Source organism: Actinomadura sp. 6N118 (genome assembly GCF_044326415.1).
Taxonomy (GTDB): domain Bacteria; phylum Actinomycetota; class Actinomycetes; order Streptosporangiales; family Streptosporangiaceae; genus Spirillospora.
Map to the genome: position 1 here is coordinate 229,342 of NZ_JBIRAZ010000001.1, position 55,117 is coordinate 284,458.

53 protein-coding genes (2 of these 53 running past the window's edge) are annotated in these 55,117 nt (G+C 69.5%); 22 read left to right on the top strand and 31 right to left on the bottom strand.

Annotation, left to right across the window (positions count from 1 at the left end; translation table 11 throughout):
- Positions 1 to 1,728 carry the 3' portion of an alkaline phosphatase D family protein gene (locus ACH34W_RS00965; RefSeq protein WP_395958709.1) on the top strand. Its footprint begins 12 nt before the window's first position, so the window shows 1,728 of its 1,740 coding nt (coding positions 13-1,740); its start codon lies beyond the left edge, outside the window; it ends in the stop codon at positions 1,726 to 1,728.
- Positions 1,729 to 1,890: 162 nt separating this feature from the next.
- On the opposite strand, the gene ACH34W_RS00970 is transcribed toward ACH34W_RS00965, so the two are convergent.
- Positions 1,891 to 2,535, bottom strand: a complete 645-nt coding sequence (locus ACH34W_RS00970; protein ID WP_395958710.1) for a pyrimidine reductase family protein — start codon at positions 2,533 to 2,535, stop codon at positions 1,891 to 1,893.
- Between the two features lie 298 nt (positions 2,536 to 2,833).
- Between ACH34W_RS00970 and ACH34W_RS00975 the strand changes: the two genes are divergently transcribed.
- On the top strand, positions 2,834 to 3,244 hold the full coding sequence (locus tag ACH34W_RS00975; protein WP_395958711.1) for a hypothetical protein: 411 nt from the start codon (positions 2,834 to 2,836) through the stop codon (positions 3,242 to 3,244).
- A gap of 16 nt (positions 3,245 to 3,260) precedes the next feature.
- Here the strand turns inward: ACH34W_RS00975 and glgX are convergent, their stop codons facing one another.
- From glgX to ACH34W_RS00995, 4 genes are all read right to left on the bottom strand, one after another.
- Positions 3,261 to 5,360 (bottom strand): glycogen debranching protein GlgX, encoded by a 2,100-nt coding sequence (gene glgX, locus ACH34W_RS00980; RefSeq protein WP_395958712.1) that lies wholly within the window; start codon positions 5,358 to 5,360, stop codon positions 3,261 to 3,263.
- 110 nt (positions 5,361 to 5,470) lie between these two features.
- Positions 5,471 to 6,043 carry a GNAT family N-acetyltransferase gene (locus ACH34W_RS00985; RefSeq protein ID WP_395958713.1) on the bottom strand — a complete coding sequence of 191 codons (573 nt, stop codon included), beginning with the start codon at positions 6,041 to 6,043 and terminating at the stop codon, positions 5,471 to 5,473.
- Positions 6,044 to 6,067: 24 nt separating this feature from the next.
- Complete coding sequence (locus tag ACH34W_RS00990) at positions 6,068 to 6,616, bottom strand: DUF4262 domain-containing protein (protein ID WP_395958714.1); 549 nt, start codon at positions 6,614 to 6,616, stop codon at positions 6,068 to 6,070.
- Positions 6,617 to 6,663: 47 nt separating this feature from the next.
- Positions 6,664 to 7,080, bottom strand: coding sequence for an acyl-CoA thioesterase (locus ACH34W_RS00995; RefSeq protein WP_395958715.1), 417 nt, complete (start codon positions 7,078 to 7,080; stop codon positions 6,664 to 6,666).
- A 128-nt stretch (positions 7,081 to 7,208) separates the two neighbouring features.
- Here ACH34W_RS00995 and ACH34W_RS01000 point away from each other — a divergent pair, with 128 nt between their 5' ends.
- Both ACH34W_RS01000 and ACH34W_RS01005 read left to right on the top strand, forming a co-directional pair.
- Positions 7,209 to 7,940 (top strand): DUF72 domain-containing protein, encoded by a 732-nt coding sequence (locus ACH34W_RS01000; protein WP_395958716.1) that lies wholly within the window; start codon positions 7,209 to 7,211, stop codon positions 7,938 to 7,940.
- A gap of 112 nt (positions 7,941 to 8,052) precedes the next feature.
- Complete coding sequence (locus tag ACH34W_RS01005) at positions 8,053 to 8,445, top strand: nuclear transport factor 2 family protein (RefSeq protein WP_395958717.1); 393 nt, start codon at positions 8,053 to 8,055, stop codon at positions 8,443 to 8,445.
- Between the two features lie 48 nt (positions 8,446 to 8,493).
- On the opposite strand, the gene ACH34W_RS01010 is transcribed toward ACH34W_RS01005, so the two are convergent.
- Entirely contained in the window at positions 8,494 to 8,658 is a 165-nt protein-coding gene (locus ACH34W_RS01010; protein ID WP_395958718.1) for an LPFR motif small protein, read from the bottom strand.
- A 92-nt stretch (positions 8,659 to 8,750) separates the two neighbouring features.
- Here ACH34W_RS01010 and ACH34W_RS01015 point away from each other — a divergent pair, with 92 nt between their 5' ends.
- The gene (locus ACH34W_RS01015) at positions 8,751 to 9,923 is read left to right on the top strand and encodes a S1 RNA-binding domain-containing protein (RefSeq protein WP_395958719.1); all 1,173 of its coding nucleotides are present in this window, start codon (positions 8,751 to 8,753) and stop codon (positions 9,921 to 9,923) included.
- A 228-nt stretch (positions 9,924 to 10,151) separates the two neighbouring features.
- On the opposite strand, the gene ACH34W_RS01020 is transcribed toward ACH34W_RS01015, so the two are convergent.
- From ACH34W_RS01020 to ACH34W_RS01035, 4 genes are read right to left on the bottom strand one after another with little or no spacing between them, the layout of a single operon-like run.
- Positions 10,152 to 11,468 (bottom strand): glycoside hydrolase family 36 protein, encoded by a 1,317-nt coding sequence (locus tag ACH34W_RS01020; protein ID WP_395958720.1) that lies wholly within the window; start codon positions 11,466 to 11,468, stop codon positions 10,152 to 10,154.
- Complete coding sequence (locus tag ACH34W_RS01025) at positions 11,465 to 12,343, bottom strand: carbohydrate ABC transporter permease (protein WP_395958721.1); 879 nt, start codon at positions 12,341 to 12,343, stop codon at positions 11,465 to 11,467. The genes ACH34W_RS01020 and ACH34W_RS01025 overlap by 4 nt, the downstream gene beginning before the upstream one ends.
- On the bottom strand, positions 12,340 to 13,221 hold the full coding sequence (locus ACH34W_RS01030; protein ID WP_395958722.1) for a carbohydrate ABC transporter permease: 882 nt from the start codon (positions 13,219 to 13,221) through the stop codon (positions 12,340 to 12,342). Before ACH34W_RS01030 ends, ACH34W_RS01025 begins: the two co-directional genes overlap by 4 nt.
- Positions 13,218 to 14,531: an ABC transporter substrate-binding protein gene (locus ACH34W_RS01035; protein ID WP_395958723.1), complete on the bottom strand. Its 1,314-nt coding sequence runs from the start codon at positions 14,529 to 14,531 to the stop codon at positions 13,218 to 13,220. The genes ACH34W_RS01030 and ACH34W_RS01035 overlap by 4 nt, the downstream gene beginning before the upstream one ends.
- 147 nt (positions 14,532 to 14,678) lie before the next feature.
- Between ACH34W_RS01035 and ACH34W_RS01040 the strand changes: the two genes are divergently transcribed.
- The 8 genes from ACH34W_RS01040 (at position 14,679) to ACH34W_RS01075 (ending at position 22,563) form a co-directional block, all read left to right on the top strand.
- Positions 14,679 to 15,359 carry a FadR/GntR family transcriptional regulator gene (locus tag ACH34W_RS01040; RefSeq protein WP_395958724.1) on the top strand — a complete coding sequence of 227 codons (681 nt, stop codon included), beginning with the start codon at positions 14,679 to 14,681 and terminating at the stop codon, positions 15,357 to 15,359.
- Positions 15,360 to 15,432: 73 nt separating this feature from the next.
- Entirely contained in the window at positions 15,433 to 16,443 is a 1,011-nt protein-coding gene (locus tag ACH34W_RS01045) for a LacI family DNA-binding transcriptional regulator (protein ID WP_395958725.1), read from the top strand.
- A 29-nt stretch (positions 16,444 to 16,472) separates the two neighbouring features.
- Positions 16,473 to 17,744, top strand: a complete 1,272-nt coding sequence (locus ACH34W_RS01050) for an extracellular solute-binding protein (RefSeq protein WP_395958726.1) — start codon at positions 16,473 to 16,475, stop codon at positions 17,742 to 17,744.
- Complete coding sequence (locus ACH34W_RS01055; RefSeq protein WP_395958727.1) at positions 17,741 to 18,913, top strand: ABC transporter ATP-binding protein; 1,173 nt, start codon at positions 17,741 to 17,743, stop codon at positions 18,911 to 18,913. The genes ACH34W_RS01050 and ACH34W_RS01055 overlap by 4 nt, the downstream gene beginning before the upstream one ends.
- On the top strand, positions 18,913 to 19,848 hold the full coding sequence (locus ACH34W_RS01060; protein ID WP_395958728.1) for an ABC transporter permease: 936 nt from the start codon (positions 18,913 to 18,915) through the stop codon (positions 19,846 to 19,848). Before ACH34W_RS01055 ends, ACH34W_RS01060 begins: the two co-directional genes overlap by 1 nt.
- Positions 19,845 to 20,726 carry an ABC transporter permease gene (locus ACH34W_RS01065; RefSeq protein ID WP_395958729.1) on the top strand — a complete coding sequence of 294 codons (882 nt, stop codon included), beginning with the start codon at positions 19,845 to 19,847 and terminating at the stop codon, positions 20,724 to 20,726. The genes ACH34W_RS01060 and ACH34W_RS01065 overlap by 4 nt, the downstream gene beginning before the upstream one ends.
- Positions 20,723 to 21,490, top strand: coding sequence for an SDR family NAD(P)-dependent oxidoreductase (locus ACH34W_RS01070; protein WP_395958730.1), 768 nt, complete (start codon positions 20,723 to 20,725; stop codon positions 21,488 to 21,490). Before ACH34W_RS01065 ends, ACH34W_RS01070 begins: the two co-directional genes overlap by 4 nt.
- A gap of 59 nt (positions 21,491 to 21,549) precedes the next feature.
- A complete protein-coding gene (locus ACH34W_RS01075) occupies positions 21,550 to 22,563 on the top strand; it encodes a mandelate racemase/muconate lactonizing enzyme family protein (RefSeq protein WP_395958731.1) in 1,014 nt (337 codons plus the stop codon).
- 30 nt (positions 22,564 to 22,593) lie between these two features.
- On the opposite strand, the gene ACH34W_RS01080 is transcribed toward ACH34W_RS01075, so the two are convergent.
- From ACH34W_RS01080 to ACH34W_RS01125, 10 genes are all read right to left on the bottom strand, one after another.
- Entirely contained in the window at positions 22,594 to 23,424 is an 831-nt protein-coding gene (locus ACH34W_RS01080; RefSeq protein ID WP_395958732.1) for an SMP-30/gluconolactonase/LRE family protein, read from the bottom strand.
- Between the two features lie 49 nt (positions 23,425 to 23,473).
- Complete coding sequence (locus ACH34W_RS01085) at positions 23,474 to 24,604, bottom strand: aldose epimerase family protein (protein ID WP_395958733.1); 1,131 nt, start codon at positions 24,602 to 24,604, stop codon at positions 23,474 to 23,476.
- Entirely contained in the window at positions 24,601 to 25,992 is a 1,392-nt protein-coding gene (locus ACH34W_RS01090) for an aldehyde dehydrogenase (NADP(+)) (protein WP_395958734.1), read from the bottom strand. Before ACH34W_RS01090 ends, ACH34W_RS01085 begins: the two co-directional genes overlap by 4 nt.
- 48 nt (positions 25,993 to 26,040) lie before the next feature.
- Entirely contained in the window at positions 26,041 to 27,300 is a 1,260-nt protein-coding gene (mmsB, locus tag ACH34W_RS01095; RefSeq protein WP_395958735.1) for a multiple monosaccharide ABC transporter permease, read from the bottom strand.
- On the bottom strand, positions 27,293 to 28,891 hold the full coding sequence (gene mmsA / locus ACH34W_RS01100; RefSeq protein WP_395958736.1) for a multiple monosaccharide ABC transporter ATP-binding protein: 1,599 nt from the start codon (positions 28,889 to 28,891) through the stop codon (positions 27,293 to 27,295). Before mmsA ends, mmsB begins: the two co-directional genes overlap by 8 nt.
- A gap of 5 nt (positions 28,892 to 28,896) precedes the next feature.
- A complete protein-coding gene (gene chvE / locus ACH34W_RS01105; RefSeq protein ID WP_395958737.1) occupies positions 28,897 to 30,024 on the bottom strand; it encodes a multiple monosaccharide ABC transporter substrate-binding protein in 1,128 nt (375 codons plus the stop codon).
- A gap of 27 nt (positions 30,025 to 30,051) precedes the next feature.
- Positions 30,052 to 31,101: a hypothetical protein gene (locus tag ACH34W_RS01110; RefSeq protein ID WP_395958738.1), complete on the bottom strand. Its 1,050-nt coding sequence runs from the start codon at positions 31,099 to 31,101 to the stop codon at positions 30,052 to 30,054.
- A 69-nt stretch (positions 31,102 to 31,170) separates the two neighbouring features.
- Positions 31,171 to 32,178 carry a zinc-binding dehydrogenase gene (locus ACH34W_RS01115; protein WP_395958739.1) on the bottom strand — a complete coding sequence of 336 codons (1,008 nt, stop codon included), beginning with the start codon at positions 32,176 to 32,178 and terminating at the stop codon, positions 31,171 to 31,173.
- On the bottom strand, positions 32,175 to 33,329 hold the full coding sequence (locus tag ACH34W_RS01120; protein ID WP_395958740.1) for a mandelate racemase/muconate lactonizing enzyme family protein: 1,155 nt from the start codon (positions 33,327 to 33,329) through the stop codon (positions 32,175 to 32,177). The genes ACH34W_RS01115 and ACH34W_RS01120 overlap by 4 nt, the downstream gene beginning before the upstream one ends.
- Positions 33,330 to 33,413: 84 nt before the next feature.
- Complete coding sequence (locus ACH34W_RS01125; RefSeq protein WP_395959279.1) at positions 33,414 to 34,394, bottom strand: LacI family DNA-binding transcriptional regulator; 981 nt, start codon at positions 34,392 to 34,394, stop codon at positions 33,414 to 33,416.
- Positions 34,395 to 34,856: 462 nt separating this feature from the next.
- Here ACH34W_RS01125 and ACH34W_RS01130 point away from each other — a divergent pair, with 462 nt between their 5' ends.
- A complete protein-coding gene (locus ACH34W_RS01130; RefSeq protein WP_151560419.1) occupies positions 34,857 to 35,105 on the top strand; it encodes a F0F1 ATP synthase subunit C in 249 nt (82 codons plus the stop codon).
- A gap of 196 nt (positions 35,106 to 35,301) precedes the next feature.
- Positions 35,302 to 35,505, top strand: coding sequence for a hypothetical protein (locus ACH34W_RS01135; protein WP_395958741.1), 204 nt, complete (start codon positions 35,302 to 35,304; stop codon positions 35,503 to 35,505).
- Positions 35,506 to 35,561: 56 nt separating this feature from the next.
- On the opposite strand, the gene ACH34W_RS01140 is transcribed toward ACH34W_RS01135, so the two are convergent.
- Positions 35,562 to 36,437 carry a glycoside hydrolase family 19 protein gene (locus ACH34W_RS01140; protein ID WP_395958742.1) on the bottom strand — a complete coding sequence of 292 codons (876 nt, stop codon included), beginning with the start codon at positions 36,435 to 36,437 and terminating at the stop codon, positions 35,562 to 35,564.
- Positions 36,438 to 36,681: 244 nt separating this feature from the next.
- Between ACH34W_RS01140 and ACH34W_RS01145 the strand changes: the two genes are divergently transcribed.
- Complete coding sequence (locus ACH34W_RS01145) at positions 36,682 to 37,134, top strand: hypothetical protein (protein WP_395958743.1); 453 nt, start codon at positions 36,682 to 36,684, stop codon at positions 37,132 to 37,134.
- A 57-nt stretch (positions 37,135 to 37,191) separates the two neighbouring features.
- Here ACH34W_RS01145 and ACH34W_RS01150 read toward each other — a convergent pair whose 3' ends face one another.
- The gene (locus ACH34W_RS01150) at positions 37,192 to 37,665 is read right to left on the bottom strand and encodes a DUF3237 domain-containing protein (protein WP_395958744.1); all 474 of its coding nucleotides are present in this window, start codon (positions 37,663 to 37,665) and stop codon (positions 37,192 to 37,194) included.
- Positions 37,665 to 38,099 carry an ester cyclase gene (locus ACH34W_RS01155; protein ID WP_395958745.1) on the bottom strand — a complete coding sequence of 145 codons (435 nt, stop codon included), beginning with the start codon at positions 38,097 to 38,099 and terminating at the stop codon, positions 37,665 to 37,667. The genes ACH34W_RS01150 and ACH34W_RS01155 overlap by 1 nt, the downstream gene beginning before the upstream one ends.
- A 59-nt stretch (positions 38,100 to 38,158) precedes the next feature.
- Here ACH34W_RS01155 and ACH34W_RS01160 point away from each other — a divergent pair, with 59 nt between their 5' ends.
- Positions 38,159 to 38,749, top strand: coding sequence for a TetR/AcrR family transcriptional regulator (locus ACH34W_RS01160; RefSeq protein WP_395958746.1), 591 nt, complete (start codon positions 38,159 to 38,161; stop codon positions 38,747 to 38,749).
- Positions 38,750 to 38,763: 14 nt separating this feature from the next.
- On the opposite strand, the gene ACH34W_RS01165 is transcribed toward ACH34W_RS01160, so the two are convergent.
- The 4 genes from ACH34W_RS01165 to ACH34W_RS01180 all read right to left on the bottom strand — a co-directional run bounded on the left by ACH34W_RS01165 (position 38,764) and on the right by ACH34W_RS01180 (position 43,392).
- Positions 38,764 to 39,816, bottom strand: coding sequence for a serine hydrolase domain-containing protein (locus tag ACH34W_RS01165; RefSeq protein ID WP_395958747.1), 1,053 nt, complete (start codon positions 39,814 to 39,816; stop codon positions 38,764 to 38,766).
- A gap of 203 nt (positions 39,817 to 40,019) precedes the next feature.
- Positions 40,020 to 41,138, bottom strand: coding sequence for a CU044_5270 family protein (locus ACH34W_RS01170; protein ID WP_395958748.1), 1,119 nt, complete (start codon positions 41,136 to 41,138; stop codon positions 40,020 to 40,022).
- Positions 41,135 to 41,686 (bottom strand): RNA polymerase sigma factor, encoded by a 552-nt coding sequence (locus ACH34W_RS01175; protein WP_395958749.1) that lies wholly within the window; start codon positions 41,684 to 41,686, stop codon positions 41,135 to 41,137. Before ACH34W_RS01175 ends, ACH34W_RS01170 begins: the two co-directional genes overlap by 4 nt.
- Before the next feature lie 212 nt (positions 41,687 to 41,898).
- Positions 41,899 to 43,392: an MFS transporter gene (locus tag ACH34W_RS01180; RefSeq protein WP_395958750.1), complete on the bottom strand. Its 1,494-nt coding sequence runs from the start codon at positions 43,390 to 43,392 to the stop codon at positions 41,899 to 41,901.
- Between the two features lie 266 nt (positions 43,393 to 43,658).
- Here ACH34W_RS01180 and ACH34W_RS01185 point away from each other — a divergent pair, with 266 nt between their 5' ends.
- Together ACH34W_RS01185 and ACH34W_RS01190 are read left to right on the top strand one after the other, a co-directional pair.
- Positions 43,659 to 44,537: an RNA polymerase sigma-70 factor gene (locus ACH34W_RS01185; RefSeq protein WP_395959280.1), complete on the top strand. Its 879-nt coding sequence runs from the start codon at positions 43,659 to 43,661 to the stop codon at positions 44,535 to 44,537.
- A 167-nt stretch (positions 44,538 to 44,704) separates the two neighbouring features.
- Positions 44,705 to 47,065 (top strand): ATP-binding protein, encoded by a 2,361-nt coding sequence (locus ACH34W_RS01190; protein ID WP_395958751.1) that lies wholly within the window; start codon positions 44,705 to 44,707, stop codon positions 47,063 to 47,065.
- A 405-nt stretch (positions 47,066 to 47,470) separates the two neighbouring features.
- Here ACH34W_RS01190 and ACH34W_RS01195 read toward each other — a convergent pair whose 3' ends face one another.
- Positions 47,471 to 47,671 (bottom strand): DUF5999 family protein, encoded by a 201-nt coding sequence (locus ACH34W_RS01195; RefSeq protein ID WP_395958752.1) that lies wholly within the window; start codon positions 47,669 to 47,671, stop codon positions 47,471 to 47,473.
- A gap of 339 nt (positions 47,672 to 48,010) precedes the next feature.
- On the opposite strand from ACH34W_RS01195, the gene ACH34W_RS01200 reads away from it, so the two are divergent.
- Both ACH34W_RS01200 and ACH34W_RS01205 read left to right on the top strand, forming a co-directional pair.
- A complete protein-coding gene (locus ACH34W_RS01200) occupies positions 48,011 to 50,407 on the top strand; it encodes an ATP-binding protein (RefSeq protein ID WP_395958753.1) in 2,397 nt (798 codons plus the stop codon).
- Positions 50,408 to 50,429: 22 nt separating this feature from the next.
- Complete coding sequence (locus ACH34W_RS01205; RefSeq protein ID WP_395958754.1) at positions 50,430 to 52,568, top strand: ATP-binding protein; 2,139 nt, start codon at positions 50,430 to 50,432, stop codon at positions 52,566 to 52,568.
- Between the two features lie 59 nt (positions 52,569 to 52,627).
- Here ACH34W_RS01205 and ACH34W_RS01210 read toward each other — a convergent pair whose 3' ends face one another.
- The 3 genes from ACH34W_RS01210 to ACH34W_RS01220 all read right to left on the bottom strand — a co-directional run bounded on the left by ACH34W_RS01210 (position 52,628) and on the right by ACH34W_RS01220 (position 54,874).
- Complete coding sequence (locus tag ACH34W_RS01210; protein ID WP_395958755.1) at positions 52,628 to 53,503, bottom strand: FAD:protein FMN transferase; 876 nt, start codon at positions 53,501 to 53,503, stop codon at positions 52,628 to 52,630.
- A gap of 164 nt (positions 53,504 to 53,667) precedes the next feature.
- Positions 53,668 to 53,865 (bottom strand): DUF5999 family protein, encoded by a 198-nt coding sequence (locus ACH34W_RS01215; protein WP_395958756.1) that lies wholly within the window; start codon positions 53,863 to 53,865, stop codon positions 53,668 to 53,670.
- Positions 53,866 to 54,322: 457 nt separating this feature from the next.
- Positions 54,323 to 54,874, bottom strand: a complete 552-nt coding sequence (locus ACH34W_RS01220) for a pyridoxamine 5'-phosphate oxidase family protein (protein ID WP_395958757.1) — start codon at positions 54,872 to 54,874, stop codon at positions 54,323 to 54,325.
- A 65-nt stretch (positions 54,875 to 54,939) separates the two neighbouring features.
- Here ACH34W_RS01220 and ACH34W_RS01225 point away from each other — a divergent pair, with 65 nt between their 5' ends.
- Positions 54,940 to 55,117: the 5' end (the start) of a TetR/AcrR family transcriptional regulator gene (locus ACH34W_RS01225; protein WP_395958758.1), read on the top strand. The gene runs 476 nt beyond the window's last position; the window shows 178 of its 654 coding nt (coding positions 1-178); it begins with the start codon at positions 54,940 to 54,942; its stop codon lies beyond the right edge, outside the window.

Sequence of the window (55,117 nt, forward strand, 5' to 3'; positions counted from 1 at the left end):
AGTTCGCCCCAATCGACCGACCCCGTCCTACCTTCCGGGCGTGCGCTCAACCGGAGATCCTTCTTCGTCACTTCAGGCCTGGTCACCTCAGGTCTGGCGGTGGGCACCGCCGCGGCCGTGACCGGCGTTCCCGGCACCGCCCGCGCCGCCTCGGGCCGCCCTGCGACGCTCCCGACCGACCCGTTCACTCTCGGCGTCGCCTCCGGTGACCCCGACTCCGACGGCTTCGTGCTGTGGACGCGGCTCGCGCTGAACCCGCTCGCCGAGGACGGCCTCGGCGGTATGCCGGACATGACCTACCCGGTGGAGTGGCAGGTCTCCTCGGACGAGCGGTTCCGCCGCATCGTCCGCCGCGGAGTCGCCGCCGCGCGCCCTGGCTCGGCCCACAGCGTGCACGTCGAGCTGCGCGGGCTGCGTCCCGGCCGCGAGTACTGGTACCGCTTCCGGGTCGCCGGGCACATCTCGCCGGTCGGACTCACCCGGACGGCGCCGCGCAACGACTCGTTCGGTCCGGCGCTGGCGATGGCGTTCGTCTCCTGCTCGCAGTTCGAGCACGGCTATTTCACCGCGTACCGGCGCCTGGCGGAGGAGCAGCCGGACCTGATCCTGCACCTGGGCGACTACCAGTACGAGTACAAGAAGGGCGTCTACAACAGCCCCGGCGGCAACGTCCGCGACCATGAGGGCCCGGAGACCGTCACGCTCGCCAACTACCGGCAGCGGCACGCCCAATACAAGTCCGACCTCGACCTGCAGGCCGCGCACGCCGCCGCGCCCTGGCTGGTGGTCTTCGACGACCACGAGGTGGAGAACAACTGGGCCGACGAGGTGCCCGAGGCCGGATCCGACACGCCCGACCCGGCCGTCTTCCGCGAGCGCCGCGCAGCCGCGTTCAAGGCCTACTACGAGAACATGCCGCTGCGCCGCAGCTCGGTGCCCAAGGGCTACGACATGCAGCTCTACCGGCGGGTCCGCTGGGGCCGCCTGGCCAGCTTCCACATGCTCGACACGCGGCAGTTCCGCGACGACCAGGCCTGCGGCGACGGGTACAAGGACTGCGCGGCCGCGTCCGACACGGCGCGTTCCATCACGGGCGCCGCGCAGGAGAAATGGCTGCTGGACGGCTTCCGCCGGTCGGGCGCCCGCTGGGACGTCCTCGGCCAGCAGGTCTTCTTCGCCCAGCGCGACAACACGGACGGGCCAGTCAAGAAGACCAGCATGGACTCCTGGGACGGGTACGTGGCGTCCCGCGACCGCATCACCAAGGGCTGGCTGGACGCCAAGGTGCGCAACGCCGTCGTGCTCACCGGCGACGTGCACGCGCACTGGGCCAGCGACCTCAAGGCGAACTACGACGACCCGAACTCCACGGTGGTCGGCTCCGAGCTCGTCTGCAGCTCGATCACCAGCGGCGGTGACGGCGCCGACTCCGACCCGGCGAGCCACCCGTTCCTCAAGATCAACCCGCATCTGAGGTTCTACAACAACCAGCGCGGCTATGTGCTGACCAGGATCGACAAGGACGAGATGAAGGCCGACTTCACGACGTTGCCGGCTGTGCGCACGCCCGGCGCCGCCGCGTCGGTCAAGGCGACCTTCGTCATCGAGGACCGCGTGCCCGGCGTCAAGCAGACCTATCTGCGGCCGTACGCCGCGCCCAAGGCCCGCGCGAAGTCGGAGCGCGACATCATCCAGGAGACCATCGAGAACGAGACCGCGCGCCCGTAACGCCTGACGCGGCCCAAGGCATGGCCGGGCTCTCCGTCGCAGGGGAGAGCCCGGCCATCAGTCTGCTGCCGGTACTAGGTCAGCCCCAGGCCGCATGATGAGCAACCCTCACCATGCGGTACAGGCAGGCTGGAATCGCCGCCCTTCAAGGCGGGGAGGACCTCAAGCCTTGAAGTAGCGCGTGAAGAGGAAACCCTCCTCCTCAAGCACCTGCGTGAGTTTCATGTTCGACGGCGCCGCCAGCGTCGTCCCGTTCAGGATGCGCGAGGCCGCCCCCGAAAGCATGATCGGGCTCAGCGTCAGGCACAGCTCGTCGAGCACCCCGGCCTCCACGATCTGGGTGAGCACATGCGGCCCGCCCTCGCACAGCAGCCGCCGGTGCCCCCGTGCCTCCAACTGCTTGACGGCCACGGTGAAGTCGACCGAGTGCTCACCCGCGATGATCACATCGGCCACCTCCTGCGCCAGCTGCAGCTGGTCGGCGGGCGCGTCTTCGACCGTCAGCAGGATGGTCGGCGGGTCGGCGTCGGTGAACAACGGCCCGCCCAGATCGAGTTCGAGCCGCCGGGACACGATGGCCAGCGGCGGCACGGCCGTCCGCCCGGCCCGGAGTTCCTCCCACCCGGGCCCGGGAACGACAGGGCCGTACCGCTCGACGCGAGCCGTCCCCGCTCCGGCGATCACCACGTCCGCGAGCCCGCGCATGAGGGAGAACAACTGCCGGTCGGCCTCGTTCCCGAGCCCCCCGCTGCGCCCTTCGAGCGACCACGCCGCCCCGTCCAGCGTGGAGATCATGTTGGCGCGCAACCACGCCCCCTCCGCCGGATACGCATAGGCCTCGGCCAGGTCGACAGACTCAGAAGCAGAGTCGACAGACTCAGAAGCAGAAGAGAGCCGCTGCATCATCCACCCCCCACATCTCGGATGCGACTTCGATTTCCACCCTAGATCAGGGCTTTGCCCTGGAAGCCCGGCGTACATGCACCCGTGCGGTGAGGGGTGGCCGATAACGGTCTGTGTCCTCATATTCACGAATCGGTCATGGTGGGGTTGAGTCAGGGCGACAATCAGGACAGGGGAAGGCACCGCACCGGAGGGAGCGGGTGTGGAGTTCGTCGCGCTTGCCGCGTGGGTCCTGAGCACCGTCGCGGGGATCCATCTGCTGATGATCTGGACGCGGACCGGGGGACTGCGACGGCAGGCGACGAAGGTGACGCGCTTCCCGATGCTCGTCATGGTGGGTCATCCGCTCGCGGCCGTGGTGGGGCTCATCGTGTGGATCGCTTATCTGGTCACCGATGAGGCCGGTTATGCCTGGGGAGCGTTCGGCGTGTTGCTGGTGGTGATCCTTCAGGGCTTCCTGCTCTTCACGCGCTGGCTGGTGGGCCGTGGCGGGCGGCATGCCCGGGGGGCGGAGCAGGACTTTCCCGCGACCGCCGTGCTGGTCCACGGCGTCGTCGCGGTCGCGACGTTCGTCCTGGTCTTCCTCACGGCCATTGAGGTCAGCCGCAGCTAGACGCGCCAGAAGGCGATCAGATGCGGCGGAGGGCGATCAGGGCGCGGCTGGCCACGTCGAGCTGGTCCTGCGCCTTGAGGCGTTCGCGCTCGCCCAGCGTGGTGGGCGCGGCGGTGTCGAGGGCGTACTCCCAGCGTTCGCCGTACTCCGGACCGGGCAGCGTGAACTCCACGTACTGCGAGTGCGCGTTGATGAGCAGGAGGAACGAGTCGTCGCTGATGCGCCGGCCGCGCGGGTCGGGCTCGGTGATGGCCTCGCCGTTGAGGAAGACCCCGAGCGACTTGGCGAAGCCCACCGCCCAGTCGTCGTCGGTCATCGTGACGCCGGCCGGTGTCAGCCAGGCGATGTCGGCGGGGCCGCCGCCCAGCGGGCCGCCCTTGAAGAAGCGGCGCCGGCGGAAGATCGGATGGTCCTTGCGGAGCTGGGCGAGCGAGCGGACGAAATCCAGGTCCTCGTGGCGGACGTTGTGCCAGTCGATCCAAGACAGCTCGTTGTCCTGGCAGTACGCGTTGTTGTTGCCATGCTGGGTGCGGCCGAGCTCGTCGCCGTGGGACAACATCGGCACACCCTGCGCCAGGAAGAGGGTCGCCAGAAGGTTGCGGCGCTGGCGGGCACGGAGTTCGAGGATCGCCGGATCGTCGGTGGGTCCCTCGTAACCGCAGTTCCAGGAACGGTTGTCGTCGGTCCCGTCCCGGTTGGCCTCGCCGTTGGCGTCGTTGTGCTTGCGGTTGTACGCGACGATGTCGCTGAGTGTGAAGCCGTCGTGGCAGGTCACGAAGTTGATCGAGGCCCACGGGCGGCGCGCGCTGTGCTCGTACAGGTCGCTCGACCCCGTCAGCCGGGACGCGAACTCAGGCATCGTCGCGGTCTGCCCACGCCAGAAGTCACGGACGGTGTCGCGGTATTTGCCGTTCCACTCGGTCCACAGCGGAGGGAAGTTGCCCACCTGGTAGCCGCCCTCGCCCACGTCCCACGGCTCCGCGATCAGCTTGACCTGCGAGACCACCGGATCCTGCTGGACGAGATCGAAGAACGCTGACAACCGGTCGACGTCGTGCAGCTCGCGCGCCAGTGCCGACGCCAGGTCGAACCGGAACCCGTCCACGTGCATCTCCAGGATCCAGTAACGCAGCGAATCCATGATGAGCTGGAGCGCGTGCGGGCTGCGCACGTTGAGCGAGTTGCCGCAGCCCGTGTAGTCGAGGTGGTAGCGCTTGTCGTCGTCGCGCAGCCGGTAGTACGAGGCGTTGTCGATGCCGCGGAACGACAACGTCGGCCCCAGATGGTCGCCCTCGGCGGTGTGGTTGTAGACGACGTCGAGGATGACCTCGATCCCCGCCTCGTGGAGCGTGCGCACCATCGCCTTGAACTCCAGGACCTGCTCGCCCCGTTCGCCGGAGGCGCTGTAGGTGTTGTGCGGGGCCAGAAAGCCGATGGTGTTGTAACCCCAGTAGTTGGTCAGGCCGCGGGCGACCATGGCGTGCTCGGGGATGGACTGGTGGACGGGCATCAGCTCGACCGCGGTCACGCCGAGATCGAGGAAATGGTCGATCATGACCGGGTGGGCCAGCCCCGCGTAGGTGCCGCGCTGCTCCTCCGGGATGCCGGGGTGGAGCTTGGTGAGTCCCTTGACGTGCGCCTCGTAGATCACCGTGTCGTGGTACGGGGTCCGCGGCGGCCGGTCGTCGGACCAGTCGAAGAACGGGTTGATCACGACGTTCTTCGGCATGTACGGGCCGCTGTCGGTGTCGTTGAGGGTGTCCGGGTCGCCGAAGTCGTACGAGAACAGCGACTCGTGCCAGTGCACGCCGCCCTCGACGGCCTTGCCGTACGGGTCGAGCAGCAGCTTGGCAGGGTTGCAGCGATGGCCCTCGCGGGGCTCGAACGGCCCATGCACGCGGTAGCCGTAGCGCTGGCCCGGGCCGATGCCGGGCATGTAGCCGTGCCAGAGATATCCGTCGACCTCGGGCAGCTCGTACCGTTCCTCGCGTCCCTCGTCGTCGAAGAGACACAACTCGACCCTGTGGGCGACCTCGGAGAACAGCGCGAAGTTGGTGCCCGTGCCGTCCCAGGTGGCGCCCAGCGGATACGGCTCGCCAGGCCAGACCTCCGGCATCGTTCCCACTCCCTGACCGTTGAGTGCGTGGCCCGTCGATTGTTGCGTACCCGCCGACATTTCGGCGGGTACAGAACGAGATCGAGGTGTTACCCCGCGATCCGGATCTCTCACTCGTTCCTCCACACCGCCTGCTTCCCCCCGGCCTCCTTCCACACGATCTTCCACACGACGTCGTCGCCCGACCGGCAGGAGGTGGGGTGGAGCCCGAGCTTGCGGGCGACGGCGGCAGAGGGTTCGTTGCCGGGATGCACGGCGGCGGTGATCTCCCGGACGGCGTGATCTCGAAGCCAGCGGAGCATGGCGGCGGCGGCCTCGGTGGCGAAGCCAAAGCCCTGGTAGGGCATCCCGATGACCCAGGCTACGTCCGCTCGCAGCGTGGGTGCGCCGGGCGCCTCAAGGGTACCCGGGGTCACGGTTGCCTGGACGTAGCCGACGGCCTGCCGGTCGCGGCGGCGGCGGACGATCCAGTTGAGCCACCATTCCTGGTGGAACGGGGCGGGGCCGGCGACCAGGTGCTCGTAGCGGGCGCGCAGCTCGGCGGCGGTCAGCGGCTCGCCGCCCATGAAGTCATGGAGCCGGGGATCATCGAGCACCTCGGCCATCTCGTCGGCGTCATGGACGGCCAGCGGCTCCAGGAGGAGGCGCTGGGTCTCGATGATCTCGGCGAGGGGCCCGAACACCCGCTGACCCTATGCCGGGCGGGCTCACAGGTGCCGGGTCCACGCACCCTCGGGGTGTTGCCGCGGGTTGAGCCACAACCAGGGCTGCGAGTGGCGGAAGATCAGCTCGGTGCCGGGCTGCCACAGGTACAGCCCCTGGTCATCGGGCCACACGACCTGCAGAAAGGGCAGCGGAGGCCGGCGGTAGAACGACAGCGCCCCCTTGAACAAGCCGTCGTACCAGCGCGGGTCGACCGTCCGGAAGGCGGCGGTCTGGCCGCGCACCACGTCCTCCCGGCGGCCGCCGTCCTCAGGAGAGTCCCCGTCGGCGGTCTGCTGGCCGAGCGTGTTGAGGATGGCTTCCATCTCGTAGATGTCGCCGCCGAACATCGCCAGCTCAGGCGAGCGGAAGCTGTGCCAGAGCCCGATCGTGTAGGCCCAGCCGGGCCCCTCGGCGTCGCCCGGGACCAGGACCACGCTCCACCCGTACTGGCTGACGTGCACGATCGTACGGAGCTCGAAATTGTCGAGGCGGTCGCGGTCACCGTAGTCATGGTCGATGATGCAGAGACACCCGGGGCGGCCGTCGGACATGACCTTCAGCTTACGATCTTTGCGTGGCGACATCTCACCCCGGAAGGCTAGCCGCCGAGCGTCTCGGGACGCTCCGCGAGTGAGGCGAAATGGTCACCGGGTGAGTGGAGGAGACGCCGTTCGGTGAGATCCAGGAGACCGCAGACGCTCGTGATCTCGGCTGCGACCGTGCCGTCCGTCCGGCGGATCTCCTGCTCGATCCGGTACGTCTTGCCGTCTCCGAAGACGAATCTGCAGGTGACGTCGACTTCGTCGCCGCCGCGCAGCTCCCGGCGGAACTTGAGGTTGGTCTCAAGCGTGACGGGACCCACCCCGGTGGCCAGCAGCTTGTCCCCGGGCAGCCCGGCGGCGCGCAGGCACTCCCAGCGCGCGTGCTCGGCGTACTGCATGTAGACCGCCTGGTTGAGGTGGCCCTGGGTGTCGAGCTCGTAGCCGCGAACGGTGACATTGGTCGCGAAGGTCATGGCAATCCGATCATGGTTGAGGTGCCGGTCGATCGTACGCACGGGGTGTGACAAAACCGGCCCGTGTGGGCGCACGGCTGTCATGAGGGCGCAGTTCGCGGGTACGGGCCTCCCAGGGGGGAGGCGCGATGTTGATCGGCACGTCCGGCTGGCAGTACGCCGACTGGCGCGGGCTGCTCTACCCGAGCGGGCTGGCCCAGCGGCGGTGGCTGGAGCGGTACGCCGAGAGCTTCGCCACGGTCGAGAACAACAACGCCTTCTACCGACTGCCCAAGAGGGAGACGTTCGAGAGCTGGCGGGACCGTACGCCGGACGGCTTCGTGATGGCGGTGAAGGCGAGCCGCTTCCTCACGCACATGAAGCGGCTGCGGGAGCCGGAGGAGCCGGTGGCACGGCTGATGAGCGTCGCCGACGGCCTCGGTCCCAAGCTTGGGCCGATCTTGCTTCAGCTGCCCCCGACGTTGCAGGCCGAGCCCGAGCGCCTCGCCGCCTGCCTGCGGCGCTTTCCCGGTCGGGTACGGGTGGCGGTGGAGCCGCGGCATCCCTCGTGGTGGTCCGACGAGGTGCGCTCCGTGCTCGAACGGCACCGCGCCGCGCTGTGCTGGGCCGACCGGCACAGCCGCCCGCTGACCCCGCTGTGGCGGACCACGGACTGGCTGTACGTGCGGTTCCACGAGGGAGCGGCCCAGCCGTGGCCCACGTACGGCGATCAGGCCCTCGCCACCTGGGTGAGCCGCATCAACGAGGCCGATCATGACGAGGCCTACGTCTACTTCAACAACGACCCGAACGGCGCCGCCGTCCGCAACGCGATCCGGTTCGCCGAGCTGGCCGGCCAGACCCTGGCCCTGCAGCCCTGACCCGCCGCCGGGGTCGTTACCGTGAAGCCGTGGGACGACCTGCCAAGTTCGACGCCGACCAGATTCTCGATGCCGCCGCAGTGCTGGCCGCCGACGCCCGTAGTTTTGGAGAATGTCCTCTAAAACTGTGGAGGGCCTCTACGAGGCCTTCGCGGCCGGTGACCCCGCCCGGCTGCTCGCCACGCTCCACCCGGAGCTCGTGCTCACGGTCAGCGCCGGCATGCCCCTCGGCGTCGGCGGCGATCATCATGGACCGCAGAATGCCCTTCGCGACTGCTGGAGCGTCATCTTCGCCGCGTACGAGACGGCACCGGTGCCCGCTGAGTTCCTCTGGTCGGGCCCCGAACGCTGCGTGGTCCTCGGGCGCTACCGGGGGAGGGCCAGGGCCACCGGAGTGCCCTTCGAGGCGGCCTTCGCGCATGACCTGACGTTGCGCGACGATCTGATCGTCGCGTTCACCCAGATCACCGACACGGCCACGTGGCCCAGAGCGTCCGAGGCCTGATCACCGCGTCCGAGGCCTGATCACCGCGTGGGCTCCGGGTGGATGGGGTCACACGGACCGGCGGCGGGAACGGCGGCGCGAGGGTGCGAGAAGACTGGCGAGTACCCGGAACGGTAGGGTGATGACGTTGATGAGGGTGGAGATTATGGCCTGAAGTGCGGCGCTGATGCGGCGCATTGTGTGTTCCTCCTTTTTTTGGTACGCCGATCCCATACCCACCGTCCGTTTTCTACACTTCGGTAAACATTGGGACCTGGCGCGTACCGTGTCGTCAGGCCCGGTCCCCGGTTTCCACCGGCGCACAGATGAGGATCCACGACATCGACTCCCAAGAAGAGCTCCCCGCGGGGGTGGAGAGCACCCAGCCCGAGCAGGCCCAGCAGCCCGAGCAGCCTGAGCAAGCCGAGCAGGCCGAGCAGGCCGCCGAGCAGCCTGAGCAGGCCGAGCAGGCCTGGGGCGCGATCGAAAAGGCCAAGGACGAGGGCGGCATCGTCACCGGTACCGTCGTCGAGGCCGTCAAGGGCGGCTTGATCGTCGACATCGGCGTGCGCGGCTTCCTGCCGGCCGCCCTGGTGGAGATGCGACGGGTCCGTGACCTGAGGCCGTACGTCGGCCGCGAGCTCGAGGTCAAGATCATCGAGCTGGACAAGGACCGCGACAAGGTGGTGCTGTCCCGCCGCGCCTTGCTGGAGCAATCGCGGGGCGAGGCCCGCCAGGCCTTCCTCGACAGCCTCCAGAAGGGGCAGATCCGCAAGGGTGTGGTCTCCTCGGTCGTCAACTTCGGCGCGTTCGTGGACCTGGGCGGCGCGGACGGCCTGGTCCACGTGTCAGAGCTGTCCTGGAAACATGTCGACCATCCCTCTGAGGTGGTCGAGGTCGGCCAGGAGGTCACGGTCGAGGTCCGGGGCGTGGACATGGAGCGCCAGCGCGTCTCCCTGTCGCTGAGGGCCACCCAGGAAGATCCGTGGCAGCTGTTCGCCCGGACCCACCAGATCGGGCATTTCGTGCTCGGCCGCGTCACCAAGCTGATGCCGTTCGGCGCGTTCGTGCGGGTCGACGACGGCATCGAGGGCCTCGCGCACATCTCCGAGCTGGCCGAGGGCCGGGTGGAGACTCCCGACGAGGTCGTCCGGGTCCATGACGAGATCTTCGTGAAGATCGTCGACATCGATCCCGGCCGGCGCCGTCTCAGCCTGTCGCTCAAGCAGGCGAACGAGGCGGACACGCGCGACGAGTACTTCGATCCGACCCTCTACGGCATGCCCGCCGAGTACGACGACAAGGGCAACTACAAGTACCCGGAGGGCTTCGACGCCACGACCGGCGAGTGGCTGGAGGGCTTCGACGAGCAGCGCGACACCTGGGAGCAGCAGTACGCCGAGGCCTGGGCGCGGTTCGAGCATCACCGCAGGCTGCTCGAGGGCCCCCGGGAGACCGGGACCGGGGCACCCGATGACGCCCCTGACGGGGGCCAATGAGCCGCTGAGCCGCGACAAGGCCCCAGCCGTGCCAACGGGGGCATGGCACGACCGAGGCCTTGCCTGGCGGGGGCCGGTCTGTGAGGAAACCCTGGCCCTCCCCAGCCCTTGAAGTCTCCCCCCGGCCGCGCCATCGATCAATACACCCAGGCCGGATGGCGGGTTGTGGCCGATTTTCGGCGGCTTGCGGTGAGCAGGGGGCCACGCTGGACGCGTGGGACCGTCCGGCTACCCGGTGGGTGTGAACGGGGTCGGTGGCGGCGGGCCGGTCAGGAGGCGGCGCGTGGTCTCCAGGCCCCACGCGTCGAGGTCGAGGATGCGGTCCGACGACGCCCGCAGCCCGCCGAAGCGTTCCACCGTGCGCGCCCAGGCCTCCCGTTCCTCCATGGCGGGCCGCGCGACCAGGCAGTCCGGATCGTTCACCCAGAAACGGCCGTGCTGCCAAGCCCGCGCGACGGTCGTCGCGGCGGCGGCGTGCTGGGAGGGCCGCGACATGTCACCGGACGGCGGCCGTACGGTCAGGCCGATGTCCGGCCCGACCCGCATCGCGTCCACCAGCCCGACGCTGGGCAGGATGGGCGCGCCGCAGCCGAGCAGGTAGGCGTCCGGCCCGATCGCCTCCCGGATCACGTCGAGCCCGTGCCGGTAGGCGGCCGGGCCCGGAATGTCCGTGCAGCGCGGCCCGTCGAGCGCGCCCGCGTAGAGGAAGTCCACCTTGAAGTAGTCGAAGCCCAGGGCGCGCAGGCGGGTGAAGACCTCCCGCAGGTACGCCTCCGCGCCCGGGTGCGTGACGTCGAGGGCGCGCAGGCCCTGGTCCCAGTTCCGGCCGGCGTCGCCCATCAGCCATTCGGGGTGGTCGCGGGCGAGCATGCTGCGTTCGCCGGCGAGGAACGGCGCGACCCACACTCCGCACCGGTGCCCGGCGTCGCGGATGCGGGCCGCCAGCGCGGGCAGCTCGGCGAACGGGGCGGACTGGGCCAGCCAGTCGCCGATCCCGGCCTGCCAGCCGTCGTCGATCTGCACGACGTCGACCGGCAGCCCGCGGTCCGCGATCGCGGCCACGTTCTCGATCACGTCCGCGGCGGTGACCCCGCCGAAGTAGTGGTACCAGGAACACCAGACCGTGGGCGCCCGGCGGGGCACGTTCCCCCACGCGAAGGTGTCCGCCCAGCCGGCGAGGGCCGACTCGACGGTGCCGGCATGGCGGATCTCCTCGACGTCGCCGTTCGCGTCGATGGCGAGCCGGTCGCCGTGGAGGACCGCCCGGATCGACGGGATCTCGGTACGGCCGTCGCGCGCCGCGTACAGGCGCACCGGCGAGCCGTCGCCCGGATCGACCGCGAGCAGGCCCTCTCCCTGGAAGCCGCGGGCGGGGCCGGGGCGGCCGGGCCGCCAGCACATCGTCTGCATGATGCCGGGCCGTACGCGCGGCCGCTCGCCGGTCGCCGTCACGGGATAGGTGGCGGACGGGCTCCAGCTCTGCCATCCGTGTTCGTACACGCGCCCGCGATCGGCGTCGACGGGCACCTCGGCGATGCGGTTCATCCCTTCGTCGCCCCTCCCGTCAGTCCCTTGACGAAGTGCCGTTGCAGCAGCAGATAGAGGATCAGCACCGGGAGGGTGGCCAGGAACATCATCGCGAAGACGCTGCCGAAGTCGGCCTGGTACTGGCCGATGGAGCGGTAGACGCCGGTGGTGACCGTGGTGCCCTGGCCGGGCCCGAGGATGATCAGCGGATTGAGGAAGTCGTTCCAGATCCATACCCCGAGGAAGATCAGCACACTCGCGGTGGCGGGCCGCAGCAGCGGGAAGACGACCTGCCAGAAGACCGTCCACCGCCCGGCGCCGTCGATCGCCGCGGCCTCCTCCAGTTCCACGGGGATGGAACGCATGAACCCGGAGAACACGAACACGCCGAACGGCACGTAGTACCCCACGTTGAAGAGCACCAGGCCCTGCACGGTCGTCATCAGGTGGAACGTGGAGAGCACCCGCGTGATGGGCAGCAGGATCACCTGCGGCGGGATCATCAGCCCGCACAGGAGCAGGAGCATGACCAGCCGTGACCAGCGGCCACCGGAACGCACCAGGTAGTGGCCGAGCATCGCCGACAGCACGGTGAGGATCACCACCGAGAGCCCGGTGACGACGAGGCTGTTGGTCAGGCTCACCCAGAACAGCCGGTCAGGACGGCTCAGCACCGACTGGAGGTTGTCCAGGGTCGGCGGAACGGGCAGCGACGCCGGTTCCCTGGCGATCCGCGGCCCCTCCTTGATGACGTTGACGCACGCCACGTACAGCGGGACGAAGAAGACCGTGCCGGCCGCCAGCGCCACGAGCGGCCGCACCCACGGCGCCCGTTCGCCGCGCATGGCGGCCGACTGTGTGGAAGGTGTGGACGAGACGCGGGACAGGGTCACAACTGCACCTCACGTCGTTGCAGGACCTTGAGGGCGATCGCGCAGGCGACAGCGATGATGACCAGCATCACGATCGCCATCGCCGAGGCGTAGCCCTGCCGGTTGGCCACGAAGCCGGTCTGGATCACGTTGTAGGCGACCGTGGCGGTCGTGCCGGTGCCCGGCCCGCCCTTGGTGATGACCTGGACGTGGTCGTACACCTTGAACGCCGAGATCAGCATCACCACGGTGTTGATCGTCAGCGCCGGGGCCAGCATCGGCCAGGTGATGTGCCGGAACCGCGACACCGGCCCGGCGCCGTCGATCGCGGCCGCCTCCTGGAGTTCCTGCGGCACGCCCTGCAGCCCGGCCAGGTAGACGACGACGCAGAAGCCGAGCATCTGCCAGGACAGGATGATCCCGAGCGAGTAGAGCGCGTACTCGGGATCCGAGAGCCAGCCCGGCGGCTCGGCGACGCCGAGCCCGCGCAGCGCCTGGTTGATCAGCCCGTCGTCGGCCATGAGCCGGATCCAGATGATGCTCACCACGACGGTGCTGAGGACGACCGGCGTGAAGAAGACCGTCCGCAGCGCGTTGTAGAACCAGCCCCGCCGGTCCAGCAGCACCGCGATCGCCAGCCCCAGCACGTTGGGCACCACGACGACGATCACGGTGAGGATGGTCGTGACCCGCAGCGAGAGCAGGAACTCCGGATCCTGCATCAGCAGCCGGTAGTTGCGGAGCCCGACGAACCGGGTCGGCGGGCCGAACGGGTTGTAGTTGGTGAGGCTGTAGCCGAAGCTCACGACGATCGGCGCCAGCACGAAGCACACGTACACCGTGATGCCCGGCGCCCCGAACGTGAGGAAGTGCCACAGCCCCGTGCCCCGCCGCCTCAAGATCCCTTGGCCCACTCGCCGTCCAGGAATCTCGCGACCTGTTCCGGTGTGCGGCGGCCGGTGACCAGGTCCTGCGCAGCCGAGTCCCACTTCTCCACGACGCCTGCGGGCATGCCGTCGTCGCCGGCCTCGAACCCGAAGGCGGGCACGACGGCGTTCGCCTGGACGCCCTGCTGGTAGAGGTCGTAGCCGGCCTTGAAGACGGGGCCCGCGGTCGCCGGCGGCGTGTAGCCCTTGATCGCGGGGAAGAGCCCGTCGTTCGCGGTGGAGGTGTCGAGGTTGGCCTTGTCGAGCTGGAAGCCCAAGGCGAACCTCTTGGCCGCGTCGAGGTTCTTGGCCTTGGCGCTGACCAGCAGGCCGCCGCCGGTGAACGCGGGCACGACCAGCTTCCCGTCATCGGACGGCCAGAAGAACTGCCCGATCTCGAACTTCGGCTTGGTCTCGGGGTTGTCGGCCGCCGCCGCGAACCAGTTGCCCATCGCGTACATCGCGCCCTTGCCGTCCACGAACGCCTGCTGCGTCGCGGCGTAGTCACGTGACAGGTCGCGCTTGTCGATGTAGCCCTTGGCCGCCAGGTCGGCGAGCTTGCGGGCGCCGCTCACGAACGTGGGATCGGTGAACTTCACCTTGTCCGCGCGCCGGTCGTGCATCCACTTGGGGTTCTTGGCGTAGACGTCGGTGCCCAGGATCCCGGCCCATGTCGGGCCGAGCGCGTCGTGTCCGCCGCCGACGACCAGCGGTGTGATGCCCTTGCCCTTGAGCTTGGCGCACGCGGCGAGGAACTCCGCGTAGGTCTTGGGCGGGGCCGCGACGCCCGCCTTGGTGAAGAGGCTCTTGTTGTAGTAGACGACCGGGATCGTCTGCGTATTGGCCGGCAGTTGGTAGATCTTGCCGCCGACCGCGCCGTTGCCGGGGTTGGTGAAGTCCTTGAGCTCGCCCGGCTGCCACGCGTACAGGTTGCCGCTCTCGGCGAAGCCCGCCGGCGACACCGCGACCATCACGTCGGGGAACTGCCCGGAGGTGAGAAGCTGCTTGGCGTACGCGGTCCGGTCCTGGGTGGGCGCGACGAGCTTCTTCACCTTGATGTCGGGGTGCTTGGACGTGACGCGCTTGATGTTCGCGTCCCAGACCTGCGGGGTGAGGTTCGGCGTCTCGAAGACGAGGAACGTGATCTCCTTCGACCCCGAGCCGGACGCGCCGCCCGAGTCGTCCTTCACCGAGCAGCCGCCCGTGCCGAGTGCCGCCGCGCCGAGCGCGAGGCCCAGTGCCGCCGATAGCGTGGATGTCCAGGCCCCCGGACGTCTTCTCATGCCGGGTCCTCCCTCTCGCATCGTGAGTGGATGGAACTGGGTGGCCGGTAGGCGCATTAGATCCGACCTCTATGTGTCTGTCAACGGGGATCGGTGGGCGCTGTGGCATTCTCGGGCGTGATACATCCGATCTATGGGGGAGCGGGCATGGCAGTCACCGATGAGGCGATCGAGCGGATCAAAGAGATGATCGTCTCGGGGTCGCTGCGGCCCGGCGACCGGCTGCCGCGCGAGGCCGATCTGGCCGCTCAGCTCGGCCTTTCCCGGAACTCGCTGCGCGAGGCGGTCCGCGCGCTGTCCCTGATGCGGGTGCTGGACGTACGGCAGGGGGACGGCACGTACGTCACCAGCCTGGAGCCCAACCTGCTCCTCGACGCGCTCAGCTTCGTCGTCGAGGTCCACCACGACACGACCGTGCTGGAGTTCTTCGAGGTGCGGCGGCTGCTGGAGCCGCACGCGGTCGCGATGGCGGCGCTTCGCATGACCGATGAGCAGGTGGAGGAGCTGCGCGCCCATCTCGACCGGGTCGGCGCCGACTCGTCCGCCGACGACCTGGTGGCGAACGACCTGGAGTTCCATCGCCGGATCGCCGAGGCGTCGGGCAACTCCGTCCTGTGCTCCCTCCTGGAGAACCTGTCGGGCCCGACGATGCGCGGCCGGATCTGGCGGGGGCTCACGCAGGAGGGCGCCTGGGGCCGGACGCACGCCGAGCACCAGGCCATCCTCGACGCGATCGCCGACCGGCAGCCCGACGTGGCGCGCGGCTGGGCGACCGTCCACGTCGCGGGCGTGGAGCAGTGGCTGCGCCGTTCCCTGCTCGACCCCTGAGGCCTGCCCGCTCCAGATTCTCGGCTCCTGAGGCCTATTGACTCGTACCACAAACGTTTTCATACTCCCGGGCATGGGTGCCTCCGAGGACGGCGCCCGGGCGACGATCCGGGCGGTGGCGGCTCTGGCCGGTGTCTCCGCGTCCACGGTCTCGCGCACGCTCAACAACCCCGAGCTCGTCAACGCCGAGACCCGGCGCCGCGTGCTCGAATGCGCCGAACGGCTCGGCTACCAGCCCAACCGGGCGGCGCAGTCCCTTGTCCTGGGCCGCACGATGAGCGTCGGCCTGATCGTCCCCGACATCGCCAACCCGTTCTTCGCCCCGTTCATCAAGGGCGTGGAGGCCTACTTCCGGCAGACCGGCTACGCGGTCTTCCTCGCCGACACCGACGAGGACGGCGCCACCGAGGTGCGGCTCGCCGAGGCCATGGTGGAGCGCGCGGACGGGCTGATCCTGTGCTCGCCGCGCATGTCGGGGATGCGGGTGCGGTCGATCGCGGCCAAGATCCCCGTCGTGCTGGCCAACCGCCTCAGCCGCACGGTGCCGTCGATCTCGATGGACGTCCAGCCGGGCATCGAGCAGGCGGTGACGCACATCCACGCCCTGGGGCACCGGCGGTGCGCCTACCTGTCCGGCCCGCTCGACTCGTGGTCCAACCGCCAGCGGCGCAAGGCCCTGCATGACAGGTGTGCCGAGCGCAGCATCGAGCTGGTCGTGCTCGGCCCGTACGAACCCCGTTTCACCGGCGGCTACCGTGCCGCCGACGAAGTGCTGGCCGCGGACGTCACCGCGGTCTTCGCCTACAACGATCTCGTCGCGCTCGGCGTGCGGTCCCGGCTGGAAGGCCGCGGTGTGCGGGTGCCCGGCGAGATCAGCATGGTGGGTTTCGACGACATCCCGATGGCGTCGATGACCTCGCCGCCCCTCACCACCGTGGCGGTGCCGGTCCCGGCCGTGGCCAGGGGCGCCGCCGCGATGCTGCTCACGCGACTCGTCGGTGGGGCGCCGGGGGCGCCGCCACCTCCGCCGGCACAAGAGCTGGCGACCCGTCTCGTCATCCGGAGCACCACCGGGCCGACGTAGGATCCGGCTCGCCCAGGAGGACCACCCCCATGAGATCTCCGCGCATCTCCGCCCCCTCCGTTCCCGCCGCTCGTTCCACCTTTTCCGCTCGTTCCGCCGTCTCCCTCGCCGCCGCCGGCTGCCTGCTCGCCGGGCTGGTCTCGTGCGGCTCCCCGGACTCGGGGGGCAAGCCGGCCGCCGAGCCCGCGGCCGGCGACGTCAAGCTCCCCACCAAGCAGGTCACGCTGAACATCATCGACGTGGCAGGCAACCTGCAGCTCACCCAGCAGATTTTCGAGAACTACAAGGCGAAGAACCCCAAGCTCATCAAGAACATCACCTACACCAAGGTCACCGCGCCGGAGCTGGCAGGGAAGGTCAAGGCCCAGCAGGACGCGGGACGGCTGGACATCGACCTGGTGCTGACCGGGACCGACGGGCTGTCGGCCGGGCTGGAGCAGAACCTGTGGATCGACCTGCTCGGCAAGTACGCCGACAAGCTCCCCGACATCAACAGCCTCTACCAGCCGCCCGCCGCCAAGATGCAGGAGCTCGCCCATGGCAAGGGTGTCGTCGTGACCTACTACCCGTCGGGCCCGCTCATCGAGTACAACCCCAAGACCGTGCCCAACCCGCCGAAGACGGCGCAGGAGCTGCTGGCCTGGGCCAAGGCACACCCCAAGAAGCTGATGTACGCGAGGCCCGCCAACTCCGGACCTGGCCGTACGTGGCTGATGGGGCTGCCCTACATCCTCAAGGACTCCAACCCCAAGGATCCCGTCAACGGCTGGTCCAAGACCTGGGCGTACCTCAAGGAGCTGGACAAGTACGTCGAGTACTACCCGACGGGCACCTCGCAGACCATGAAGGAACTCGGCGAAGGATCGCGTGACATCATCCTCACCACCACCGGCTGGGACATCAATCCGCGCGTCCTGCAGCAGGTGCCCAAGGAGATGAAGACGCAGTCGCTGAACGGCTTCACGTGGGTCACCGACGCCCACTACATGGCCGTCCCGAAGGGCATCTCGGGTGAGAAGCTCGGCCTGCTTGCCGACGTCATGAAGTTCGCGCTCACACCGGAGCAGCAGGCGATCACCTACGACAAGGGCTACTTCTATCCCGGGCCCGCGGTGAACGGCGTGCCGGTGACGATGGCCCCGCCCGCGAGCCAGCAGGTCATCAAGGAGTTCGGCCGGCCTGAGTACGAGAAGCTCATCGCGGACAACCCCAAGGTCCCGCCGCTGGAGGCCAAGGACATGGTCGCCGCCTTCGATAAATGGGACAAGGAGGTCGGCGGCCAGAAGGTGAAGAAGTCATGACGCCGGAGACCGTCATGGCGGGCGAGCGGCGCGCCGCGTTCGACCATCTGCGGCTGGACGGAGTGACCCGGCGCTTCGGCTCGGCGGTGGCGCTCAGCGAGCTCGACCTGCGGATCGAAGGGGGCGAGTTCCTGGCCCTCCTCGGCCCGTCGGGCTGCGGCAAGTCCACCGCCCTCAACTGCCTGGCCGGGCTGCTCCCGCTGTCGGCCGGCTCGATCTGGCTCGACGGCGAACGGATCGACGGGCTGCCACCGGAACGCCGCGGCTTCGGGATGGTGTTCCAGAACTACGCGCTCTTCCCGCATCTGTCGGTCCGCCGCAACGTCGCGTTCGGGCTCTCGGTGCGGCGGGTCGGCAAGGCCGAGATCAGGCGGCGGGTGGACGAGGCGCTCGCGCTGGTCGAGCTCACCGAGCACGCCGGCAAGCTGCCCGGCCAGCTGTCGGGCGGGCAGCAGCAGCGGGTGGCGATCGCCCGCGCGGTCGTGCTCCGGCCGCGGCTGGTGCTCATGGACGAGCCGCTGTCCAATCTCGACGCCAAGCTGCGCGTCCAGATGCGGACCGAGATCCGGCGGATGCACCAGGACCTCGGCCTGACCACGGTGTACGTGACGCACGACCAGGAGGAGGCGCTCGCCCTCGCCGACCGGCTCGTGGTGCTTCGCGCGGGGAAGGTCGAGCAGATCGGCACGCCCGAGGAGGTCTACACCTACCCCTCCAGCACGTACATCGCGGGCTTCATGGGATACCGCAACCTGCTGGAACTCCCAGTCGTGACGACAGAGAACGGCCGGGTCACGACGGACAACGGCCAGGTCGTGGTGGGGGAGGGCACGTTCCGGCTGACCGGCGTTCCGCAGCAGCGGATCTCCGGGTCGCGCGCGGTCGCCGCCGTCAGGCCGGAGGACTTCCGGCGCGCCGTGCCAGGTGATCGGAACACCCTCGGCGTGCGGGTGGAGGTGTCGGAGTTCCACGGCCGGGAGGTCGCCGCCGAAGGGGTCACCGAGGGCGGGCACATCATTCACTTCCGGCTGCCCGAACGGGTTGCGCCAGGCGAGCGGATCGAGCTCGCGGTGCCCGTGGAACGCGTGCTGGTGTACGCGGACGCCGTGGATCCCGCGGTGGACGCCGCCAGTGGTGCCGTGTACGGCGCCGGGCCGGAGGAGGCGTGATGGCGGTCGACACCGAACGCACGACGCCCAGCGCGCCGCGTGCGCCACGGCGGGCGGGCGGCCTCCGGCACCGGCTCGCGGAACGCGGTGTGGACCGGGTGCTGCTCCTGCTGGTGCCCGCGCTCCTGGTCGTGATCCTGCTGTTCCTCTACCCGATGATGTACGGGGTGGGGCTCTCCCTGCAGCCGCAGAAGGGCGGCGGGATGCTCGCCAACTACCGCGCGTTCTTCGACGACCCGTACCAGCGCGACACCATCTGGAAGACGTTGCGGCTCGCGCTCCCCGCCGCACTGATCAATGTGGGTGTCTCGGTGCCGATCGCGTACCGGTTGCGCGGGAGGTTCCGGGGGCGGCGGGCGCTGACGGCGATCCTCGTGCTGCCGGTCACGCTCGGGACGGTGCTGGTCGCCGACGGGTTGTTGCGCTACCTCGGGCCGAAGGGCTGGTTCAACCGGGTCCTGCTGGACCTCGGGTTGGTCGACGAGCCGGTCCGGCTGATCTACAACTACTGGGGCGTGCTGTTCTCGCTGATCATCACCGGCTTCCCGTTCGCGTTCCTGCTCGTGCTCGCCTACATGTCGGGCATCGACCCGACGCTGGAACGGGCGGCGGCGACGCTGGGCGCCGGGCCGTGGCAGCGGATGCGGCGCATCCTGCTCCCGCTGCTGGCGCCGGGGCTGGCGACCACGTTCGTGCTGGCCTTCGTGCTCGCCTTCTCGGTGTTCCCGTCGGCCAACCTCGTCGGCGAACCGGCGGACGAGACGCGCGTGATGGCCATCGCGGCCTACCAGTCGGCGTTCGAGAAGTACGACTACTCGATGGCGTCGACGATCGCCGTGCTGATGGGCGCGTTCGAGCTGCTGGTCATCTCGGTCACGCTCCTCGTGCGCGGCCGTCTCTACACCGGGCCGTCGGCGGGAGGTAAGGGCGCATGAGCATCGGCCGATCCCCCACCGCATCCCACGCCGCATCGCGCCGGCGCGGTCTGCCCGCCGGGCGCGCGGGCAGCTGGATCGTCTGGGGCTGCGTCGCGTTCTTCCTGCTCAACCTGGCCGCGCTGATCCTTTCGGTGGTGGTCAACTCGTTCGGCACCAGCTGGTTCGCCGGTTGGCTGCCGCAGGGCTTCACCACCGCGTGGTACTCCGACGCATGGTCGGAGTTCGCGCTGGGCGAGGTGTTGCAGACCACGCTCGCCGTCACGCTCGCCGTGGTCGCGTTGTCGCTGCTCCTCGGAGTGCCCGCCGCGTACGCCCTCGCCCGCCGCGACTTCCCGGGCAAGCGCGCGGTGTTGTTGCTGCTCCTGCTCCCGGTGTTGCTCCCGCCCATCACGTACGGCATCCCGCTCGCCACCGTGCTCTACAAGTTCCACCTGGCCGGGACGATGACCGGGGTGGTCGCCGCCAACCTCGTGCCGGCGTTGCCGTTCGTCGTGCTGGTGATGACGCCGTTCGTCGAGCAGATCGACACCAATGTCGAGTCGGCGGCGCGGATGTGCGGCGCGCGCACCCGGCAGGTCTTCACCCGCGTGCTGGTGCCGCTCCTGCTGCCCGGCATCCTGGCCGCCGGCATCCTCGTCCTTGTCCGGACCGTCGCGATGTTCGAGCTGACCTTCCTGGTCGCCGACGCCGACAGCCAGACCCTCATCGTGGCGCTCTACAGCGCCGCGTTCACCCCGGGCATCCGCGCGGCCCAGGCCATCGACGCCATGGCCGTGATCTACATGGCGCTGTCGGCGATGCTGCTGATCATCGCGCTGGTGTTCGTCAACCCGACACAGATCGTGACCCAGGTGAGGGAGGCGACTGCGGAATGAGCGCCGTGAGATTCGACTACTGGGGTGAGCGTGTGCTGGTGACCGGCGCCGCCGGGCTGATCGGGCGCGCCCTGGTCGCCCGCTTCACCGAATGCGGCGCCGACGTCGTGGCCGTGGACTGCGACGCCGACGGGCTCAAGGCCTTCCGGCACGTGCCGAGGGTCACCACGGTGGTCGGCGACCTGGCCCGCGAGGAGGTCGCCGACGACGTCTTCGCCCGCCTCCACCGGGCGGGCGGCCTGGACGTGCTGGTCAACAACGCCGCGATCACCGAGGTCCGGACCCCGTTCATCGACATCGGCACGGCCCTGTGGGACGAGGTGGTCGCCGCCAACCTGCGGTCGGCCTATCTCCTGTCGGTCCGTGCGGTCCGCTACTGGCGGGAGGCCGGACGCGGCGGCGTCATCATCAACATGTCGTCGCCGGGCGGTTCGCGGGCTCACGACGACCAGGCCGCCTATGACGTGACCAAGGCGGCCCTGGAAGCCCTCGCCCGCGCGATCGCCGTCGAGCTCGGTGGTCAGGGTGTCCGCGCCAACTGCATCGCCCCGGCGAGCGTCGTCGGCGACGTCCGGCCCGCCACGGACCTCCCTTCGGGCCGTACGACGGCGCCCGAGGAGGTGGCCGACGCCGCCCTCTTCCTCGCCTCGCCCGCGGCCGCGCAGCTCAACGGGCACGTGCTCCGCGTGGACGGTGGCCTGCACGCCCGCCTGCGCACCGATCCGTCCCAGGAGCAGCAGCGAGACGGCGGCCGGCTCGCATGATCACCGATCTGAGCAGCACGCTCCACCGGGTCCCGATGATCCGCCCGTGGAGTCCGGAGATGACCCACATCCACGTGATCGTCACCGTGCTGACCACGCACGACGAGCGCGCCGGCACGGGATTCTCGTGGGCGCCGTGGGTCGGAGGTCAGGCGGTCCACGCACTGCTCGAATCCGACATCAAGGACGCCGTGGTGGGCCTGCCGGCCCATCCCGGAGTGGTCTTCGACAGGCTCTGGTGGCATCTGCACGAGGCGGGCCGGGGCGGCCTGGTCACGACCGCCCTGGCGGCGGTGGACCTCGCCCTCTGGGATCTGCACGCCGCCGACGGCCTGGTCGAGACGCTCGGCCGGCGCCGCGACGCCGTCGAGGCCTACGGCAGCGGCGTCAACCGGCACTACACGCTCAAGGAACTGGTCGCCCAGGCTGAACGGTGGGTCCGGCACGGCCACAGCGCCGTCAAGATCAAGGTCGGCCTGGACGACCCGGCCGGCGACGTCGAACGCGTCGCCGCCGTCCGCGACGTGATCGGGCCCGGCGCCAAGCTCATGCTGGACGCCAACCAGCGCTGGGACCTGCCCCGGGCCCTGCGCGCCATCGAGGCGTTCCGCCCGTACGACCCGTACCTCATCGAAGAGCCGCTCCCGGCCGCCGACGTCCACGCCTACGCCCGGCTCCGCGCGAGCGTGGACGTCCCGATCGCCCTCGGCGAGAACACCTACACGCCGTACCAGTTCCGCGACCTCCTCGTCGCCGGCGCGTGCGACATCGTCCAGCCCAACGTCATCCGCGTCGGCGGCATCACTCCGTTCCTGCGCATCGTCGAGCTGGCCCGCACGTTCGACGTCCCGACGTTCCCGCACCTGCTCCCCGACATCTCGGGCCAGCTCGCCTGCTGCCTCCCGATGCCGACCATGGTTGAGGACGTCGAGGACGCGTCGTTCGCCGCGCTCGGCCTGCTGCGTGAGCCGCACCCGGTCCAGATCGCCGACGGCATGCTCACCCCCGGCGACCACCGGGGGCTGGGCCTCACCTTCGACTGCGCACGACTGGCCGAAACCAGGCTGTCCTGACCCGGACGAAACGATCTTGCCGTTGCCTGCTCAGCCGGGGAACGTGGTGGAGGGCAGGCCCTGGCCCGCGTTCGGGACCACGAACAACGATCCGGCGTGGGAGTCGTCGGGCGGGGCGGCGGTGGTTGCTGTGGTGACGTAGAGGTCGCGCAGATCCGGCCCGCCGAAGGCGCAGGCGGTGGTCTGGCGGGCGGGGATCTCGACGGTGCGGTCGAGGGTCCCGGCGGGGGTGTAGCGCAGGACCCGGCCGCCACTCCAGAGGGCAACCCAGACGCAGCCGTCGGCGTCGACGGTGAGGCCGTCCGGGAGGCCGGGGACATGGACGAACGGGCGGAACACCGGGTCGGGGACGTCAGAGTCGAGGACGTCGATCCGGCGGGTCGGGGTGTCCACGTAGTACATCAGGCTGTGGTCCGGGCTCCAGGCGATGCCGTTGCTGACCGTGACGTCGGAGCGGATCGTCGTGACGGTGCCGTCCGCGGTGACGCGGCGGAGCTTGCCGCCGCCGGGTGCCTCGTCGTAGCGCATGGTGCCCGCCCACAGCGCGCCGTCGGGGGCGACGGCCGCGTCATTGGCCCGGCAGCCCTCCTCGGGGTGGTGGGCGAGCCAGTGGAACGTGCCGTCCGGGTCGTAGAGGCCGACGCCGTCACGCAGGTTGGCCACCAGGCCCCCGTTCGCCCGCGGCTTGGCGGCGCCGACGTGCTGGTCGGCGCTGAAGACCTCGTCGGAGCCGGTGCCCGGGTGGTACGTGTGGATCTTGGAAGCGAGCACGTCCACCCACAGGAGCCGCCGGGTCGCGGGGTCCCAGGTGGGGCCTTCGCCGAGCTGTGCCTGTGCGGGGAGGGCGATGTCCCATTTCATGAGGTGTCTCCGAAAGGGCGGGCGGCCGGGGCCGCCCGCCCTGGACGGGTCAGCGGGCGGAGAAGGCGTAGGTCGTGGTGGTGTTGTAGTTCTGACTGGGCCTCAACGTCGTCGACGGGAAGTTGGGCTTGTTGGGCGAGTCGGGGAAGTGCTGCGTCTCCAGGCAGAAACCGTCACCCTGACGGTAGGCCCGGCCGCTGGTCCCGACCAGACGGCCGGTGAGGAAGTTGCCGGAGTAGAACTGCAGGCCCGGCTCGGTCGTCAGCACGTCCATGATCCGGCCGCTGCGCGGCTCGGTGACGCGGGCGGCGTGCTTGCCGTTCAGGACCCAGTTGTGGTCATAGCCGCGCCCCCGCACCATCTGAGGGTGGTTCGAGCGGATGCGCTCGCCGATCTTGTGCGGCTTGGTGAAGTCGAGCGGCGTGCCCGCGACGGGGGCGAGCTTGCCGGTCGGGATGAGGGTGGTGTCAACGGGGGTGTAGCGCTTGGCGTTGATGCGCATCGAGTGGTCGTAGACGCCACCGGAGCCCTCACCGGCCAGGTTGAAGTAGGTGTGGTTGGTGAGGTTGACCACGGTGGGCTTGTCGGTCGTGGCCTTGTAGCCGATGCGCAGTTCGTTGCGCGGTGTGAGGGTGTAGGTGACGGCGGTGGTGAGGTTGCCGGGGTAGCCCTCTTCGCCGTCGGGGCTGACGCGGGTCAGGCGGAGCGAGACGTCGCGGCCCTTCTTGATCGGCTGGGCCTTCCAGACCCACTTGTCGAAGCCGTTGGGACCGCCGTGCAGGCTGTTGTCGCCGTCGTTGGCGGGCACCTTGTAGGTCTTGCCGTCCAGGGTGAAGCTCGCCTTGCCGATGCGGTTGCCGAACCGCCCGATGATGGCTCCGAAGTACGGGTTCTCAGTGACGTAGGCCGGGCTGAGGTAGCCGGCGAGCGACTTGAAGCCCAGCGCGACGTTACCGCTGCGCCCGCGCCGGTCGGGGACGTCCAGCGACTGCACGATGCCGCCGTACGTGAGGATGCGCACCCGCATCCCCCGGCCGTTCGACAGCGTGTACCGCTCGACCTTGGTGCCTGAGGGGAGGGCGCCGAAGGCCTCCTTGGAGATCTTGGGGGCGGCGGCCGGGACGAGGGCCGTCGCGGTGAGCACGGCGGCGGAGGTGGCCACGGGTCGGGTGAGTTTCATGAACGACCTTTCAGGGGGGTGGGCAACAACCGGGCAGGAACGTTCTGGTAGACGACAGGGACCAGGAAACGGCGGATCGCGGCCGTGCCCACCGAGGTGTGGGACGGCGAGGTGGTCGCGGGCCAGGGACCGCCGTGGTGCATGGCGGCGGTGACCGCGACACCGGTCGGCCAGCCGTTGAAGACGATGCGGCCCGCGCGGTCGCGGACCTTGTCCAGGAGGGCGTCGGCGAGCCGGTCGTCCTCCGGCTCGGCGTGGACGGTGGCCGTCAGCGAGCCGGGCATGGCGCCGGCGGCGGCGAGCAGTTCCTCCTCGGTGTCGTATTCGACGATGAGCGTGGCCGGGCCGAAGTGCTCCTCCCACAGCTCCGGCGTCAGGTCGCTCACCGGGACGGAGAAGACGGCCGGGACCGGGTCGCCGTCCGACCGCTGCCCGGCCAGCAGTGACACCCCCGGACGCGCGGCCAGGTCGTCCAGGCCTTCGGCGAAGGCGTCCTGGATGCCGCTCGTCAGGAGGGGGCGCGGCGCGATCTCGTCGGCCAGGCGGTTCAGGGTGTCCCCGAAACCGTGCCCCGCCGGGAGGAACAGCAGGCCCGGCTTGGTGCACAGCTGGCCGCTGCTGTTGGTGAACGACGCCGTGAAGCCGCGGGCGATCTCATCGGCACGTTCACGCACCGCCGACGGCGTGACGAAGACCGGATTGACGCTGCCCAGCTCGCCGTAGAACGGGATCGGGTCGCGGCGCCCGCTCGCGAGGTCGTACAGTGCCCGCCCGCCCCTGGTCGAGCCGGTGAAGGCCGCCGCCCGGATCGCGGGGTGCTGGACCAGCGCGCGGCCGGCCTCGAACCCCTCGACCATCGCGAACGTGCCCTCCGGGGCCTTGGCCGGTGCCTCGTTCAGTGCGTCCAGCACCAGTTCGGCCGTCCGGCGGGAGGTCTGCGGGTGGCCCGGGTGCGCCTTGACGACCACCGGGCAACCGGCGGCGAGCGCGGCGGCCGTGTCGCCGCCCGCGATGGAGAAGGCGAACGGGAAGTTGCTCGCCGCGTACACGGCGACCGGTCCGATGGGCCGGTTGAGCCGGTACAGGGCCGGGTCGCCCTCCTCGATCACGATGTCCAGAAAGCCGCCGTCCTCGGCGACGCCGGCGAACAACCGGAGCTGCCCGGTCGTGCGGGCCAGCTCGCCGGTGAGGCGGCCCTCCGCGAGGCCGGTCTCCTCGCCGGCCAGGGCGATCAGCTCACCGGCGGCCTCGTCGAGCCGGTCGGCGATGCCGCGCAGGAACGCGGCCCGCGTGGTCAGCGGCACGGCGGTGAGGTCGCCGAACTCGGCGGCGGCGCGGCCCGCCGCGGCGCAGGCGTCGTCGACCTGGGCCACGGTGTGGTCGGTCATGGTGTCCTTCCGGATGAAATGGGGCGGGCTAAGGCGTGGAGACGCGCCTTAGCGGAGCAGCGGGGCCCCGGAGCGGCGCTTGGTCCAGATGTCGAAGGCGACGGCGGCCAGCAGGACCAGGCCCTTCACGAGCATCACGCGCTCGCTCGGCGCGCCGATCAGGGACATGCCGTTGTTGATCACAGCCATGATCAGACCGCCGGTGATCGCGCCGACCACCTTGCCCACGCCGCCCTGCACGGCCGCCCCGCCGATGAACGCGGCGGCGATGGCGTCGAGCTCGAACGCGTTGCCCGCGGTGGGGCCCGCCTGGTTGAGGCGGCCGGCGAAGATGACACCGGCGAGCGCGCCGAGCACGCCCATGTTGACGAACAGCCAGAAGACCACCGACTTGGCCTTGACGCCCGACAGCACGGCCGACTGCAGGTTGCCACCCACCGCGTAGATGTGGCGGCCGAAGACCGTCCGGCCCGTCAGGAGCGAGTAGCCCAGGACGAGCGTGGCCAGCAGGACCAGCACCCAGGGCAGGTTGTGGAAGCGGGCGAGCTGCACGGTGACCGCCATGATGAGCGCGCCTGCCGCGATGAGCTTTCCAGCGAACACCGGCAGCGGGTCGACCGTCTGCCCGTACCCCTGGCGTGCCTGCCGGGTACGCCACTGCGTGACCGCCAGCGCCGCGGTCGCCGCGGCCGCGGCGAGCAGGCTGAACAGGTCGGCGCCGCCGAGCGGCCCCAGCGCGACGTTGCCGAGATAGCTCCCGGTGAACCCGTTCGACAGCGTGCGGACCGGGTCCGGGAACGGGCCGATGCCCTGGTTGCCGAGCACCGTCAGGGTCAGCGCGCGGAACAACAACATCCCCGCGAGCGTGACGATGAAGGACGGGATGCCGAAGTAGGCCGTCCAGTAGCCCTGCCAGGCGCCGATCGCCGCCCCGGCCACCAGCGTCAGCACCAGCGCCAGCGGCCATGGCACGTCGTGGTTCACCATCAGCACGGCCGCGATCGCGCCGGTGACGCCGACGACCGAGCCGACCGACAGGTCGATGTGGCCGGAGATGATGATCAAGATCATCCCGATCGCCAGGATCAGGATGTAGGAGTTCTGCACGATGATGTTGGAGATGTTCTGCGGCTGGAGGAGGTCTCCTCCGGTGAGCACCGTGAACAGCGCGACGATCAGTGCGAACGCGACATAGATGCCGCTCTGCCGGAGGTTGAACGACAGCCGCGGCGGCGGTGCGGACCTGCGTGGCCCCGCCGCGGCGGACTTCGCCCCGGCGGTGTTCGCGGAGGTGGCGGTGTCACTCATCCGGCCTGCTCCTTGTTGACGGTGTTGTGGTGTTGGTGGTGTTGACGTTGTCAGTGGTGTTGGTGGTGAGGTCCATGGTCATGTGATGCATGAGGCGCTCCTGGGTGGCGTCCGCACGGTCGACCTCGCCGGTGATCCGGCCGGCCGCCATGGTGTAGACGCGGTCGCACATGCCCAGCAGCTCTGGCAGCTCCGAGGAGATGAGCAGGATCGCCTTCCCCTCGGCCGCCAGCCGGTTGATGATCGAATAGATTTCGTACTTGGCGCCCACGTCGATCCCGCGGGTGGGCTCGTCCAGGATCAGCACATCCGGATCGGTGAAGATCCATTTGGCCAGCACGACCTTCTGCTGGTTGCCGCCGCTGAGCTTGCCGGTCACCGCGAGCACGTCGGGCGCCTTGATGTTCATGCTGGTGCGGTACTCCTCGGCCACCTGGTACTCGCGGTGGTCGTGCACCCAGCCGAACCGGGCCAGCCGGGACAGGCCCGCGCCCGAGACGTTGTGCTTGATGTTCTGGATCAGGTTGAGGCCGTACCGTTTGCGATCCTCGGTCGCGTAGGCCAGGCCATGCCGGATCGCCGCCCCGACCGAACGTGCCTCGATCTGCTTGCCGTCCTTGAAGAGGCGACCGGAGATCCCGGTGCCGTAGGAACGGCCGAACACGCTCATGGCAAGTTCGGTCCGGCCGGCGCCCATCAGCCCGGCCAGCCCGACGATCTCGCCGCGGCGCAGCTGGAGGTTGGCCCCGGACACCACCGGGCGGTCGGGCTGGGACGGGCTGTGCACCGTCCAGTCCTCGATCCGGAGCACCTCCGAGCCGATCTCCGGCTCCCGCGGGGGATAGCGGTGCTCCAGATCGCGGCCGACCATCCCGGCGATGATCTGCTCCTCGGTGACGTCGCCGGCCGACGGATCGAGCGTTCCGATCATCCGGCCGTCGCGCAGGATGCTGATCGTGTCAGCGACCGCCAGCACCTCGTTCAGCTTGTGCGAGATGATCACCGAGGTGATGCCCTCGTCCCGGAGCCCGCGGATGAGGTCCAGCAGGTGCGCGGAGTCCTCGTCGTTGAGCGCCGCGGTCGGCTCGTCGAGGATCAGCAGGCGCACCCGCTTGGACAGCGCCTTGGCGATCTCGACGAGCTGCTGCTTGCCCACGCCCAGGTAGGCGATCGGCGTGACCGGGTTCGCCGGCAACCCGACCCGCTCCAGCAACCGACCGGCCTCGTGGTTGGTGCGGTTCCAGTCGACCACGCCGCGCTTGGCCTGCTCGTTGCCGAGGAAGATGTTCTCGGCGATCGACAGCTGCGGGCACAGCGCGAGTTCCTGGTGGATGATGACGATCCCGCGGGCCTCGCTGTCGCGGATGCCGGCGAACTCGCACGGCTCGCCGTCAAAGCGGATCTCGCCCTCGTACGAGCCGTGCGGGTACACCCCCGACAACACCTTCATCAGCGTCGACTTGCCCGCGCCGTTCTCCCCGCAGATCGCGTGGATCTCGCCGCGCCGCACCGACAGTGAGACGTCTTCGAGGGCCTTGACGCCGGGGAACGTCTTAGTGATCCCGGACATCGTGAGAATGTCGTCAGCCATGGTGATCAGCCGAGCTGCGCTTGCGTGTAGTACTTGGTGTCGAGCAGGGCCGACTTGACGTTGGACTTCTCAACGATCATCGGCTGCAGCAGCTGCGACGGGACGATCTTCTTGCCGTTCTCGTAGTCCTTGGTGTTGTTGACCGTGGGCTTGCCGCCCTTGAGCACGGTGTCGGCCATCTTCACCGTCTCGGAGGCGAGCTGGCGGGTGTCCTTGAAGATCGTGGAGTACTGCTCACCGGCGAGGATCGACTTGACCGAGGCCAGCTCCGCGTCCTGCCCGGTCACGATCGGGTACGGCTGCGAGCCGGTGCCGTAGCCATTGCTCTTGAGGGCCGACAGGATGCCGATGGACAGGCCGTCGTAGGGCGACAGCACGCCGTCGACCTTGGCGCCGCTGCGGTAGGTCTTGGTGAGCAGGTCCTCCATGCGCTTCTGCGCGGTGGCCGGGTCCCAGCGCAGGATGGCGATCGTCTTGAAGTCCTTCTGGCCGCTCTTGACGACGATGGTGCCCTTGTCGATGTAGGGCTTGAGCACCGACATCGCGCCGTTGAAGAAGAACGTGGCGTTGTTGTCGTCCGGGGAGCCCGCGAAGAGCTCGACGTTGAACGGGCCCTTGGCCTTGCCCTCGGAGCCGTCGGCGTTCTTCAGCTTGAGCCCGATCAGCAGCGAGGTCGCCTGCTGCACGCCGACCTTGAAGTTGTCGAACGTGGCGTAGTAGTCGACGTTCGGGCTGTTGCGGATCAGCCGGTCGTACGCGATCACCGGGATCTTGCTGTCGGCGGCCTGCTGGAGCTGCGTCGTCAGGGTGGTGCCGTCGATCGAGGCGACGATCAGGAGCTTGGCGCCCTTGGTGATCTGGTTCTCGATCTGGCTGACCTGGGTGGGGATGTCGTTCTCGGCGTACTGCAGGTCGACCTTGTAGCCGAGCTTCTCCAGGCTGGACTTGACGTTGTTGCCGTCGCTGATCCAGCGCTCGGACGACTTGGTCGGCATGGTGACGCCGATCAGCGCGCCCTTGGCGTCGGCCGCGTCCGGCTTCTTGTCGATGTCCTTCTCGGCGGAGCCGCACGCGGCCGCCGTCATGGTCAGGGCGATGGCGGTGACCGCCGTCGCAAAACGCCCGAGTTTCATGTCGTTCTCCTTGGGGGTGGGTGTTTCTCAGGTGGTGAGGGCGGCCGTGTCGGCGAGCGGGAATCGCCGCAGAGGACCAGGGGTTCGTGAACCGAGTGGTGACATCCCGCTGTCGGCGCCGAGCCGGGCGAGAAGATCAAGGACGAGCCGGCCGCGCCGGACACGCTCGCGGCCGCTTTCGACGGCCAGCGTGCCCATGTGACGGCCCGCAGGGTAGATCGGCGCCGCGTTGCGCAGGCCGAACTTCAGGTAGATCGGGGCGCCGCAGCGGATCAGCTCCGCCGCCTCGTACATCCGCACGAAGCCGCCGAGGTCGTCGGGCGTCTCCACGTAGAAGTCCATGGGGGCGGTGCTGACCGCGCGGAGCTCGGCGATCTGAGCGAGGGTGAGGTCGCTGGGCACGTTCAGCGAGTCGCCGCCCAACTGCTCCCACACAGCGTAAGAGGCCGGGTTGACCGGTCCGACCAGCGCCGACACCTTGAACGTGGTGTCGGCGGGCAGACGTCCGGCGGCGCGCATCTGGTGCAGCGTCCACAACACGCCCTCGTCCGCGACGAGCAGGCATCGCACCCCGAGCGCGGTGGCCCGTTCCGCTTCCTCCACGCACTGCGCGAGCTGGTCGCGGCCCCGGGCGCGCGGCCCGGAGGCCAGGTAGGCGCGGCCGCCGGCGCCCGGGTCCCAGGTCCCGCGAGGGCCGAGGAACAGGCAGAGTTCGATGTCGTTCTCGTCGCAGGCCGCGACCATCTGGATGATCTCGGCGTCGGTCAGCATCCACACGCCGCTGCCCTGGCTGATGCGGTGCAGCGGGACCGCCAGCCGGGCGCTTTCGGCGAGGACGGCGTCCAGCACGGCCGGTCCCTCGCAGGACGGCAGCTCGGTCCGCCACGTTCCCCCGTCGGGGAAGGCGTACGCGGAGGACGGCACCGTCTCGGCGCTGGGCGGGAAGCCGAGATCTTCCAGGACGTGCTCGCCGGGCCGGCGAGCCCCCGGGCGGTGGGCGTACGCCGTGGCAGCGTGCGAATCAGATGCCAGCGCGTCGGCTCCACCGGGCCGGTCGTTGATGGGTGTGGGAGTCATGGCGTCCTCGATCATGCGTCGGGTCGGTCTGCGATGGGTTCGGTCGAGGTCTGGTCACTCGAGATCAGGTCACTCGAGATCAGGTCGGAGCAGGACCTTGCCCGCGTCTGCGGAGCCGCTCAGGTTCAGCGCGGCCTCGAACTCGGCGAGGGGGAGCTCATGGGTGATCAAAGAGGCGGGCCGGAGCACGCCGGAGTCGAACGCGCGGACCGCGTACGCCCAGTCCGCCGGACCCGCACCGAAGACCGTATGGAGCCTAAGGGCACGCGTGACCAGCAGAGACGTGGCGACGGCGTCGGCGGGGTCGGCCGGAATCCCGGTGACCGCCACCCGGCCGCCGCGGCGCGTCAGCGCCACCGCCGCGTGCGCGGTGCCGGGGGCGCCCGCGGTCTCCACCACGACGTCGAAGGTGCCTTCGGCGGCCTCGCCCGGGCGCAGGAACTGGGTCGCGCCCGCCTCGAGCGCGGTCTCGCCGCGTTCGGAACGCGGGTCGATCGCCACCAGCCGCGCGGGGGACGCGGCGGACAGCAACTGCAGCGTCAACATGCCGAGGGTGCCCGCGCCGACCACCGCCGCCGACTCACCCGGCCGCAGCGAGACCTGCCGGACCACGGCGGCGATCACGGCGGCCGGCTCCAGCAGCGCCGCCGCCCGCAGGTCCGCGCCCGGCGCCAGGACGTGCAGCATGCGCGTCGGCAGCAGCAGGTGGTCGGCGAACGCGCCGGGCCGGGTGAACCCGGTCTCGTCGTAGCCGGCCAGGCACAGGTTGGGGGAGCCGTCCCGGCACGGGCCGCAGACCTGGCAGCCGCGGAACCCCTCGCCGACCACCAGGGCCCCGACCATGGCCGGGTCCGTCTGAGGGCCGACCGCGGCGACCGTGCCCGACCATTCGTGGCCCGGCACGATCGGGTATGTGGCGAAGTCGGCCGGACGGGTCCCGTCGTAGAGCTCGCGGTCGCTGCCGCACAGGCCCGCGGCGGCGACCCGGACGAGGGCCTCGCCCGGACCCGGCTCCGGCGGATCGTCGGGCACCAGCCGGAAACGGCCCGGCTCCGGCACCAGCAGAGCGCGGCTCACTTGCCGGTTCCCCGACGCAGGTGCCAATCCTCGGCGAACAGGTCGAAGTCCGCGTTCTGCTGCGGGAACTCCGCGACCGCGTCCAGATCGAGCCGGACGCCCAGGCCGGGTTCCTCCGGGAGCCCGAAGTAGCCGTCCACGACCTCGGGGAGGCCGGTGGCGATCCCCTTGATCGCGGCGTCGGCGAAGTCGTTGAAGTGTTCGAGGATCTTGAAGTTGGGCACGCAGACCCCCAGCTGGAGCGAGGCGGCGGTGAGCACCGGGCCGCCCACGTTGTGCGGGGCGACCTGGATGAAGTGGGTCTCGGCGGTGGCCGCCAGCTTGCGGACCTCGCTGATGCCGCCGCTGTGCCCGACGTCGGGCTGGATGATGTCGGCGGCCTGGAGCTCGAAGATCTCGCGGAACTCGATCCGGTCGTGGATGCGCTCGCCGGTCGCGATCGGCAGGTCGGTGTGCTCGGAGACCTTGGCGAGGGCCTTCAGGTTCTCCGGCGGGACCGGCTCTTCGAGCCAGGCCGGGGCGTACGGCGCGAGCAGCCCGGCCAGCCGGATCGCGGTGGCGGGGGAGAACCGGCCGTGCATCTCGACCAGCAGCTCCCGTTCGGGCCCGATCGCGTCGCGGACCGCCTCCACCAGGCTGATCGAACGCATCGTCTCGGCGTGGTCGAGCTCCATCTGGCCCGCGCCGAACGGGTCGAGCTTGAGCGCCTGGTAACCGCGCTCGACGACCCGCGTGGCGGCCGCGTGGAACTCCTCCGGGGTCCGGTCGACGGTGTACCAGCCGTTGGCGTAGGCCTTGACCCGGTCGCGCACCTGACCGCCGAGCAGCCGCCACACCGGCTGGGCGAGGGCCTGGCCGACGATGTCCCAGCACGCCATCTCCACGCACGCGATCCCGGACATGACGATCTCGCCCGCACGGCCGTAGTCGCCGTACTTCATGCGGTGGACCAGATCCTCGATGTTGAACGGATCGCTGCCGACCACGTGCCGGCGCTCGGCCTCGGCCAGGTAACCCCGCAGGGCCTCGGTGTGACCGAGCATCCTGGTCTCGCCGACGCCGGTCAGGCCCTCGTCGGTGTGAACGGTCACGAACGTGAGGTTCCGCCAGGGCGTTCCCACGACGTGCGTGTCGATCTTGGTGATGCGCACGAGCTGCTTCCTTACTTAACTAGCACTAGCTTGGGTTAGCGCTAACACACCGCCGCGCCTCGGGCGGTCGTCATTCTCGGGTTGTCAGGTGCGGTGTCTGGGTGCGGTGCTCTCCCGGACCACCAGTTCGGGCTCGGCGGTGCGCCGGGGAGCCCCCGTCGCGCCGTCGATGCGTTCGAGCAACATCTGGAAGGCGTACCGCCCGACCTCGCCGAACGGCTGGCGGACGCTGGTCAGGGGTGGTGCGAAGTAGGGTGCCTCGGGTACGTCGTCGAAGCCCGCCACGCTCACGTCACCGGGCACGTCCCGGCCCGCCTCGCGCAGGGCGCGCAGCAGGCCCAGCGCCATCGGGTCGTTCGCGGCGAACACCGCCGTCACCGCGGGATCGGCGGCCAGCACCTGGCCCTGTTCGTAGCCGGATCTGGCGCTCCAGTCGCCCGCCAGCGGCGCGGGGATCTCCCGGCCGGCCAGCGCCTCCCGCCAGCCGGCGAGGCGCGCCGCGGCGTCCACCCAGTCGGGCGGCCCTGCCATGTGCCACACGGTCTCGTGTCCGAGGTCCAGCAGGTGCCGGGTCGCCCGCAACGCGCCCGCGTAGTGGTCCACGGCCGCCACGGGCACCGGCAGGTCGTCGCCCGCACCGACCGCCACCACCGGAAAGTCGGGCGGCAGGCTGCGCAGTCCCTCGGCCGCCGAGAGGTGGGGAGCGATGACGATGACGCCGTCGACCGACTGCGAGCGCAACCGGTCCACGCCGTCCTCGATCGAGCCCCGGCTCAGCGCGCTCAGGCTGGCGATCGTGATGGTGTACTCCGCGCTGCGTGCGGCCCGCTCGATCCCGTACAGGGTCGAGGCCGGTCCGTACAGGGTGGTGTCGAAGCTGACCACGCCGAGGACCCCGGAGCGGCCGGTCGCCAGGACGCGGGCCGCGGAGTTGGGCCGGTAGTCCAGCTCCCGCATGGCGGCCAGCACCTTGTCGCGCGTCTTCGGCCGGACCTTCTCGGGGGTGTTGAGCACACGGGACACCGTCATCGCCGAGACGCCGGCCAGCGCGGCGACGTCCTCCATCACCGCGCCGCGCGAGCGCCCGGTGGGGGCAGGTGCGGCGGTGCTCAATGTGATCTCCTGCACATCTCGTAACGTTGCCGAAATGTTTGCGCTAACTCCCGTCGCGTGTCAACACCTGACCTGGAGTTTTTGGTAGCGCAAACATCCCGTGCCTCAGGGGCGTGACCACGCGAAACCGCCCTGACCTGGGCTTTCGCATGATCACAAAGTTTGAAGGTTACGGGAATGTTATGCGCTAACGCTAACCGCAATGACCGCCCTGAGCAGGGCCTTATCAGAGATCTGATGGCCGTGGGAGGCCGGTTCCGGACGGCTCCGGCGGTCGTCGGCCGGGGTGTGCGGGGCATGTCTCCTGCGAGTCATTCCAGTCGGAAGAGAGGTTCTTGTGTTTGTTAGCCATCCTCCATAGCGGGCGTAGCCGGCGACTACGAGAACCTCACCACCAGTGAGGAGATCAAACGCATGTCCGACGCACCACTGCCCGTCGTCGCCGAGGTGAAGGGTCACATCGCCGCCATCGCCTTCGGTATCGCCACCGTCGGTCCCGGCATCGCGATCGGCCTGATCTTCGGGATGGGCGTCCTCGCCATCGCCAGGCAGCCGGAGCTCACCGCGACGATCCGCCAGACCATGATTCTGGGATTCTCGCTCGCCGAGGCGCTGGCCCTCATCGCCTTCGTCGTACCGTTCGTGTACGCGAGGCTCGACTGAACACTGTCCGACTGAAACACCTGTAACACCGCCCGAGGCCTGACCCACAAGGCAGGGCAGCACCAAAGACGCGCACCGTCGCCCCTTCAAGGGGGCGACGGTTCCCGGCGGACTTCACAGCCGATGACTGAGAGCGCGACAGTTCCGCTTGGCGAACGGGTGAGGGACTGTCAGACCTGCTCCTTATGGTGTGGAGATGGACGAACAGCAGCCCCAAAAGGCGTTCTCCAAGCGAACCCGTACCAAGCAAGGTCGCACGTACTACGACAACGTCTACGCGACATCGCTCGAAGAGGCGTACGAGTTGTACGGCGAGAGCTACATGGAGGGCGCCGAAGTCGACATCGTTCCGGCCGATGCTTGGGACCTGGACATGGGTGACCGTGGGCTGAGCCACTAGCTCCTCAGGCTGACGTCAAGGCCCCTCCCGTGAAGGAGGAGCCTTGAATGGCCTCGTCAGCAGTACAGGTTGCCTCCCGGCGGTACGCCCAGGATCTGCGTGAAGCGCTGGTAGGCGTTCACCCGGCTCTGCACTGTGGCCGGATTCCTGCCGTCACACTCCAGGGCGCCGTTGATGCTGCGGATCGTCTCGCCGAACCCGCGGCCGTTGACCATCGCACTGTGGCCGCTCATGGTGCCGGGGCCGCTCTGCGTCATCCAGTACCAGAGGGCGGTCTTCCAGGAGACTGCGGCATCCCGTTCCACTAGCCACGGGTCGTTCAGCAGGTTGAGGCCAAGGGTGTCGCCCGCCGCCTTGTAGTTGAAGTTCCAGCTGAGCTGGATGGGACCGCGCCCGTAGTACGCGGCTTGGCCCGCAGGGCATCCGTAGGGCTGGCTGCGGTCGCAGTAGTGCGGGTAGTTGGAGGTGTTCTGCTCCACGATGTGGACCAGCCCGCCGGTCTCATGGTTGACGTTGGCCAGGAAAGCGGCTGCCTCCTGCTTCCTGACGGTGTCGCTGCCGGTTTTGGCGAACGCGGGGAAGGCATTCATTGCGGAGGTCAGGCCGCTGTAGGAGTAGAAGGAATTCCGGCTCGGGAACATCTGGTTGAACTGCGCCTGGCTCACCACGAAGCCGCCGGGGCCAGGGTCGGTCGTGCCGCCGCAGGTGCCCTGGTCCGCCCATACGTCGGTACTGCCCGGCGTCTCGTTCTGTGTCCACCACTTTGCCGACCAGTTGTGCCCGTTATGGGACACCACCGCACCGCCGTGGTAGGCGGTCGAGGCGTTCCAGCTCGTCGCGCAGGCCGCGGCGTCCGCCGCCGTCGACAGGACGGCCGGGAGCAGGCCCGCCAGCAGCGTCACCGCCGCGAGCAGTACCACCATCCGTCGCATTCGATCGCTCCCCTCTGGAATGATTCTTAGGAAAGTTTCCTAAGAATTGGCGCGATCGTGACATGCCGGATCCCGCGCGGCAAGACCCAAGTCCCGCCGAAAAACCTGGTCGACAGAGCCACCTCGACTGGTATCGGCTATCTTTTTTGAACCCCGTCGCCGTTCCGTGCGTATCGGTGTTCAGGTGCGGATCTCGGTCGAGTCCGGATCCCTTGGTTGCGGATCGGTGGATCGCTGGTGGCTCGTGTCGCGTGACAATCCCGAAAATGGCCAGGTCGCCCAGTGGAGTCGTTTCCTGGACGCGCTGGAGACCGCATGCGTGACATGCGGGGGCCAGGGCGACGTGACGAGCCATTCCTGGAGGGCGTGGTACGAGCGTGCGGAGGAACTCGCCCGGGTCGCCGAGGCCGCCCGCCGCGCGGCCGGGCTGCGCACCGGCGGAGGCGGAAACGGCTTCCGGCCGGAGGCTCCTCCGGACACGGCGGTCGGGGCACCGTCGATCGTCGCGGCGGTCGAGCGTGCGATGAACGAGCATGACGCGGCGCAACCTGTGGGTTCCCGGCAGGTGCCGTGCCCTGACTGCGGGGGTACCGGGCGTGCGCTGAGCCCGGTGGGTCTGCGGTTGGCCGAGATCCTGACGCATCACGGCTTCGTCCGTGTGGAGGACCCCGAACGAGGATTCAACCCGAAGGGATGACGTTCCTCCCGGTCACCGCCTTCGGTGTGGCCGGCGTCTCCGGCCACACCGGCGGCGCTAGAGCACCTCGAAAACCTTGTAGGCGACCCCGCCGTCCACCAGGTAGCCGGACGCGACGCACACGACGTCGTTGAGCCACGCGTACTGCTGGGCGCCCGTCTCGAAGAACACAGTGGTCCGGAAGTAGTACCGCGAGGGATCGACCTCTTCGGGCTTCCCGGTCCGTACCTCCGGTGGCCTGACCCACCGCCCGCTGTACGTCATGTAGATCGGCGCGCCGTCGTCCGTGCGCAGGATCAGCCGGACGTCCAGGTGCATGGTCCCGTCGGGCCGGAACAACGTCCAGTCGCCGCCGCCCGGCAGCACCTCGCCGCGCAGCTTCGGCCCCTCGAAGGTCCCGCCCTTGGCGCCGAACAGGATGCGCCGGCCGAACGGCCCGTCGCCCACGTCCACCGGAGTCTCCAGATCGACGACGATGTCGAACAGGAAACCGGTCTTGATCTCACCGACGTCCTTCACCCGGGAATCCATCACCGCACCGCCAGGACCGTGTCCGTGGAGACGCCCGACTGCGAACAGAGCGCCGCCAGGTCGAAGAAGAACCGCTCGCTCGCGATCAGGCCGTCCTTGAAGGTGAACCTGATGAAGACCGGCAGTTCGGCCCGCCGCCCGTTCGGGGTCACTCCGAATGCCGGCCCGGTCATGGTCATCCGCACCGTTCCCCAGCACACCAGCGTCTCGCCGTCGGACGCGTGCCCCTCCAGCTCGACGTCGTAGTCCGGAAAGACCGTGAAGAACCCGGTCAACGCCCTTGCGTTCTCCTCAAGTCCCCTCGCCACAGACCCGAAAGCAGGTGCCTCCAGCACCATCTCCTCGTGCAGCAGCTTCATCGCCGCCGGAACGTCCTGCCTGCTCTTCGCCTCGGCCAGCGCCTGCGCCAGCCCGAACATGCGGTCACTGTCCATGCAACAAAACATACGGCCGTACGTACGTATACTGCAAGGCGGGATGGAAGGATGGGCAGATGACCGACGGAAGACTCCTGCGCGGCGCCCGATCCAGGCAGGCCATCACCCGCCACGCCGTGGACGTCGCCTCCCTGGAGGGCCTCAACGGCCTCAGCCTCGGCCGCCTGGCCACCGACCTGGGCCTGAGCAAGAGCGGCATCCAGACCCTCTTCCGGACCAAGGAGAACCTGCACCTGGCCACCATCGAGACGGCAGCCAAGGAGTTCTACGAAGCGGTCGTGGCCCCCGCACTCCCTGCAGCCGCAGGCCTGCCCCGCCTCCGCGCCCTGATAGACCGCTGGATCGTCTACGCCGAGACGCCCCTCTTCGAAGGTGGCTGCTTCTGGGCTGCCAACCTCCCCGACTTCGACAGCCGCCCAGGCCCCGTCCGCGACGCCCTGGTGAACCAGCACAACAGCTGGCGCACCCTCCTCTCAAACGAACTGGCCCACGCCGCCAAAGCCCAAGAGCTACCCCCCATGGACCCCGACCTGACCGCCTTCCACATCGACGCAGTCCTCATGGCCACCAATACGGCCCTACGCCTGAACACCCCAAAAGCAACGGCCACCGCACGCCGCATCCTCAATTCCGTCGTGACCCTATGAATGCGGATTCATGGCTATGCGGCGATCGCTTCGTAGGCGGCCAGCACGATGCTGAGCGCCCTGTCGTAGCCGTCGTCCCCCAGCATCTGGTTCATCACGTACGACACCGTCATGCGGTGGTCGAAGTCGACGAGCACCAGCGAGCCGCCCCACCCGCCCCATGAGCAGGTGCGGTTCTCGAGGCGGTAGCCCATACCCCAGCGGACCGGTGTGCCCAGGATGCGGTCCTCTCCACGGAACTGCTCCTCGAAGACACGCTCGCAGCCGGCTTCCGACAGGAGGCCTGCGCCTCCGCTTGCCAGCACCGACTGCACGGTGCCAACGGAGCGGGCGTTGCCGAAACCTCCGATGGCAGGCATTCCGGCGCGCCGCCAGGCCGGGGTGCCGGCGTCGGACACCCCGACCAGGAACCCCTCCGGCTTGTCGCCCTCGGGCGCGGCGATCAGCGGAGCGACACGATGGTCGTGCTCGGTGGGCAGGCCGATGTGGAAATCGGCGCCCAACGGCCCGGCCACCTCCTCGGCGAAGAACGTGCCCAGGCTGCGCCCGGTGACGCGGCGGACGACCTCACCTACGAGGAAACCGAATGTGATCGAGTGATAGCCGGCCTCGGTGCCCGGCTCCCATTGCGGGGCCTGCGCGGCCAGCAGGGCGGTGGCACTCTGCCAGTCGTAGAGGTCTGCGACCGTCATCGGCTTGTCCCAGGTCGGCAGGCCCGCGGTGTGCCCGAGCAGGTGCCTGACCCGCACATCCTGCTTGCCCGCAGCCGCGAACTCCGGCCAGTAGCGTGCGACCGGCGCGTCCAAGTCGAGCTCGCCGCGATCGGCAAGGATCAATGCGCACAGTGCCGTCATCGTCTTGGTGGTGGACCAGACGCTGGTGATGGTGTCGCGCTCCCAAGGGAAACTGGCGGCCGTATCGACGTAACCGCCCCAGATGTCGACTACCGGCTCGCCGTCTATGTGAACCGCCGCCGAGGCGCCCACATCCTCGGCGTCCAGTGAGGCCGCCAACGCCTCAGCCACCTTGCTGAACCGGCCGTCACAGCTTCCCTGGATCTGCGCCACAGGGCGCAACGTACCCTCGGCCAAAACGGCCGAGCCACTCATTTTCCGAGGCGCGGCAGACGTTCGGCGCGCTTGCGGATGGACGGATCGCGGTCAGTGTCGACCTTGGCCAGATTTTGCGGAATGGGGCCATCGCCAGCTTGGCCGCGATGTGGCGTCCCCCGCCGTCCGGCCCTGGAAGGCCGGACGGCGGAGAGCCGGTGTCAGGGCAGGTCGGGCTGCTCGTTCGTCCAGCCGATCTTCGAGACGGCCTCGGAGTCCAGGACGGCGCCGTCCTTGACCCGGTAGGTCTGCGTGCCCAGCGGAAGTCCGGTGGCCGGATCGATGATGGTTCTGTTCTTGATGCGCTTACTGCCGTCGGCCCCCATGGTGACGGCGTTGCCCTTGCGTCCCAGGGAGTCGGTCACCGTTCCTTCTGAACGGACGCCGGGCGTCGCGGCCAGCATCTCGTAGGCGGCCCCCATGACCGCTGGCGAGACCGGGAGTTGCAGGATCAGGCCCGTGCCGGCCTCGTACGTGATGGTGTCGAGCATCTTTCCGGCGCCCGGGAGACGGCGTTTGATCTCTGCGCGAAGTCCGTTCCGGTCGGCGGGCAGGCGCCGCACCTGGTCCATGGTGATCTCGTCGTTGCCCAGGCTCCCGACGATCCCCGGCTTGCCTTCGGTGCCCGGACGCCGGCCTCCCGGAGTGCCCCGTTCGGCTTTCCGCGGACCGGCCGTGGTGGTGACGACCCGCTCCTTGCAGAGCTTCTTGACTCTCTCGCAGATGGCGCCAAGGTGCTGCTTGATACGCCATGAGGTCGGGGAGCCGTCGGCCTTCCAGGTGGCGCGGTCGGCGTCGGAGACAGGCGCCCAGCCCAGATCCTGGAAGATCATCCAGCTCTGGCCCGCAGGCGAGATCCATACCTCCTTCGCCTCGGACTTCTGGATCCAGTAACCCTTACCGGGGACCTGGACCTTGTTCCCGGTCAGCCTCGTCGCGATCCGGTAGTAAGCCCCGCTCGCCGGCTGGTTGCGTGCGGAGGAAGCCGCCGCGAGCAGGACCGAGTCCGCGGAGAGCACCACCTGCCGCGGGGTGGTGGTGGTCGGCGGGCTGTTGGGCTCGTGCGTGGTCGGCGTGCCGAGATTGGTGACGACGACGGTCAGGGCTGCGGCTGCGGCCGTCAGGCCGAGCGCCCCTGCCAGCCACGGTGTGCGACGGCGCCGGCTTACCGGGCCATGGCCGTGGATCGTTCGCTGGAGCTGGTGCCTCCCGTCATCGCGGACCTCCTGGGCGGCTGCCGGCTTGGCCAGCAACTCCTTCAGTGACTGGAGTTCGTTCATCGTTCGGTTCCTTCCAGCGCGGTGCGGAGTTTCCCCCTGGCCCGGTTGAGCCGGGAGCCGACGGTCCCGTAAGGGATGTCGAGGGCTGCGGCGATCTCCTCATGGCTGAGCTCGGCCAGTGCGGCGAGCAGCACGACGTCGCGTTCCTTCGCGGTGAGTCCGGCAAGGGCCTTGGCCAGCTCCGGTTGCAGGCGTTGCGCGCTCACCGACGCGACGACCCGGCTCTCATGGCTGGCCGTGTCCGGCTCCGGGGCGGCTCGTGCCAGAGCCCGGTAGTGCCGTGCCTCGGTCCGCCGATGCCGCGCCACCAGATTCGTCGCGATGCCGAACAGCCACGACCTGAGGTTTCCGCGATCGGGATCGAATCGTTCCCTGTGCCGGAACGCCTCCGTGAACACGTCCGCAACGAGATCGTCGGCGGCCTGAGAGTCGAGACGCCCCGCGACGTACGCGTAGATCTGGTCGAAGTACCGGTCGTAGACGGCCGGGAACGCCTCAAGATCTTCGGGAGCCGTGAGCTCGCCCGTGTCCTCGAGATCTGTGGACAAACCCCACCCCTCTCCTTGACTGCGTCGTTCAGTCGTTCACCGGTACTTCGCCGATCGCCCGATCCGCTTTCGCTCCCTGTGGGCACCGGCTGTCAGCCACGCCGCGCAGACAGAGGGCAGACAGAGGAACGTCCCACCGACAGTTTGATCGTGTCGGTGGGACGGCGATGTTCGGCGTGCGGCGGTGCTCGGCTGATCAGGTGCTCGGCTGATCAGGGGTGGGCGAGCAGTGGTTCGGCGCTTTCGGTGTCCTGCTCGGTGACGGGCTGCTGTTTGAGCCGTGGGGCGTTCATCAGGGCGGCGACGAGCAGCGCGCCGACCATGATGATTCCCGCGGCCCAGGCGCTGGCCGTCGCGAAGCCTTCCACCACTGCCTGCTTGGCGATGGCCGGGCTCGCGCCGTGCGAGGCCAGGTAGTCCATGGTCGCGCTCGTGGCGATGGTGTTGAGCAGGGCGGTGCCGATCGAGCTGCCGATCTGCTGCGCGGTGTTGAAGCTGGCCGAGGCTATGCCCGAGTCGTCCTGGTCGACGCCGAGGGTGGCGCAGTTGAGGGCCGCCGGCATGATCAGGCCCGCCCCGAAGCCGAGCAGGAGTTGCGCGACCAGCACGCCGCCGGCGTAGGTGGTGCCGGTCTCCAGAGTGAGCATCCACAACATGCCTGATGAGGCGATGAGCATACCGGGCACGATCAGAACCCGCGGCGGGAGCTTGGGCAGCAGCCGGGTGGTGAGCCCGCCGGCCGACAGCAGGACCGCCGCGGTCATCGGCAGGAAGGCCGCGCCCGTCTTGATCGGCGAGAATCCCATGACGACCTGCATGTGGTAGGTCATGAAGAGGAACGCCCCGAACATTCCGATGACGGCCAGCCCCACGGCCAGGTAGGCGCCGCCGCGGTTGCGGTCGGCGATCACACGTAGCGGCAGCAGCGGCTGCGGCACCCGGCTCTCGACGAAGGTGAACGCGGCGAGCAGCACAGCGCCGGCGGCCAGCAGGCCGATGACCGTCATCGAGCCCCAGCCCTCGGATTCGGCCTGGCTGGTGGCGTACACGATCGCCACCAGCCCGCTGGTCACCAGCAGCACGCCGGGGATGTCGAACCGGGCCTTGCCCGCGCGCCGCGACTCGGCCAGCATCGCGTACCCGCCGATCGCCGCGATCAGGGCGATGGGGATGTTGACGTACAGGCACCAGCGCCAGTCCAGGTAGTCGGTCAGCGCCCCGCCGGCCAGCAGCCCGATCGCGCCGCCGGCGGCGGTGATGGCGCCCCAGATCCCGAACGCCTTGGCACGGTCCTTCGGCTGGGTGAACGTCACGGTCAGCAGCGACAGCGCCGACGGCCCGAGCAGCGCGCCGAACGCGCCCTGCAGCGCACGGGCGGTCAGCAGCATCTCGAAGTTGGACGCCGCGCCGCCGAGCGCCGACGCGCCGGCGAAGCCGAGCAGCGCGATGAGGAAGGTCCGCTTGCGGCCGGTGTAGTCGGCGATCCGGCCGCCGAGCAACAGCAGGCTGCCGAACGCCAGCGTGTACGCGGTGATGATCCACTGCCGGTCGCCGTCGGAGATCCCGAGATCCCGCTGGAGCGACGGCAGCGCGATGTTCACCACGGTGGCGTCCAGAATGATCATGAGCTGGCCCAGCCCGATGAAGAACAGCGCCGCCCAGCGGCGTGAAGCCTCCGGCGGGGCCTGCGCCTTCGTGGTTGCCATGACTTCTTCGTCCTCACTCGTGATGCGTGCCGGGCGGATCGTTCGCGCGGCGCTGACGAACACGAGACGCAGGCGATGCGACCCCTGTGACAGCGCGGTCCTGTGACGTGGGCCACCGACTACGGGTGTCACAAAGCGGCGGCAACCGGCGTCTTGTGCGTGGGCGCACGTTGACAGCGAAGGGGCAGGAGCCAGTGATGAGCGATCGAACAACGGGCACAGCCGAGCCGGTTGCCGGTGCTGGCCGCAGTGACGGTTGTGGCCGCATGGATTCCGCCACCGAGGCGTTCGTCGCCCACCGCAACCTGCTGTTCACCGTTGCCTACGAGATGCTCGGCTCGGCCGCCGACGCCGAAGACGTCCTGCAGGAGACCTGGCTGCGATGGGTGGGCGTCGATCTGGCCACGGTGCGGGATCAGCGTGCCTACCTCGTCCGGATCGCCACTCGGCAGGCCCTCGACCGGCTGCGGACGCTCGCCCGGCGCAAGGAGTCCTATGTCGGGCCGTGGCTGCCCGAGCCGTTGCTGACCGCGCCGGACGTCGCCGAGGACGTCGAGCTGGCCGACAGCGTCTCGATGTCCATGATGCTGGTGCTGGAGACACTCGGACCGATCGAACGGGCGGTGTTCGTGCTGCGCGAGGTGTTCGACCTCGGGTACGACGAGATCGCCGAAGCCGTCGACAAGACCCCCGCAGCCGTACGCCAGATCGCCCACCGCGCACGGGCACACGTCGCCGAGCGACGGCCGCGCGGCATCGTCTCCCCAGCCGAGACCCGGGCCGCACTCGAGGCTTTCCAACGGGCGGTCGAGACGGGCGACCTGCAGAACCTGCTCGACATCCTCGCGCCGGACGTCGTCGCTCTGGGCGACGGTGGCGGAGTCAAGCAGGCCGTACCGCGGCCCATCGTGGGGGCCGACAAGGTGGTTCGCCTGTTCACTGCCGGTTTGAACGCGGCCGTCGGCGAAATATCGGTCGAGCCGGTCCAGGTCAACGGAGGCCCAGCCCTGCTCATACGGCGCAACGGGGAACTCGACGGCATCGTGGCGATGCGGGTCGAGGACGGCTTGATCACCGGGCTCTACATCGTGCGCAATCCCGAGAAGTTGGCGCGCGTAGAGCGGGAGACCACTTTGAGCCGCTGAACCCCCAGGCGTGCGACGGGAAACGGCGGGGCATAACCTGGATTTTGTCGGCTGGACGCGTTCGCGCATGGTGACCCGCGAACCGGGGCCGGCGCGAGGCGTGTATGACTACGGCTACTTCAAGCACGCGTCGGCCAGGACGTCTACCGGCCGAGGTGACGAGTTTCGTGGGGCGTCGGCGCGAGATCGCCGACGTCCGCCAGATGCTGACCAGATCCCGGATGGTGACGCTCACCGGCCCGGGCGGCGTCGGCAAGACCAGGCTGGCCTCCCGGGCGGCGGCCGACGTGCAGCGGGCGTTCCCGGACGGGGTGTGGCTGGTCGAGCTCGCCGCCCTGCAGAACCCGGAACTGCTCGTCAATACCGTGATCGACACCCTGGAGCTCCAGGACCGCACGTCCCGGTCGCTGATGCAGGTGCTCGTCGACCATCTGCAGGACCGGCGGGCGCTGCTGATCTTGGACAACTGCGAGCACCTGCTCGGCGAGACCGCCGTGCTGGCCGGGGAGCTGTTGCGCTCCGCCCCTGACCTGCGCATCCTCGCCACCAGCAGGCAGGCGCTCGGCATCGTGGGCGAGCAGACCATGGGAGTGCCGCCGATGCCGCTGCCGGACTCCGGGGAGCGGCATCCGGCCGCCGACGTGCTCGCCGGGGCGGACGCGGTGCAGCTGTTCACCGACCGGGCAGTCGCGGTATTGCCCGACTTCACGCTGAACGACGACAACCGCGGCGCGGTCGAACGGATCGTCCGCCGGCTCGACGGCATCCCGCTCGGCATCGAGCTGGCCGCCGTGCGGCTCCGGGTGCTGTCCATCGAACAGCTGCACGACCGGCTCAACGACCGGTTCCGGCTGCTGTCGGCCGGGTCGAGGACGGTCATGCCCCGGCACCAGACGCTGCGGGCGCTGATCGACTGGAGCCACGCCCTGTGCACCGAGCAGGAACGCCTGCTGTGGGCGCGCGCCTCGGTGTTCGCGGACGGCCTGGACCTGGATGCGGCCGAGGCGGTCTGCGCCGGCGACGGCATCGACCGCGACGAGATCATGGACCTGGTGGCCGGACTGGTGGACAAGTCGGTCTTCACCCGCGAGGAGCAGGCGTTCAGCGTCCGGTACCGACTGCTGGAGACCATCCGCCAGTACGGCCTGGACCGGCTGCAGGAGTCCGGAGATGAGGACACGCTCCGGGGCAGGCATCGCGACTACTTCCGGGACCTGGCGGTTCAGATCCAGAAGGAGTGGTTCGGACCCGACCAGGTGACGTGGTTCGAGAGGCTGCGCAGCGAGCACGGCAACCTGCGCACCGCCCTCGACTTCTGCTTCGCCACACCAGGTGAGCGCACGCAGGCCCTGATCATGACCACGGCGCTCCGCTACTACTGGATCGCGGCGGGTTTCCTGCGCGAGGGGCGCACTTGGGTGGAGCGCGCGCTCGCCTCCTCGGACGTCTCCTCGGGTGCCGCACAGGGCCCGGCCACGGACGCCTCCTCGGGCGCCGCACCGGACGCCGCCCCTGACGACGTTCGCGGCCTGGCCCTGTGCATGCTGGCCAGGCTGGCGATCCTGCAGAACGACTTCGCTGCGGCGGAGTCGGTGCTGGAGGAGAGCCGCGACCTGTCCGAGCGGCTCGGCGACAGAGCGATCATCGCGCAGGTCCGGTACGTGTCGGGCCTGGCCGCGCTGTTCCAGGGAAGGCTGCCGGAGGCCCTGAGGCTGCTCACCGAGGCGACGTACGACTGGTACGGCGAGATCGGCGACGAGACGGGCATCGTCAACTCGATGATGTACCTGGCCATCGCCCATTCGTTCCTCAGAGACTCCGACACGGCCGTCGCGTTGTTCGAGGAATGCCTGCGCAGGTGCGAGGCGCGGAGCGAGAACTGGTTCACCTCGTACGCCAAGTGCGTCTACGGGCTGGAGGTGTGGCGGCAGGGCGATCCGGCGCGGGCGATCGAGCTGGAGCACGAGAGCATCCGGCTCAAGGAGCCCTTCAACGACGGGCTGGGCATCGCGCTGTGCGTGGAGATCCTGGCCTGGATCGCCGCCGATGAGGACGACTGCGAACGCGCCGCCCTGCTGCTCGGGGCGCTCTGCACCCTGTGGCGGTCCATCGGCGGATCACTGTTCCACTACCTGAAGGCGTTTCACGAGGAGTGCGAGCGGAAGGCGCGGGACCGCCTCGGCGCCAGGAAGCTCGAATCGTTCATGGCCAAGGGCGCCGGGCTCGACTTGCGGCAGACGGTCGCGGTCGCCCTGGGGGAGAAGGCCCCGGTGGACGAGACGTCCGGGACGGCCCTCACGGAGTCGCCGCTGACCCCCCGGGAGCTTGAGACCGCCCGGCTCGTCGCGCAGGGGCTGACCAACAAGGAGATCGCGGCGGCACTGGTGATCTCCAGGCGGACCGCCGAGGGTCACATCGAGCACATCATGAACAAACTCGGCTTCAAGTCCCGTACCCAGATCGCGGTCTACATCGGTGCGCTCGACCGGGCCATGGACGGCGGCGCGGCCTCCTCCGGCGAGGAGTGACGGCGGGCGGCCCCGGGGGAGGACGGGGGACCGGGGGAGGGGGCCGAGGCCGCCCAGCCGTTCTTTCGGGGGGTGGGGGGTGGGGGTGAGACGCCGGGGCCGCCACCAGCGGTGACCTGACGGCCCCGGCGTCCCGTGGGGAGAGTGGTTTGAGAGCCTCCGGTCGGTGCTTGCCGCAGGCCGAACGGAGGCCCAGCTCTGATGGATGCTCAGGATCCGTTGCTCACGATCCGCCGTTCAGGACGCGCCGCTCAGTACGGCAGCACCCGTCCCGAGGGCGTCCGCCGGTCGAGTTCGACCTCGGCGGGCCGCTTCGGCCGCTTGCTGATCTGGATCCTTTGCATCGCGTGGTTCTCCTTGGTTCGCGTCCCTTGTTCCGGGTGGTCAGCCGGCTGTTCCAGGTGGTCAGGCGGCGTTCGCGTAGCTGCGGGCGCCGCGCTGGACGGGGATGCTGCGTCCGTCCGGCAGCAGTTCGCCGCCGTCCTCGAAGATCACGATGCCGTTGCAGAGCAGGCCCCATCCCTGTTCGGGGTGGAACACCGTGAGCCGGGCAGCGTCATGATCAGGCGCTTGTGCTGCCGGGCATTGTGGCTTGTGCTGACACATGGCTTCGTACCTCGATCCTCGCCGTGGACGGCGTGGTTCTTTAGACGCTTTAAGCATGCGTCGGCGAGCGGTACCCATGGGACCGGGAGAACCCCCGTATGCATACCTATTCCACGTACGTGGGTATGCATTTGCTGCGGCCATGGGGTCTCTCGACGCCGCACCGTTCCAACGAGGGCGTTTCCTGCCCGTGACCAGGGGGTTTCCTGCCCCGTGCACGTGCACGGGGAGCGTGCCGGGGCATAGGGTGGCTGTGTTTGGTGCGGTCCAGACACGTGGTGATCGTGGCGCGAGGCATATATGGCTGTAGCGACATCGAGCACCTCGAGACGGCGGCAGGTGTCCAGGCTCCCGGCCGAGGTGACGAGTTTCGTGGGACGCCGGCACGAGGTTGCCGAGGTCCGGCGAATGCTCTCCGCCTCGCGCACGGTGACCCTGATGGGCGTGGGGGGCGTCGGCAAGACCAGGCTCGCCATCCGGGTGGCGACGATCATGGAGCGGTCCTTCGCGGACGGGGTATGGCTGGTCCAGCTGGCCGATCTTGAGAAGCCGGAGCTGCTCGTCCCGACGGTCCTGGAGAGCCTGGAGATCCGCGACCACTCGAACCGGCCGCCGATGGACGTCCTGATCGAACATCTGGACGGCAAGCAGACCTTGCTCGTCCTGGACAACTGCGAGCACCTGCTGCACGAGTGCGCCGTCCTGGCGGAGACGCTGCTGCGCGCAGCCCCTGACCTGCGGATCCTGGCCACCAGCCGGCACGTGCTGGGAGTCGCCGGCGAGCAGACGTTCCCCGTGCCGACGCTGCCGCTGCCGGACTCGGGGCCGCACGGCGCGGCGTTGTCGGACGCGGTGCAGCTGTTCACCGAGCGCGCCCAGGCCGTGCTGCCCGAGTTCAGGCTCACCGAGGACAACCGGGAGGCGGTGGAGCTGATCTGCCGGCGGCTCGACGGCCTCCCGCTGGGCATCGAGCTGGCGGCGGTGCGGCTGCGGGTGTTGTCGGTCTGGCAACTGCTGGACCGGCTGGACGATCGTTTCCGGCTGCTGACCGCCGGGTCACGGGCGGTGCTGCCCCGGCACCAGACGCTGCGGGCGCTGATCGACTGGAGCCACGCCCTGTGCACCGAGCCGGAACGCCTGCTGTGGGCGCGCGCCTCGGTCTTCAGCGGCGGCCTCGACCTGGAGGCGGCCGAGGCGGTCTGCGCCGGCGACGGGATCGCCCAGGAGGAGATCGTCGACCTGGTCATCGGCCTGGTGGAGAAGTCGATCCTGACCCGGGAGGAGCACCCGACCACGGTCCGGTACCGGCTGCTGGAGACCATCCGGCAGTACGGCCGCGAGCGCCTCGCCGAGTCGGGCCAGACTGAGGAGCTCGTGCGGCGGCACCGCGACTATTACCGGCGGCTGGCGGCCGAGGCCCGCCTCCGGCTGTTCGGGCCTGAACAGGTCAGCTGGCTCGCCAGGCTTCAGCTTGAGCACGCCAACCTGCGTACCGCGCTGGCCAACTGCTTCACCAGGCCGGCGGACGCGCCGGTCGGGGCGGGCATGGCCGCCGATCTGCTCTACCACTGGATCACCAGTTACTTCCTGGCCGAGGGGCGCCGCTGGCTGGACCGGAGCCTGGTGGCCTGTACCGAACGCGGTGAGGTCCGAGCCCGGGCGCTGTGGGCCAACAGCTGGCTCGCCATCATCCAGGCCGAACCCGCGAAGGCCGCGGCGATGCTGGAGGAGAGCAAGGCCCTGGGCCAGGAACTGGGGGCGGAGTCGGTCCTCGGCTACGTGGCCGTCTTCTCCGGGATGATCGCCATGTACGCCCAGGAGCCCGAGAAGGCGATCGCCCTCTACGGGGAGGCCGTGGACCGCCACCGCTCCACCGGGGACCCGGTGGGCCTGGCGCTGGCGCTCATCCGGCTCTCCCTCGCCCACTCCTTCCTCGGCGACTCGGCGCGCGCCATCGCCGTCGGCGAGGAGGGCATCGCCGTGTGCGAGGCCCACGGGGAGGGCTGGCACAAGGCGTACGCCCAGATGGCCCTGGGGATCGAGATCTGGCGGCAGGGCGACGCGCGGCGCGCGACCGAGATGGAGCAGGAAAGCCTGCGGTTCAACCGTTCCCTCGACGACCCGCTCGGCATCGGGGTGAACCTGGAGGTGCTGGCCTGGATCGCCGCCACCGAGGGGCAGTACCCGAGAGCGGCCCGGTTGCTGGGGATCGTGGCGACCGCCTGGGAGGCGATCGGCGCTCCGCTGTCCGGGTACGGGCATCTGGTGCACTTCCACGACGAGTGCGAGGCCCAGACCCGCGAGGCCCTCGGCCCGGCGGCGTTCGACGAGGCCTTCCAGCGCGGCGCGGGCCTGCCGTACGACGACGCGCTCGCCTACGCCCTGGAGGAACGGACGGCGCCGGCCGCCGGGGCCAGGCAGGGCGCCGGATCCCGGTCTGGCGCGACCTCCTCGCCACTGACCCCGCGGGAGACCGAGATCGCCGGGCTTGTCGCGCAGGGGATGAGCAACAAGGAGATCGCGGCGGCGGCCGTGATCGCCCAGCGCACCGTCGAGGGCCACATCGAACACATCATGAACAAGCTCGGTTTCCGTTCCCGAGCCCAGATCGCAGCCTGGGTGGGAGATCAGCCCTCCCCAGACGACCCTCCCCGTTCCGCCTCCCGCCGCCGCCAACAGCCCCGTCAGGCCCGAGCGACCCCGGGGATGCCCGGGGAGGAGGCACCACCTGGTTGATGAGCCGAGGCGATGAGCCGAAATGTCTGCTTACAACGAGTCTGCTTACAAAGAAATGATGGCGAACGGGCGGCCGTTCGGCCTGTCCGAGCTCATCGGACGTGGACCGGAGATGGCCGAGCTGCGCCGGATGTTGCCCAAGACGCGGCTGCTGACGTTGACCGGCGCGGGCGGGGTCGGCAAGACCCGGCTGGCCCGGCGGGCCGCCCGCACCTTGCGGGGGTGGTTCCCGGGCGGGGTGGAGTTCGTGGAGCTGGCCGCCCTGGAGGACGGCGCCCTCCTCGAATCGGCCGTCGCCTCCGCCCTCCGGCTCCGGCACAGCGGGCGGCAGGCCATGCCGGTCCTGGTGGATCACTTGACAGACAAGCGCATGCTGCTCATCCTGGACAACTGCGAGCACCTGCTGCAGGCGTGCGCCGACCTGGCGGACCGGCTGCTGCGGGGCGCCCCGCGGCTGCGGATCCTCGTCACCAGCCGGCAGCGGCTGGGCGTCCCGGGCGAGTACGTCCTGGCGGTGCCCCAGCTCCCCGTCCCGCAGGCCGGCGCGGCCGTCGGCGACATCGCGCGGAGTGAGGCGGTGCGCCTGTTCGCCGAACGGGCGGCCGAGGTGCGGCCGGGATTCGCCGTGGACGCGGCGAACGCCCCCGTGGTCGCCCGGCTGTCCCGGCGCCTGGAGGGACTCCCGCTGGCCATCGAGCTGGCTGCGGCGCGGCTGCGCACGATGCCCCTGGACGAGCTCGTACACAAGCTCGATGATCGCTTCGATGTGCTGGCGGGGCACGACCTGTCCCTGGCCGGAGGTTCGGCGCCGCCGCACCACGAGACCCTGCGCGCGACCATGGACTGGAGCTATGGGCTGTGCTCGCCCCAGGAACGGCTCATGTGGGCGCGGTTGTCGATCTTCCCCGGCGGGGTGGATCTGGACACCGCCGAGGCGGTGTGCGCGGGCGACGGGATCGCGCCCGAGGACGTGTTCGAGCTGCTCGCCGGGCTGATCGACAAGTCCATCGTGTTCACGGAACGAACTGACCACGCGGTCCGCTTCAGCATGCTGGAGAGCATCCGCGCCTACGGGCGCGAGCAGCTGATGTTCGCCGCCGAGCATTCCCCCTACGACGAGCAGGCACTGTACGAGCGATTCCGCGACCACTTCCTGCGCCTGGCCATCGGGAACCGGATCGACGCGCTGGCGCCCGACCAGCTCGACCGCGTCCAGACGGTGCGGACGGAGCTCCCCAACCTGCGGGTGGCGCTCGACCTGTGCTTCAAGCGCGGCGACCCCTCGGCGGGGCTGGAGATCGCGTTCGCGCTGTGGGGGCACTTCCTCATCGACGGCGCGATCAGCGAGGGACGGCACTGGGTGGAACGCGGCCTGGCGCTGGGGCCGCGCACCGGCACCAGCCGCGCGAAGGCCCTGTGGGCTGGCGCCTTGTTCGCCCTCCACCAAGACGATCTCCCCGCCGCGACACAGTGGGCGGACGAGTGCCGGACGTTCGCGGAACGAACCGGGAACGCGACGGCCTCGGCGTTCGCCGTTCAGACCTCCGGCATGATCGCGCTGGCGTCGGGCGACAGCGGACGCGGGCTCGAGCTGATGCGGGAGGCGCGCACCCGGCTCCAGGCCGTAGGCGACCTTTCCGCCGTAGGAGTCAACCTGTACTACTCGACGTCGGTCGGCGTGGCCGAGAGCCCGGAGGTGTCCGCCGACCTCGGCAAGGAGCTGCTCACGCTGACCGAGACCCACGAGGCCCCGCTCTTCCAGGCGTACGCGCTGCTCGCGCTGGGGTTCGTCGCCTGGCGGCAGAGCGATCCGGATGGGTGCGAGGCCAGTATGCGCCGGGCGGGCCGGATCCTCGGCATTGTCAGCGACCGCTGGGGCCTGCTCATGTGCTTGGAGGCCCTCGCCTGGGCCGCCGCCAGGAACGGGCGGCACGAACGGTGCGCCCGGCTGATGGGCGCGACCGGCAGGCTGTGGCAGACCATCGACACCCCACCGGTCGAGTTGCAGTTCCTCGCGGACTCGCACCGGGACTGCGAGGCCGGGGCGCGCCAGGAGCTGGGCCCCCAGGCGTACGCCGCAGCCCGGCGTTCCGGGGCGCGGCTCGAACTGGACCGCGCGGTCGCCTACGCACTCGAGGACGGGGAAGTGTCACCCGGCTGAGCAATTGGCCGGCGGACGGGCCCAGCCGGGGTCGAGCGTGTGGCGACCGCGCGGGGCTCTCAGACCGGGGAGGCGGGGTCCGCGGGCCAGTTCCCGACCGTCTGCACCCAGTCGTCGGCGTGCACCAGGCGGGCGGGCAGCCCCACGGACCTCAGCCAGTCGACGGCGTCATGCCCGGAGGCGAGGGCCGCGGCGCCGGCCGTGCCGGCGTCGACGCAGCTCCCGGCCGTGACCGAGACCGTGCGCCAGGGGCCGCGCACATGGTGGCCCGGACGCGGGTCGACGACGTGCGGGACGTCCCGTCCGTCGATCGCCCTGCGCTGCGGTACGGCCAGGTTGCGGGTGGCCATGCCGCCAGTGGCTCGCAGTACGACGTCGTGGCTGACCACGACGTCGTAGTGGCCGTTGGTCACCCGTGCCGGCCAGCCCGTGGCGGGAACCGGCCCGGCAACCCCGACATTCTTGGCGATGGAGACGAAAACCCCGCATTGTGCCTGGCCGGCAGCGAGCTCCGCGGCCCGGTCGGCGGCGAACGCCGTCGCCATGGGCCACAGGTCCATGGTCGTCCCCGGGGGCAGCGTCACGGTGCCCTGCGGCTCGTCGATCACGATCGACCGCCAGGCTCCGTGCGGGCCGCTCGCGATGGGATCTGCCAGGCCCCCGGTCACCTCTGCCGCGTGCAAGGCGGTCCAGAGCAACGCGTGGAACGTGGTGCCGACCCGGACAGGCCGGCCGGCCCCGGCGTGGACCCGGGCGAGATCGGATTCGCCGCGGTGCACGCCGCAGGCGGCGTCGATGTCGGCGAACACCTGGTCGACGGCCCGGCGGGCGACTCGCAGCCGGTCGAGGTCGGTCACCATCAGCGTCGCGACCTCGCCCCAGAGCGGAAAGCGCTCAGTGCCGAACGTCGCCCCACTTGCCTCGAACGGCTCCATAGGGAACGGCCCCGTCTCGGTATGGAAAGGATCAACCGGCTTCGCCTCGGCATGGAACGGCGCCAGCCGGTCCCTATGGAGCCGCGGAATGTCTTCACGGTTCACAACGTCCATCCCCCTCGGTCATTGCAGGTCGTATCGATGCAGGGCTTTGAGAAAGAGACCTAAACGACGCCCACGGGCTCGGCGGCCCGGGGAGCCGGGACGGCCCGGCCGTCGGGCATCAGTTCGCCGCTGTCATCGAAGAGCACGACCCCGTTGCAGAGCAGGCCCCATCCCTGTTCGGGGTGGTAGGCGACGAGGCGCGCCGCGTCGTGATCGGAAGCGCTGGCGGACGGGCAGGCTGGCTGGTGCTGGCACATGGTTCGGACTCTCGGTTGACGCCGGGTGCATGGAGCTCGGCTTTCAACGAGCGTGCCTCGGGCGACTCCCAAGGGGGAGGGGGGAAACCCCCATATCGCCACCTATCCGGTACCCACCCCGTAGGTATTCCGGGGCCCCATGGCACCAAAGCACCAAAGCCGGGTAAAGCCCGCCCCTCCTCCAGGTCAAGGCCGTGCGATCAAGGGCCACGAACCCGGGCATGGCGACATGCCCACGGACATCGACGACCTCGGCGTCGTCAGCGTCCACCGTCGCGGCGACGGCGACGATCCGATCGTCCTCGATCAGGACGTCTACGCCCGGCGAGCTCGCCGAGATCGTTGTCGAGAGTCAGGACATGGCCACGCGCAGGACCGTGCGCTTGGGCATCACCGGATCTCCCCTGGTCGCAGACGTAGAGAGCCAAGGACCTGCAACCTGGCCTGCGGGCCGCGATCAGGACGGGTCCGGCGTGTCCCAGGGGACGGTGCCCGACACCCAGTGGGTGATCTTCTCTTCCTGGTCGTTGCTGTGCAGGTGACGTGGCGGTTGGGCGAACGTCGCGTACGGGCGGCAGCGGACGACGACCCGGTCTTCCTCAGCGGCCATCGACTCGACGAACGGGCGGGCCTCGTCGCCGAGCGGCTCGCCTGACATGCGGCCGGCGACCGCCATCATCACGTCGACCACCAGGCCGGGGTCACGCTCGATCACGGCGTCGGCGTACACCTGGAGGTAGGCGAAGGGCCAGCGCTCGTCGAGGACGCAGATGCTGACTTTGCCGTTGCGGTCGACGGCGCGTGCTTTGCCGCGCCCGGCCATCGTCGAGACGAGCAGTTCGTCGTCGGTGGGCACGTAGTACACGATCGACATGGCCGGGCCGTCTTTGAGCCGGGGGTAGCCGAAGACGCAGGTGCGGTGGGTGCGTACGAACGTTCGTCGCTCCGAGGGGAGCATGTCGCGGTCGGTGGGGACCTCGAACGGCTCCGACGCCAGTGGTAGCAGCATTGCGGCTCGACCTCCTCTGTTTGGGCGGAGTTATTATCGATCGATAATAGCGTAGACTCTCCGTCATGACGACGCACCCGGGCCCCCGCAGACGGCGGGCGCACCGGCCCGTCATCCGCCAGGAGCTCGTCGAAGCGGCGGTGCAGGAATTCGCGGCCCGGGGATTTGACGGCGCGTCGACGCGAGCGATCGCGGCGCGCGTCGGCGCTCATCAGCCGCAGATCAACTACCACTTCGCCTCCA

Excerpts from the sequence above, each read along its gene's own strand:
- glgX (WP_395958712.1), bottom strand. The coding sequence starts at position 5,360 with ATGCCGGAGGTCTGGCCTGGCGAGCCGTATCCGCTGGGCGCCACCTGG.
- ACH34W_RS00990 (WP_395958714.1), bottom strand. The coding sequence starts at position 6,616 with ATGTCCGACGGCCGCCCCGGGTGTCTCTGCATCATCGACCATGACTAC.
- ACH34W_RS00995 (WP_395958715.1), bottom strand. The coding sequence starts at position 7,080 with ATGACCTTCGCGACCAATGTCACCGTTCGCGGCTACGAGCTCGACACC.
- ACH34W_RS01000 (WP_395958716.1), top strand. The coding sequence starts at position 7,209 with ATGTTGATCGGCACGTCCGGCTGGCAGTACGCCGACTGGCGCGGGCTG.
- ACH34W_RS01005 (WP_395958717.1), top strand. The coding sequence starts at position 8,053 with ATGTCCTCTAAAACTGTGGAGGGCCTCTACGAGGCCTTCGCGGCCGGT.
- ACH34W_RS01010 (WP_395958718.1), bottom strand. The coding sequence starts at position 8,658 with ATGGGATCGGCGTACCAAAAAAAGGAGGAACACACAATGCGCCGCATC.
- ACH34W_RS01015 (WP_395958719.1), top strand. The coding sequence starts at position 8,751 with ATGAGGATCCACGACATCGACTCCCAAGAAGAGCTCCCCGCGGGGGTG.
- ACH34W_RS01020 (WP_395958720.1), bottom strand. The coding sequence starts at position 11,468 with ATGAACCGCATCGCCGAGGTGCCCGTCGACGCCGATCGCGGGCGCGTG.
- ACH34W_RS01035 (WP_395958723.1), bottom strand. The coding sequence starts at position 14,531 with ATGAGAAGACGTCCGGGGGCCTGGACATCCACGCTATCGGCGGCACTG.
- ACH34W_RS01040 (WP_395958724.1), top strand. The coding sequence starts at position 14,679 with ATGGCAGTCACCGATGAGGCGATCGAGCGGATCAAAGAGATGATCGTC.
- ACH34W_RS01045 (WP_395958725.1), top strand. The coding sequence starts at position 15,433 with ATGGGTGCCTCCGAGGACGGCGCCCGGGCGACGATCCGGGCGGTGGCG.
- ACH34W_RS01050 (WP_395958726.1), top strand. The coding sequence starts at position 16,473 with ATGAGATCTCCGCGCATCTCCGCCCCCTCCGTTCCCGCCGCTCGTTCC.
- ACH34W_RS01055 (WP_395958727.1), top strand. The coding sequence starts at position 17,741 with ATGACGCCGGAGACCGTCATGGCGGGCGAGCGGCGCGCCGCGTTCGAC.
- ACH34W_RS01060 (WP_395958728.1), top strand. The coding sequence starts at position 18,913 with ATGGCGGTCGACACCGAACGCACGACGCCCAGCGCGCCGCGTGCGCCA.
- ACH34W_RS01065 (WP_395958729.1), top strand. The coding sequence starts at position 19,845 with ATGAGCATCGGCCGATCCCCCACCGCATCCCACGCCGCATCGCGCCGG.
- ACH34W_RS01070 (WP_395958730.1), top strand. The coding sequence starts at position 20,723 with ATGAGCGCCGTGAGATTCGACTACTGGGGTGAGCGTGTGCTGGTGACC.
- ACH34W_RS01075 (WP_395958731.1), top strand. The coding sequence starts at position 21,550 with ATGACCCACATCCACGTGATCGTCACCGTGCTGACCACGCACGACGAG.
- ACH34W_RS01080 (WP_395958732.1), bottom strand. The coding sequence starts at position 23,424 with ATGAAATGGGACATCGCCCTCCCCGCACAGGCACAGCTCGGCGAAGGC.
- ACH34W_RS01085 (WP_395958733.1), bottom strand. The coding sequence starts at position 24,604 with ATGAAACTCACCCGACCCGTGGCCACCTCCGCCGCCGTGCTCACCGCG.
- ACH34W_RS01090 (WP_395958734.1), bottom strand. The coding sequence starts at position 25,992 with ATGACCGACCACACCGTGGCCCAGGTCGACGACGCCTGCGCCGCGGCG.
- mmsB (WP_395958735.1), bottom strand. The coding sequence starts at position 27,300 with ATGAGTGACACCGCCACCTCCGCGAACACCGCCGGGGCGAAGTCCGCC.
- mmsA (WP_395958736.1), bottom strand. The coding sequence starts at position 28,891 with ATGGCTGACGACATTCTCACGATGTCCGGGATCACTAAGACGTTCCCC.
- chvE (WP_395958737.1), bottom strand. The coding sequence starts at position 30,024 with ATGAAACTCGGGCGTTTTGCGACGGCGGTCACCGCCATCGCCCTGACC.
- ACH34W_RS01110 (WP_395958738.1), bottom strand. The coding sequence starts at position 31,101 with ATGACTCCCACACCCATCAACGACCGGCCCGGTGGAGCCGACGCGCTG.
- ACH34W_RS01125 (WP_395959279.1), bottom strand. The coding sequence starts at position 34,394 with ATGGAGGACGTCGCCGCGCTGGCCGGCGTCTCGGCGATGACGGTGTCC.
- ACH34W_RS01130 (WP_151560419.1), top strand. The coding sequence starts at position 34,857 with ATGTCCGACGCACCACTGCCCGTCGTCGCCGAGGTGAAGGGTCACATC.
- ACH34W_RS01135 (WP_395958741.1), top strand. The coding sequence starts at position 35,302 with ATGGACGAACAGCAGCCCCAAAAGGCGTTCTCCAAGCGAACCCGTACC.
- ACH34W_RS01140 (WP_395958742.1), bottom strand. The coding sequence starts at position 36,437 with ATGCGACGGATGGTGGTACTGCTCGCGGCGGTGACGCTGCTGGCGGGC.
- ACH34W_RS01150 (WP_395958744.1), bottom strand. The coding sequence starts at position 37,665 with ATGGATTCCCGGGTGAAGGACGTCGGTGAGATCAAGACCGGTTTCCTG.
- ACH34W_RS01155 (WP_395958745.1), bottom strand. The coding sequence starts at position 38,099 with ATGGACAGTGACCGCATGTTCGGGCTGGCGCAGGCGCTGGCCGAGGCG.
- ACH34W_RS01160 (WP_395958746.1), top strand. The coding sequence starts at position 38,159 with ATGACCGACGGAAGACTCCTGCGCGGCGCCCGATCCAGGCAGGCCATC.
- ACH34W_RS01170 (WP_395958748.1), bottom strand. The coding sequence starts at position 41,138 with ATGAACGAACTCCAGTCACTGAAGGAGTTGCTGGCCAAGCCGGCAGCC.
- ACH34W_RS01180 (WP_395958750.1), bottom strand. The coding sequence starts at position 43,392 with ATGGCAACCACGAAGGCGCAGGCCCCGCCGGAGGCTTCACGCCGCTGG.
- ACH34W_RS01185 (WP_395959280.1), top strand. The coding sequence starts at position 43,659 with ATGGATTCCGCCACCGAGGCGTTCGTCGCCCACCGCAACCTGCTGTTC.
- ACH34W_RS01195 (WP_395958752.1), bottom strand. The coding sequence starts at position 47,671 with ATGTGTCAGCACAAGCCACAATGCCCGGCAGCACAAGCGCCTGATCAT.
- ACH34W_RS01205 (WP_395958754.1), top strand. The coding sequence starts at position 50,430 with ATGTCTGCTTACAACGAGTCTGCTTACAAAGAAATGATGGCGAACGGG.
- ACH34W_RS01210 (WP_395958755.1), bottom strand. The coding sequence starts at position 53,503 with ATGGAGCCGTTCGAGGCAAGTGGGGCGACGTTCGGCACTGAGCGCTTT.
- ACH34W_RS01215 (WP_395958756.1), bottom strand. The coding sequence starts at position 53,865 with ATGTGCCAGCACCAGCCAGCCTGCCCGTCCGCCAGCGCTTCCGATCAC.
- ACH34W_RS01220 (WP_395958757.1), bottom strand. The coding sequence starts at position 54,874 with ATGCTGCTACCACTGGCGTCGGAGCCGTTCGAGGTCCCCACCGACCGC.